A 57,671-nucleotide genomic window follows, 5' to 3' on the forward strand; every position below is an offset into this window, starting at 1 on the left:
TTCGGGCAGCGCATGTTTGGCATTTATTCCACGTTATCGCCTATTTATGGGGAATAACCACACTGCATAGGCTCTGCCTTGCCTAAATACCAAACATACTGCTGCAAATTTAACCTCGAAAGATAAACAGGCCCTAATAATGATCAATTATAAATTGATCTATTATCTAATTTTAGGGTCTAGTTCGCCGCTTAAGTATTTAAGGTGCATTTCATCAAGTGAAATTGGCTTAATTTTACTAGCCTGACCAGAAGTACCAAACGAGTTATAGCGTGCAACACAAATCTCTGTCATTGCTTTAGTTGCTTCAGCTAAGTATTTACGTGGATCGAAGTTAGATGGGTTAAGCGCCATATGACGGCGAATTGCACCGGTAGATGCTAAACGTAAATCGGTATCAATATTTACCTTACGAACACCAAACTTAATGCCTTCAACAATCTGTTCAACTGGCACACCATAAGTTTCTGGAATTTCGCCACCATACTGATTAATAATTTCTAACCATTCTTGAGGAACTGAAGATGAACCATGCATCACTAAATGCGTGTTAGGAATACGTGCATGAATCGCTTTAATGCGGTCAATCGCTAAAATGTCATCTGTTGGTGGGCGAGTAAATTTATAAGCTCCATGCGAAGTACCACATGCAATTGCAAGTGCATCAACATGTGTTTTATTTACAAAGTCAGCCGCTTCTTCAGGGTCTGTTAGCATTTGCTCAGTGGTTAGTAACCCTTCAGCGCCAACACCGTCTTCTTCGCCAGCTTCACCTGTTTCCAGTGAACCAAGTACACCTAGCTCGCCTTCAACCGATACGCCACAAGCATGAGCCATAGCAACAGTTTCGCGCGTTACTTCTACATTGTATTCGTAGCTTGAAGGAGTTTTACCGTCGCTCATTAACGAGCCATCCATCATTACTGATGAAAAACCAAGCTGAATTGAACGCTGACATACACCTGGCGATGTGCCGTGATCTTGATGCATAACAACGGGAATATGTGGCCATTCTTCAACGGCTGCTAAAATCATATGACGAATAAATGGAGCACCAGCATAAGCACGTGCTCCAGCTGATCCCTGAACGATTACTGGGCTGTTTGTTTTGTCAGCCGCTTCCATTATTGCGCGCATTTGCTCTTGATTGTTAACGTTAAAAGCAGGTACGCCGTAACCATGCTCTGCTGCATGATCTAAAAGTTGTCGCATACTGATTAAAGCCATTGGGTATTCTCCAATTTATCGACAGTAGTTCCCTACCATCTAGTTTGAACGGATGTGTTAGTTTGGCGTTATAACAACGCCACGAAAAACCACTGCTTTGCAGTAATATTCCATCTAAATTAACTATTAAATTAGGGTGAGAGGTATTTAATAATTAATTGTCGGTGAGGGCTATTACCCCCTCACCTTACGCTACTAAAATTACTTAGCGCGCGACTCTAGCATTTCAACTGCTGGAAGTTTTTTGCCTTCTAAAAACTCTAAGAACGCACCACCACCAGTAGAAATATAAGAAACTTTATCGGCAATGCCGTATTTATCAATTGCGGCTAAGGTATCACCACCACCAGCAATTGAAAACGCATTTGAGTTAGCAATTGCTTGTGCAATAGCACGTGTGCCATTACCAAATTGGTCAAACTCGAACACGCCAACAGGGCCATTCCATACAACAGTGCCCGCATTTGCAATAATTTTTGCAAGCTTGCTCGCTGTATCAGGACCAATATCAAAAATCATATCGTCGCTTGTTACTTCGCTTACATCTTTAAGCGTAGCTACAGCAGATTCAGAAAACTCATTACCAACAACTACGTCAGTCGGTACCGGAATTTCACCATTATTAGCAATCGCTGCTGCACATAAGCGGTTAGCTTCATCCATTAAATCTGGTTCGTAAAGCGATTTACCAACTGGGCTACCTGATGCAGCAATAAAGGTATTTGCAATACCGCCACCGGTAACTAATTGGTCAACAATTTTAGAAAGTGAATCTAAAACGGTTAGCTTAGTTGAAACTTTAGAACCACCAACAATCGCCACTAATGGACGAGCTGGGTTATCAAGTGCTTTGCCTAACGCTTCTAGTTCAGCTGATAACAATGGACCTGCACATGCCACATCAGCAAATAAGCCAACGCCATGCGTAGATGCTTGTGCACGGTGAGCCGTACCAAATGCATCCATTACATATACATCACACAGTGCTGCAAGTTGCTTAGATAACGCTTCGTCGTTTTTCTTCTCGCCTTTGTTAAAGCGCACATTTTCAAAAACAACAACTTCGTTATCAGCAATATCAACACCGTTTAGATAATCTTTTTCTAAACGTACAGTTTGCTCAAGGGCATCGTTTAAGTAATCAGCGACAGGTGCTAGCGAAAACGCTTCATCATATTCCCCTTCCGTAGGACGGCCAAGGTGTGACATAACCATTACTTTAGCACCCATCTCAAGCGCTAATTTAATAGTAGGTAGTGCTGCACGAATACGCGCATCTGACGTCACTTTACCTGCTTTAACTGGTACATTTAAATCTTCACGAATTAATACGCGTTTGCCGTTTAAATCTAAATCTGCCATTTTTATGACCGACATGAACATCTCCTTAGTTAACGATACTGAACCTGAAAAATACGTTTAAAATTATTATATTAATAAATTACTTATTCACTGCCATCATAGCACGCGCTGTGTCGAGCATGCGATTAGCAAAACCCCATTCGTTATCACACCATACTAATAACTTTATCAGTCGTTTGTGACTAACACGTGTTTGTGTGCCATCAATAATACAAGAATGTGGGTCGTGATTAAAATCAACCGACACAAGCGGCTCTTCGGTATAACTTAAAATACCTTCTAAGCGGTCTTTTGCTTGTGCTTTAAGTGCGTTATTTACTGCGTTTAAATCTACATCAGTATTAACCGTTACACTTAAATCCATTGCCGTTACATTTATAGTAGGAACACGTACGGCGATGGCTTCAAAACGGCCTTTAAATTTAGGTAAAATACGGTCTATACCACGGGCGAGCTTTGTATCAACTGGAATAATTGATTGGCTTGCAGCGCGAGTACGGCGTAAATCATGATGATAACCATCAATCACTTGTTGATCGTTCATCGACGCATGAATAGTTGTAATAGCGCCCGACTCAATACCAAATGCATCATCTAATACTTTAATAACCGGCACAACACAGTTAGTTGTACACGAGCCGTTAGAAACAATTGTGTGTTCGTTTTTAAGCTCATCGTCGTTAATGCCATACACAATCGTAGCATCAACATCGTTATCGGCCGGATGCGAAAACAACACCTTTTTAGCGCCTGCGGTAATATGTAACTGCGCATGTTCACGCGAGTGATAAACACCCGTACATTCAAGTACAACGTCTACATCGAGCGTTTGCCAAGGTAATTCAATTGGGTTTTCTTCACAAAAAAGTGCAATGGTATCGCCTGCAACACTAATGGTGTCTTCACCAAGTTTTACAGGAAAAGAAAAACGACCGTGGGATGTGTCGTATTTTAATAAATGAGCAATAGCTTCAGGATCAGCAAGTTCGTTAATCGCAACAATTTTTATATCGTCGCTCAAACCAGACTCGTATAACGCGCGGACAATATTTCGACCAATACGACCAAAACCATTAATTGCAAGTTTGATTGCCATGAAATATAAAATCCACTCTTTTAGCGTGCAGATAAAGGCAATACGCCTTTTAGATGGCTGTATTGTAATCGACCTTGAGCATTATTATAAGAGGGTAGCATTAGAAACTTTAAATTAAGGTTAAAGAGCTTACGCATTGCAAGCTCTTCGATGGTTCTGACTTTTAAAATTAAGTTTTTTATACTAAATTTTTCAATGCGTTAATTATATCTTCTGGCTCAGAACGAGTACGATAATCAACATCAACATAACGCCAAGTCACTTTACCTTGTTTATCTAAAACAAAGGTGGCAGGGATCGGTAAAACACTACTATTGCCATTGTTAACCGACTCTAAATCTAGGCCTCGGTCTACTCGCATATGCTCTAGTAAAAATGTGGGTACTTGCCATGCTACGCCGTAGCTTGCTGCTACATCGGCATTTTGATCACTCAGCACTAAAAAATCCATTTTACTTATTTCATCATCACTAAGTGAGCCATCGGGTACTTGCGGGCTAATAGCCACCAATTGTGCGCCTAATGCGTGAATTTCAGGTAAACGTGCTTGAAGCGCTTTGAGCTGTAAATTGCAGTACGGACACCAACTTCCACGATAAAAAGTAACAACCACAGGTCCTTTAGCAAGTAACTCGGTTAACTGCACCGATTGACCATGTTGATTTGGTAACTCAAAACTTGGTGCGCTTTGGTTTAAATCAAGTGCATTAGCACCTTGCTGAAACGCTTTTGCTTGTGCAATCGTTTCATCAACACCTTTCATGAAATCAGGATTACCTTTTCGCCCTGCGGCTATTTTTGCCTCAGTTTGTGCTTTTAACGTGTTATTTTCATCGCTCATAATATGGCTACCTTCAAATTAATCAAAAACTTAAAGCCAGCTTACATTATGAAAATGTATTTGAAATGAAAATTTTAACTTAATCATTTACCTCTAAATCAAACACCACGTTTATTGATGATTTAAATGTAATAGTTTCTTGCAGGTATCTACCTTGCTCAAATGGATTTCTAGTAACTTTAGAGCCGGTCACAACTATTCTCTCAAAATCATCTACACCATAACCATAGCTTGAACGGTTAGAATTTGAATTAATACTGTAAATTTTTCCAAGCTCTGCGCCAAATGCTTTGGCAAGCTTACCCCCTTTAACTATAGCGTTATCTATTGCTCCTTGTGTTGCTTCAGCTTTTAACTGCGCGGCTTTTGAAGACATAAGCTCAATATTGGTCACTTCATTAATTTTTACACTTAGTGCAAAATCGATAAAATCATTCACTTTTTCAATATTTCTTAATGTTACTTTAAGTGTTCTTGTTGCTACATATCCTGCATTAATTGCTGTACCGCTCTCGACATTAAACATATCGTCATCATTATGAGTTAACAGGCTTGTAGCAGAAACATCCGTCTCCTTAACACCGTACTTGCTTAATCCTTTAAGTAACAAATTTACTCGATCATCAACATCACGTTTAGCATCAAGTGATTTGTCTTTAAAGCTTATTACTTCAAAAGAAATCTTAGCCATATCGGGCTTTGCTAATACCTCTGCAATACCCTGCACTGCAATATGACGATTAGCAGGTAAGCTTGAATTAGCAAAAGTGATAAGTGGGAATAAGGTTAAGAAAATGGCAGTAATGAGTTTCATATTCGTTCCTTGGAGTAATTAGTTAAATAATGACTACATAAATGTACCTATAGTCATACGGATAACAATAAAAGTAAACTGCTCTTTATTGTAGGTGGGAGTTTATCTCGCGCGGCATAAAGCCCCGCCTACAGCCAACCTAGACCAACTCGCCTAATTTTAACTCTTTGCCACGGCTTATTTGATGGCACTGGGCTAGCAGTAACTCGGCAGTGGCTTGTGCATCGGTCAGTGCGTGATGGCAATGATAGCTTGGTAACTCATAACGTGTGCGGCAAGCATTAAGGGTTAAATCATCTTGTTTTATTTCAGTTGAATGATGGAGTAAGCGCTTTTGCTCAATATGCAGTGTGTCGATTATGAGTTTAGGCCGTATTGTTATATTGGCATTTTTAAGCGCTATTTTTAAAAACCCCCAGTCGAGCATGGCATTATGAAACACTAAAATACAGTCGCTAAAATGGTTACTTAATTGCATTAATATACTGTTTAGGCTTAGCCCCTTTGCTATAGCATCATCGCTAATCCCATGAAAAACAGGACTTTGCTCAAGGCTTTTTACGTCTTTATTTATAAGGTGCTGCGACTCGCTCATTTTTATACATTGGTTATCTATTATCACCCACGCTACCGATACAATTTCGTGCTGTTTTGCATCAAGCCCAGTGAGCTCTAAATCAATCACCAAATAACGTTGTTGTAAGGCATTTTTGCCTAGTAATTTACGGCGCTTTAAATACCGAGTGAGCAGCTTTTTTACCATGTTAGTAGTCCATCATTATAAACTGCCGCGAGCAAACTTAAACGCGGCGGCTTGCTGCGCTTGTTTAACAAGGTAAAACGCTTCTTTTAGTTGATGGCGCTCTAGTGAGTTTAATTTATTAGGATTAATACAATTACTCGGTAAGCCCTCTTCGTTTATTTGTGTACTCAAGCGAAGCTGCGTTAAGAACCGCCAGCAGTCTTTTAGGTTGTATATATCTTCTTTGCTGATCAGTTTGTGTTTTAGTAGTGCGTCCAATCGCTCTTGTGTGTTGGCGCGCTTAATACCCGCTTTTAAAGCGTATAACCGTACTATGTCGTTTATGATCACCACACCGCGTTTTTTTAAATCTATGTATTTGTCGTTTTTATCTGTTTTTTCGGTTTTAAATTTATTAAATAAACCAATTGGCACGCTGTTGCTGCTTATGTCGGTTGCCATTGCGGCATAGAATAAGTCGTTACGTGATATACGAATTAGTTGCTCGCAAAAAGCCGTGTATAAAGCGTTTGAACCTTCAATAAATCGCAAGTCAAAAAATATCTTACAGTTAAGCATTGCATTAGGAGTAGGGCTTTTTATCCATTTAAAAAAGCGCTCGCTCCAATCGTTTACGCTCATACGGCACTCATCACTGCTTGCCATAATATTACCTGGGCAACGCCTAATGCCGCACTCAACTAAATTCTCACATACAAACTCCCCCATACTTTTAAAGTAAGCGTGTTGCTCGGTGGTTAAGTCGTTAGGGAGTAACAAGCCGTTGTCTTGATCTGAGTGCAGGGTTTGTTCTTCGCGTGCTTGCGAGCCAAAGCAAATAAAACTAAAGCTGGTTGGCGCTGCGCCATGCTCTTCTTGAAATAAGTGAATCAGGCGCGATGTAAGCGCATCGGTTAAACCACTGAGTAATTTACCAATGAGCGATATGTCGTCAATGTTGTACGAAAAACCACGCAAAAGTTCGGGGATTTCTTTTGCGTAGCGTTTTAAATCAGTAACAGTATGCGCTTTATATATGCGCCCAATAAGCTGTACGGGGTCGCTTTTTTGTTGACGCAGTAAATCGGTGCTGGTTATCATCCCTATTGGGTTATGGTTTTCGTCAAGCACGGGTAAATGATGAATATTGTATTTAAGCATTAAGTGTAGCGCCGAAAACACCCGGTTATTTTCAAATATAAACTTGGGCTTGGCGGTCATAATACTGCTTACTGCGTCTTGTGGATCTACTTCGTCGGCAAGTACTCGATTACGTAAGTCGCGGTCGGTTACCACCCCTACTAAGTGTGCGTGCTGCGTTATCATTATTGACGACACACCATGCTCTTTCATTTTTTTAGCACTTTGCCTAATACTTGCATCGGGCGAAAGCGTAATGGCGGTGCGGGTCATCAGCTCTGATATTTTACGTTCAGACCAACTATCGTTTTTACTTTTATAATGCGATGACAACAACCGATTAGCATGAGCGCGTACAAAGTATTGCTCAAACGATTTATATTCTCTGCGTAAAAAATCAAAGTGCGTTTGAGAGAGCATATACACTATGCCCTCTTTTTGTACTTCCAACCTATTTTGAATTGCCTCACCGGTTAACAGCGACGGAAAACCAAAATAGTCACCTTGCGCTAAGCGTGTAACAACATCGCCCTTACCATCAACTAGGTCATACAAACCAGAGCGAATTAAAAACAGTTTAGGGTTTTCACTTTGTAACCACTGAGTTTGGTTTTCGCGGGTGAGGTAAATAATATCAAGATGATTTACAAAATATTCGTATGCGCTGCTATCAAGCATAGTAAAAGGCGCTTGCAAACAAACGTATTGGGCTATTTCTTGTTGTTCTACACTCATTGTATTCGCTCTTTAAATGGTGATGTACCAATCTAATGTACTTATTTATTAAACAAATAAAAAGCCCGACTAAAGTCGGGCTTTTGGTGCTTTATGTTTTCTAAACTATATCTATAAATTGTAGCCTAGTGGTCGTGTGCTTCTGCAGACCCTTTAGGGTTACGAATGCTTTCAACCATTTCTTGAATTTCAACCGGTGTAGGTTTAGTAAACTTAAGAACAATTGCAGCAACTGCAAAGTTAATAATCATACCAATTAAGCCAATACCTTCAGGCGAAATACCTAAGAACCAGTTTTCAGGGCTGTTTAGCTCTGGGCTAACAAACTTGAAGAAGATGATATACGCAGCGGTAAAGCCAATACCCGTTACCATGCCTGCAATTGCGCCTTCGCGGTTCATTGTTTTAGAGAATATACCCATAATAATTGCTGGGAAGAAACTCGCTGCCGCCAAGCCGAATGCAAATGCCACTACCGACGCCACAAATCCAGGCGGGTTAATACCAAAGTACGCGGAGATAACAATAGCGACCATGGCTGCCAACCTCGCTGCAAGTAACTCTTGCTTGTCGGTAATATCGGGCTTGAGAGTTCGCTTGAGTAAATCGTGCGAAACGGAGGTCGAAATAACCAATAGTAAACCTGCTGTTGTAGAAAGTGCCGCGGCAATACCACCAGCAGCTACAAGTGCGATTACCCATGCTGGTAAGTTAGCAATCTCTGGATTTGCTAATACCATAATGTCGCGGTCTACGTTTACTTCGTTAGCACTGTTCGGATCGGTGATTTTACCCGCCGTGTAGAACATTTTGCCATCGCCGTTTTTATCATCAAATGTAATTAAACCTGTGCGTTCCCAGTTTTTAATCCATCCAGGTGCTTCTGCGTAAGCTGTACCGCTACCGTCTTTACCATTTATAGTATCAACCATGTTTACGCGAGCAAAGGCTGCAACCGCAGGTGCTGTAGTATAAACAATCGCGATGAACACAAGTGTCCATGCTGCAGAAATACGCGTGTCTTTTACACGAGGTACAGTGAAAAAGCGAACAATTACGTGTGGTAAACCAGCAGTACCTACCATTAACGCGCCAGTAATAGCGAACACGTCAATCATGCTCTTAGAGCCTTCGGTATATTGCGCAAAACCAAGTTCAGCGCTTAAGCCGTCTAGTTTATCAAGTACGTACACGCCATCGCTGCCAATTAATGTGGCACCAAAACCGGTTTGTGGGAAAAAGTGACCCGTCATCATCATCGAGATAAAAATGGCTGGTACAAGGTAGGCAAATACAAGTACACAATACTGCGCTACTTGTGTGTAGGTAATGCCTTTCATGCCGCCAAGTACCGCATAAAAGAATACAATCACCATGCCAATGTAAACACCGGTTTCAATTTCTACTTCTAAAAAGCGTGAAAATACGACGCCTACACCACGCATTTGCCCTGCAATGTAAGTAAAACAAATGAATATGGCACATACAATTGCTACTAAACGCGCGGTGCGTGAGTAGTAACGGTCGCCAATAAAGTCTGGCACAGTAAACTTGCCGAATTTACGTAAGTAAGGCGCTAAACACATGGCTAATAGTACATAACCACCTGTCCACCCCATTAAGTAAACGCTGCCATCGTAACCTGCAAACGAAATAATACCTGCCATTGAAATAAACGACGCGGCGCTCATCCAATCAGCAGCCGTTGCCATACCATTAGCAAGAGGAGGTACGCCGCCGCCTGCTACATAAAACTCTTTAGTTGAACCCGCACGGGCCCAAATTGCTATGCCGATATAAAGCGCAAAGCTTAAACCAACAATTATAAACGTGAGTGTTTGAACATCCATTGCTTAGCTCCTATTCGTCTACGCCGTATTTTTTATCTAACGTATTCATTTTGAAAACGTACACAAAAATCAAAGCAACAAAGGTATAAATCGCGCCTTGCTGGGCGAACCAGAAGCCAAGTTTAAACCCAAAAAAACGCACTTCATTAAGTACATCAACCAGTAATATGCCAAAGCCGAAAGACACAACAAACCACACTGCTAACAGTTTAAATAACAGCGAAATGTTTTCTGCCCAATAAGCTTTTGCTTGTTCTTCATCTTTAAAAGCCATTTTTGTTTTCCCCTTTAAGCACCGCAATATCGCGATGAGTGGTTTTTTATCTTCGTTTACCAATTTAGCAACGCTGGTCACATATTGAATTGAGACCATAGTCGTAACAGCTTGTTAACGTTTACGTAAACTGTATTTATCATTCAAGCGTGTTTTATATATTTTTATATTATTTCAATTACTTAGGCTGTTTTTGTAAGCTGGCTTTATGATTAAATTGATAAGTTGGTCATTAATGCGACATTAGTCTAATGCTTGAGATGATTTTATTTTTGTTATTAATATTCAATAAGATAGAAATAAAATGAAAGTTTTATTTTAAATTCAAGCCTCACACTTAACCTCAGTTCTGGTATTGTGTTAATCCCTCATAGGGTTGAGGGACTATTTAAAATAATAAGGTTTAATAACAACATGACTGCCGTACTCATTATTGTTGCTTTAAGTTATATAGGTGTGCTGTTTTGGCTCGCCAATTGGGGCGATAAAACAACCCCTTTGGCAAAGCGTATTAGCCATCACCCTTTTGTGTATTCACTCTCACTTGGGATTTACTGTACCTCTTGGACTTACTACGGCTCAGTGGGTACAGCCGCCACCAGCAGTTGGAGTTATTTGCCAATATTATTGGGCCCTGCGCTGCTGTTTTTATTCGGCCAAGGGTTTTTACGTAAGCTGGTACTGGTAAGCAAAAAACAAAACATAACCACTATTGCTGACTTTATTTCAGCTCGTTACGGCAAACGCCAAACTACCGCGATTATGGTTACTGTTATTGCGCTGCTGGCGACTATTCCCTACATTGCGCTGCAATTAAAAGCGCTTAGTACCAGCTTTTTACTTTTGCAAAACAGTAATAAAATATCAGGCGATATGCTCGCGCTTTCTGCCACATTAATTATGGCCTTATTTGCAATATTTTTTGGTACCCGCAAAGTGGACGTAACAGAGTATCGCTCTGGGTTAATGCTTGCTGTCGCGTTTGAATCAATGATTAAACTTATTGCACTTATTGCTGTAGCAGGCCTTGCTGTTTACACCTTATTTAATATGCCAGAGCCTACTCCAAATAAAGTAACCGAGTCGATTTGGGCCCATTGGAGCGACTTTAACTTCTTTAGCTTTAACTTTATTGGCCAGTCCTTAATGGCTGCGGCCGCTATTATATGTTTACCACGCCAGTTTCATGTAACCGTGGTCGACAACCAAAACAAACGCCACTTACTTACCGCTCGCTGGGCTTTTCCGCTGTATTTACTATTAACTGCCGCAATGATTTTACCTATTGCGACTGCGGCAATTCATCCTGAAATTGGCAGCGGCTATTCACCCGACAGCTTTGTACTTGCCCTACCGTTAATTAACGACAACGCCTTTTTAACCACCTTTGTATTTATAGGTGGACTATCGGCCGCCACCGCAATGATAGTGGTAGCAACACTGACGCTAAGCACGATGATTTCAAACGATGTGGTATTACCCCTAATGCTACGTCGTAAATTTAAACGCAACTTAATTACCACCAGTTATAAGTCTCGAATTTTACTTGTAAGGCGCTTTGCTATTGCGGGCATATTAATTTTGGCCTATTTCTATCAGCAATGGTTTGGCCATAGCAGCGCACTGGCAAGTATGGGCTTAGTAGCTTTTTCACTTGTTACTCAATTATTACCCGCTATTGTGGGCGGTTTATACTGGCGAAAAGGCCATGCTTATGGGGTTTATGCAGGTTTAGTAGCAGGCTTTATTTGCTGGGTACTATTTTTAATGCTGCCAATACTCGATGCCGGTGCAACGCTTGATAGCGAGCTACAACAAACGCTTATAACACGCGGAACCTTGATAGCTTTGTTTGCCAATATTGGGTGTTATATTAGTTTTTCACTTGGGGCTGAGGAGCGCTTAATTGATAAGATTCAGGCAGCTGCTTTTGTTAACCCTAAAGATCAGGCTATTTTATCAAGGCGCTTAAATAAAGATGTAAAAGCCACTGTTTACGACTTTAAAATACTACTGCAAACCTTTTTAGGTATTCAGCGCAGCCAACAAGTATTGGCGCATTACGCACTCGCCCATCACTTAAGCGATAACAACGCACACCCAGAGCCTGAATTTATAGCCTACTGCGAACGCGCGTTAACAGGCGTGCTTGGCGCATCGTCGGCACAAGCGTTAATACATACGGTATCGTCGGGTAAGCGTATGGCGTTTGAAGAAGTTGTAAACTTTTTTGACGAAACCACACAAGCGCTGCAATTTAATCAAAATCTGTTATTTACCTCACTCGAAAATTTAAGCCATGGTATTTCAGTTGTCGATAAAGATTTAAAGCTAGTAGCTTGGAATAAACGCTACAGCGAAATGTTTGGCTACCCTGAAGGATTTTTAGAAGTAGGCCAACCCATAGAAGATATTATTAGATACAACGCTAACCGTGGTGAATGTGGCCCTGGCGAAATAGAACGCCAAGTAGAAAAACGTGTGCAGCATTTAAAATACGGCAGCTCGCATCACTTTATTCGCCACCGTCGTAATGGCCAAGTATATGAAATGATTGGTAACCCGCTGCCCGATGGCGGATTTGTTACCAGCTTTTCGGATATTACCAATCACATAAGTACGCAAAATGCGCTTGAAGAAGTAAACATGGATCTTGAAAACCGCATAGAAGCGCGAACTCAAGAAGTGCAAACCATTAATAGAGACTTACAAGCTCAAATAGATAGCCGTGTACAAACCGAGCAAGCACTTACTTTAGCCAAACGAGAAGCAGAGCAAGCCAACGACAGTAAAACGCGCTTTTTAGCACTGGCGAGCCACGACATTTTACAGCCGTTAAACGCAGCACGTTTATACCTTGCTGCCATTGACGAAAAGCAACTCGACAGCACTAACCAAAACAGCTTTGAAAAATTAGGCGACAGTCTCGATTCAACCGTGCACTTAATGTCGGCACTACTTGAAATAGCCAAGCTAGAACAAGGCGCTATGACCCCAACCCCTCGCCATTTTTATATTGAAGATATTTTAGCGCCACTGCAAAGTGAATACGCTATTTTATCAAGTGATAAAGGCCTTAAGCTTAGTGTGCATTCACACCAGCAAATTGTGCACAGCGATATAACCTATTTGCGCCGAATTATTCAAAACTTGGTCTCTAATGCAGTTAAATACACCGATAATGGCCGTGTATTAATTGCCTGTAGGAACCGAAAGCACAATTTACGAATAGAAGTATGGGATACAGGCCCTGGTATTAGCGAAGTAGAGCAAGCTAAAATATTTAACGACTTTTACCGTGTTGAGTCGGGCGATAACAAAGGCGTAGGCTTAGGCTTAGGTGTTGTAAAACGTATGGCTGACTTATTAAGTTTGCCGCTTGATGTGCATTCTGAGCCAAATAAAGGTAGCCGTTTTAGCATTGAGGTACCTTATGGCGACGAGCAGTTTGTACAACAAAAAAGTACGACAAACAGCCTAATAGAAAACCGTGCAGCAATTAATATTGTTGCCGTAGACGACGACCCTGAAAACCTAGCTGCAATGGCAAGCTTACTTAAAAAGTGGCAAGCTAATTACACGCTATTTGATAATGTAAATAATGTACTGGCGCACGCTAAGCAAAACGGTGCACCCGATGTTATTTTAATGGACTACCAATTAGGCAATGATTGCGATGGCATAACGCTAATTAAAACCCTGCGCGAAATTTGGCAAAGCCAAGTACCCGCTATTTTAATTACCGCAGTACGCGACACCGAGCTTAAACAAGAAACCAAAGCCGCTAATATTCATTATTTAAGTAAGCCAATTAAACCGGGCAAACTAAAGGCACTGCTTAATCACAGTACATAATAAGCTAGTAAAAAGTGAGCTAGTTAAAAGTATTCTAGTTAAAAGCTATCAAGTAATAGCGTAAAACAAAAAGCCCAGTATCTTCACTGGGCTTTGCTTTATAAAGTGTTCAAAAGTTAAACTGGATTTACTCGGCTTCTAAGCTTTTGGAAAAACCAACTTAACCCCACCAACGAAAGTCCTAATCCAATAAACGAAAGCGCTTTAAGTAAGCCCTCCAAGTTAGCCATATCAATTAAAAACACTTTAACAATAACTGCAGCTAGTAAGCCTAAGCCTACTTTTTGTATTAATAACTGGTTTTTTAAATGACCAAAAATAACAGTACCCGCACCCATTACTAACCAAATAACAGAGTAGCTATAAAGCTCTGCATTACTTGCGCCTTTTGATAAGTAAATATAAGGCCCTTGCCAGTATTGGCGAATAAAGCTGTTTATTGCCAATAATATAAACCCACCCGCAACGGCCAATATAAATGGCGTAGCTTTAGCGTTTATTGGTTTTACAAGCTTGGCCAGCCAAAGCGTTAATCCTGCAGGTACTAACCACAATAGTAATAACCAGTTAAATATTGGCAGCTCACCTATGTAAAGTGATTCAAATAATGGGTTGTCGTCAAGCAGTGTTTTAATAGCAAAAAGCCCTGCTAACCCTGCAAGTGCAAAGCCCGCCACTTGGTATAACTTAGCTAAAGTACCGGCAAGTTTTGCTCTATGTAAATACACGCACCCTAATGCCAGCCAGTTACAGGTAAGGAGTATTTGTTCGTAAAAATTAAGTGAATCAAATTGCGGATAATGCCCAACTAGCTGATAACTTGTTTCGGTTGTAATAAAAAGCGCTAAACAATGAAGGGCTGCACCTTCTAACCATACTTTTAATTGAGATGCTTTAAAGCACCTAGCTGCGGCAAAAAATAACGCAATGCATAACGGGTAAACCACTATGCTCCAATGCAAACCAAATACCGTGAGTGCATCGTAACTTGGCGTCCAAGGTGAAAGCGTAAGGCGCAGTAATAACGCAGCAACCAAGGCTTTTATAGGCCAATGTGGCATAGGCACGCTATAGCGTTTAATAAGTACGCTTATAAGTAATACTTGTACAGCAAGAGCAATGGTTAGGCCGCTGTCACTTAGTAGCATGGTAATTGCTAACGTAATATTGGCATTAGCGCCTACCCAATAAGTAAAACGCTGAAATAGCGTTGTATTATGTTGCGCGAGCTTTATTAAAATAGCTGCCACTACAAACAATACAACGGCCCAAAGTGGATATGCAGTACTTAACGCAGAATTAGGAATAAGCGTATATAAAGTCGCTATCATTACAAATACACTAAATGCCCCCGTAATATGAAACGCTAAACGCTTAATCTGTTTTTTACCGTAATAAAGCCCAAAAGCGGTAAGTAACAATCCGAGAAATAAACCCAAACCATACTCATTTTTGAATATAAAGAGTGCGTCATCAAATAGGTTTGGCGAAAGATGCGTGCGCTGAGCGCCTATCACTAATAGCGTTGAAATAACTAACGCTACACCCTGCCAAATATCCCAACGGCTATTTTTAAGGACTAAAAACAACACCAATACAATACTTAACACGCCGATTGTTTGCCACTGCATATCAAAGTGACTTATTAGCATGGTAAATAATAAGGGCGCTATAAAGGCGAGTAATAATGCATGATCAGGAAGCACGTTAATTAAACGTTTTAAACTGTGTGGGCGATGTTCAATAACATTCAATTTTAAGCCCAATCGCGGTATAGCAATTAACCCAATAATACTCAGTAGAGCAAACGTTCCCATTAACCAAACGGTATCAACTTTAAGTAGCGTAAAACCAACTAAATACCAGCCAATGTGCCCAGCCCATAGTAAATACCATAGCCAAATACGTTGTACTTTATGTGCAACTAACGCAGCCGACAGGCTTACAAATCCAATATACATTAACAGCGTAAATAAGTTACCACTGCCAGTGCTAACCCATATTGGTACGCTGTAAGCGCCAATAATACCAAGCACGGCCAATAGCGGGCCTAACCTAAGCGCCATCGCGCTTGCACTAATTGCTATAATAGCTAACGCAAAAAATGCCACGGTAGGGCTCAGCATGTCGTAACTGCTGTAAGCTAAAAGCGTTAAAGCAAAACAGGTAATAAACCCGCCACTAGCAAGCGCTGCGGGTATGTAATTATTAAAGCCTTCAAATACAATGCGTTTATGGTGTAAATAAGCTGCGGCAGCAATTAGGCCAAGCCCAAATAAGCCGCCTAAGCTCAGCCTCATTACAGGCGATAATAAACCCGCCTCTAGGCTGTATTTAGCTAAAAATATGCCACCAAAAGCAAGGGCGATAGCGCCTATCCAGGTCATCCAGTTTTGCTCAAACCCTGCGCGTAGTTTATTAAATAGTAATTCTATGGCTGATGCTTCAGCTGGTTTGGCTTTTTTAGGAGGCGCTGATAGCTGATTTATTACAGGTGGCGACGCGTTTTGGGGCGTTAAGTTTGGCTGTGCTTTATGAGCAATTGGCTCTGATCTTGAAAGCGCTGCCTGAGCCGTAGATGCTTCGCTTTGAGGTTCACTTTGCGATATCGATTTATGTGTTTGTAGATGTGTTATTTTGGCCCTTAAAACAGCAACTTCTTGTTTTAATCCATTTAACTGCACTAGCGCTATTAAGCCGCAAATAGCACCGGCAACTACAACCAGTATTACTATGACGGCTAACCCAACTAAATCATCCATGGCACACTCTTATTAATTATTATGCCCTGAGTGTACCTAATTATTAATGAGTAGGTAAATTTTGTTCAATAAAAAAGCCTAAGCACTTAAAGTGCTTAGGCTTTATGCTACTTAATATGTTTAGATTTATTCAACACTATCGGTAATAGTGCGCTCTAGGGTCATTTTATAACCTGAGCTTGTTGTTTCATCATGCTCTAAAATCAATATGTAGTTACCCTCTTGTGTAAAGTCCATATCGCTTTGCTGAATAAGCACAATTTGCTGGCCATTATCTTCGTAAACAACATAAACCGTGTAAATTTCGTTATCTACAACCTGTTCTTCTTGGTCATACTTATCTAGGCCATCGACTACGTTACTGGTGTCGTCTACTGTTTCGCCGTTAAGTGTAAAGTACACATCAACATCTGAAACCGATTGCCCTGCGTAGCTTTCAATTAGGTTTACAACCGATACCGTATGGCTGTAACTACTTGGTGTTAGGTTTTCTTCAACGCTCATCATACGTAAACCGTTATCAACGTCGTTATAAAAAATACCCACCGCACTTTGCTCACGCTCTAGCGTCATTAAAAAGTTATCAGCTAGTTTTGTACCTTCTTCGTCGTACATCGCTACGCTGTAACTATTCGGCGAAAGTTCAACATAATCGGTATAAGAGTCACTAGCGACTGTATTTGTTGTGTTTACAGTTGTACCGCGTGTAGCAGAAAAGCTCACTGGCGAGTAGTCATCAACCGTATTTATAAAACGTAATTGCCCCAGGGCAGATTGATGTTTAAGCTCAGTAACGTAGTTATTATCGGTTACTACATCAAGCGTAATACCGCCTTCTTCTGTAGCGTAACTTGGGCGGATCATTGCAACATAGCTTGCTTCGTCGTATAAATAAACAGATGACGACTCATACACAACATCACTGCTGCCCGCTTCGGTTATGTAAATAGTGTAATAACCTTCATCAACGCTTTGCAGATCTAACTCACTTAAATATTGAGCCGATGAAAAAAGTGTCGCGCTTTCAAATACGCCATCATCAGTTGCTAAGTAAATATCGTAGTTAGTGCTCTCCCCTGCAATATTGTAAAACCCTAAGTTAAACTCACCCGTATCGCTTGTAATAGGTACGCTAAGCTCTGTAAATGTAGGCTCATCAAAGTTGCCGCTCATTACTACTAACTGTGTTTTGTCGCCTTTAATAGAAATTTCTTGGTCGCTAATTGTTATATAGCTGTCGTTAGCATCTAGGTATTCAAAACTTACATCATAAGTGCCTGTGCTGTAGTTATGGCGAGTAGTTACATCGGCAAAATCAGCGCCTGAACGTTCTGTTTCTTCAACAAACAAACGCGTATATGGGCTATTGTAAGAGCCGTTATACAATTGGATGTAACCTGTAGAGCTTGAGCTATCATCAGAGCCGCAGCCCGACAAAATAGTAATTAGACTTAAGGGTAATGCAGCTTTTAAAAGGGAGTTGGTCATTAAGGTTATTCCTTATTATTAATATCCCCATTATGACCCAAACATTCTATTTTAATTTCATGATTTACAAAGCATTACCCTCACTGACATTTCCTTACGAAAACGTTAAAAAGTGTAGTAAATGTGCAAACAATAAGGACGTGTTTTTATATAGTTAAAAACGCTTACGGGGCAATTTCAAAACGATCTCGGCCATTCTTTTTAGCTAAATATAAAGCTTGATCAGCGCGCTTCATTACTTTATCTAAAGGCTCATTAGGCGTTTGCATTGCAACACCTATACTTACTGTTAAGTGGCGAGAATTTTGAACATTTATGGTGTGCGCAAGATCAATTAATTGCTGCGAAAAATCACACGCTTGCGTCATATTATTTGTAGGCAAGTAGCCACCAAACTCTTCACCACCGAGACGAGCAAACTTGTTTTGGTGCGTAAAAGCATTGTCGTATTTAGTTGCTAGTTCTTTAAGCACTACATCACCAACATCATGACCAAATTCATCATTAATTGCTTTAAAGTGGTCTATATCTACAATTAAAATAACGTAAGGTGAGTGCTGAGCATCTTTAGCGTGCTGATAAAAATAACGTCTGTTATGCACCTTAGTTAAATCGTCAATAATTAGCTCACGCGCTAATCGATTATTAATACTTTGTACAAAGCGCATCGTTTTAAATAAACCATAGGAAGTTAAAAGCATACCGCTGGTTCTGCATAAATCTTCAAAATAAATACTTACCCAGTAAGGCTGTATCACTATCTCATCGATTAAATCAGCTGTATTACCCATGGACCAAAGCATTAATCCGAGAGTCGAAAATGTATATGCAAGCTTTGAAAGTTTGGAGCACTGAACCATCCAAAATAAAAAAATAAGAACAATTAAATTAATAAAATCAGTTGTAAAACCGTAAACATTATTTTGAACTTGTAAGGGAGGAAAGTTAGTTAGGGAGTAGGCTGAAAAAATAACAATATAAGCTAATAAAAATAGGCTTACAGTTTTATTTTTCCAGCTCATTTTAAAAAAATTAGAAAGCCTGATAGTGAGTTTTACAGTTTCAATCATATTAACCCTAAGCTTTTCGATACTATATTAAAAAACTATAGCACATTACCAAAAAGGCTTATTAGAATAAGGTGGTTAATAACCTTTAATAATGAGCTTAAATCACCAAGCTTAATCCCCAAACTCCTAACACAAGTAACGTTATTAAAACCATTGCCTTAGTTTTGTGTTTGCTAATGATTCGCTCAGCTTCATTACCTGCATAATAAACAATAATAGCCAGACCAAAGTAACGAATAGAACGCGCAATACCTGAGGCCAACAAAAACAGCCAAATAGAGTACTTAGTCGCGCCTGCTGCAAGCATCGCTATTTGAAACGGAATAGGCACTATGCCTAGTGTTATTACAAACCAAAAACCTTGATCTTGCATTTGCTGTTTAACGTTTTCAAATTGCTCAGGGCTCGAAAACGTATTAATAATCCAATCGCCAACCGCATCAAATAAATAATAACCCAACGCATAACCAAACAATGCGCCCACTATGCAACCCAAAGTCGCCATTAGCGCAATAAGCCATAGCTTTTCTCGACGAGCCTGCATAAGAGGCACAAGCACTGCTTCAAGTGGAATAGGAACTATGGTTGACTCTAAAAACGACGCCACTGTAATACCACTTAGCATATGCTTAGAGCCGATAAAATTACGCGTTTTTTCTTTTAGCTTTTTTTGAATGGCCATAGTAAATCCTTTTCACTTATAAATAAGAACAAGAGTATTCAATAAGCCAATAATTACACATTTAGGTTAATACACGCTGAAAACAGTGTACTAAATTTATCAGGTCCTAGGGCGTATTGATCTTTGTGGATTGAAATTTGTTCAATCTAGGGGCGATTAAATCGCGGTGCGAGGTTTGTAACCTAGTGGGCTAAGTAAAAATCGAGCAAAGCTTGCGCGTCCTGCTCACGCCCCTTACCTACATCCATGCAGGCAACAAAGAGTTAATCGTCCCTAGAAAGAACCCAGAGGGCAGCGCATGTTTGGTATTTATGCTGCGTTATCGCCTTATTTATGGGGAATAACCACACTACATAGGCTCTGCCTTGCCTAAAAACCAAACACACAGCTGCAAATTCAACCACCAATGATCAATACGCCCTACTGCATTAACAAATTAGTAATATCCATAATAATATTTTATTATGTGCCCATGCAGTTAGATTCCCTATCACAGTAGTTATTAATTTATGCAAAGTGCGCGTTTTATTCCCTTTAGAAAGCAAGATATTGTTGATATGTGTAGCGAAGAGCTTAAAAGCAGTACACAAAAAACATCGTTTAAACAATTTTGCGATTTACTAGCAAGCCTTATTCATTACGATTACCACTCAACACTTGAGTCACTTAAAAACAACTACGCCCCTTTTGATCCCAACAGTGACACGCGATCGTTAGCGCCAGTATCGGCGGATCAAAAAGCGCAGTGCCAACATGAGTTTGCTAAAGATTTTGCTAAGGTGCTTAATGCCGCTAATTTTGAAGTGATCACCAATGAAGACTTACAAGATGCATTAAACGAAGAGTCACTATTTAAGGTGCGCCTTGAAGTTGAATTTGACGACTTTGAAGAAGTGGTTTTTTATCGCCGTGGCGAGTCGCAACTCACTGAAACCATTACCAGCTTTTGGGGCTTGCGTAAAAAGCCGCTGCACTTTACTAATTACGACCGTGTTGCCGTGTTTATTCGCTTTAAAGACAGCGCTTATTTTGAAACTAAAAATAAAACGCCAATGGGATTTGAGCCAAGCTCAACCATAGTAAAGCTGTTTCAAAATGTGCCAAAGGCCGATCTCGAAATGCTATTTCCTAATAGCGAAGTACGCATGCGCCCTATTGATAAAGCAATTATTGGCTCATCGGCTTTAGTTGGCGGTGCAGTGGTACTTATAACTAAACTTGGCGCATCAATCGTATTATTGCTTGCTTTGTTTGCTTTTTGGGGTGGTTTTAGAAGTGAAGCTGTAGAAATGACCCAACAACATTTTATTACCTTTGCTATTGGCATGGGAGTATTTGGCAGCTTTATTTTTAAAGAATGGAGTAAGTTTAAAAACCGTAAAATTAAATTTATGAAAGCGCTTAGCGATAACCTCTACTTTAAAAACCTTGATAATAACGCGGGTGTTTTTCACACGCTTATTGACGCCGCCGAAGAAGAAGACATAAAAGAAGCCCTGCTTGCGTATACCTTTTTACTCAAATCAGAAAGCGGCTTAACCGCCCAAACGCTTGATGAACAAATAGAGCATTGGTTTAAAAGCAAATACCAGTGCGATCTTGATTTTGAAATTAGCGACGCACTTGAAAAGCTGGTACGTATGCGTTTGGTAACGTGCACTAGTGATGTGTATAGCGCAATCAATTTAGAACACGCAAAAACGATATTAGATGAGCGTTGGGATAATCTTTTTCAATATAATTAATGTAGTATTTTTGCTAAATAATACCCAAATAAAAAAGCAGCTGTAAGTACAGCTGCTTTTTTATTACATTATCAGTAGCTAGTATTTAAGCTAATTCAGCTTCTGCTTTTTTAGTAAATTTAGAATGTACTAACTTATAAAGCGCAGGCAATATTAATAGTGTCAGTAGAGTTGATGAAATAATCCCGCCAACCACTACTGTCGCGAGAGGTTTTTGCATTTCAGAACCCGTTCCCGAATTAAGCGCCATAGGTATAAAGCCTAAACTTGCCACCAGCGCCGTCATCAGTACTGGGCGCAAGCGCTGTAATGCACCGCTGTGAATTGCATCAAACAAACTTAAACCATCGCTTCGTAACTGCTTTATAAACGACAGCATAACCACGCCGTTTAATACCGCGACACCACTTAGGGCAATAAAGCCGACACCCGCTGATATTGAAAGCGGCATATCGCGCAGCAATAACGCAAGCACACCACCCGTTAATGCCAGTGGCACACCACTAAATATAATCAATGAATCACGAAGCGATCCAAAGGCGCTATACAGTAAGCCAAATATAAGCAGTAAAGTGACCGGCACAACCAACGACAATCGCTTACTTGCTGATTGTAGCTGCTCAAACGTGCCGCCGTATTCAAGCCAATAGCCACTTGGTAAGTTAAGTGATTCATTCATGCTTGCTTGCGCATCACTTACAAAGCTTGCTAAATCGCGCCCTTCCACATTGGCAGTTACCACTACGTTACGTTTACCGCTTTCGCGGTTTATTTGATTAGGCCCTTTTTCAATGCTAATTGTTGCCACTTCGCCAAGCGGTACAAACGCAAGTTCTGGGTTACTATCTTTAGGTAAAGCAACTGGCAAACGAGCAAGTGCTGATACATCGCTAGACCAACGTTTATCAAGGCGTACTAATAACGAAAAACGTTTATCGCCTTCGTAAATTAGTCCGGTTTGCACACCACCAACAGCGGCGGCAAGTGTCTGTTGAATATCGTTTACGCTTAAACCCAATAACGCCATATGGTCGCGCATTGGTGTTACCGAAAGTGTTGGCAATCCTTCCATTTGCTCCAAACGTACATCGGTAGCACCTGCAATATTACGCATTAGCCCTGTGGCTTTTTCGCCAAACTCTTTAAGTACGCTTAAGTCGTCACCATAAATACGCAGTGCCACATCGGCGCGCACGCCAGCAATTAACTCATTAAAGCGCATTTCTATTGGTTGTGTAAATTCGTAATTATTACCAGGGACATCGTTAACACGGGTACGAATTTGCTGAACCAATTCTGCTTTAGTAAGTGCTGGATTAGGCCACTCATCTTGCGGTTTGAGTATTAAAAAAGTATCGGCAACATTGGGCGGCATAGGATCGCTTGCTACATCGGCAGTACCAATTTTTGAAAATACGTTAGCAACCTCAGGCTGATCTAATATGGCTTGCTCAAGCTCTTTTTGCATTTGGACAGATTGCTCAATACCGGTGCCAGTAATGCGCAGCGCGTGCATAGCAATATCGCCCTCATCAAGTTTCGGTAAAAATTCTGCGCCCATGTTTTTAACTTTAAAACCAAGCACCAATACTAATGCCGTGGCAATACCCACCATCAGCCACGGTAATTTAAGCGATATACCAAGTAATGGCTTATACACTTTTTTAACGCCGCGCATGACTGCGTTTTCGGTTTCATCAACCTTACCGCGAACAAACACTGCAATAGCAGCCGGTACAAATGTAACGCCAAATATAAGCGCGCCAATTAACGCCGCAACTACAGTAAACGCCATTGGCTGAAACATTTTGCCTTCAACGCCGCTTAGTGCAAATAAAGGTAAGTAAACCAGCATAATAATAACAATGCCAAATACAGCCGGTGTAAATACTTCTTTGGTGGCTGCGGTCACTACATTTAAACGCTCGTTTAAAGTAAGTAGCCTGCCATGTTTATGCTGAGCTACACCGAGTTGGCGCAGGCAGTTTTCAACTACAATTACAGCACCATCAACAATTAAACCAAAGTCGATTGCGCCTAAACTCATTAGGTTACCCGATACGCGATTACCTACCATACCTGTAACGGCAAACAACATACTCAACGGAATAACCATTGCCGTAATAAGCGCGCCCGTTACATTACCCAGCAGTAATAGCAAAATTACTATCACTAAAATGGCACCTTCAAATAAGTTGGTTTGCACGGTTGCTATGGTTTTATCAACAAGAGTAGTACGGTCGTAAACTGCCTCAACAATAACGCCAGCGGGTAAGCTTTTTTGCACATCAATTAACTTATCAGCCATGGCTTTTGCCACTATGCGGCTGTTTTCGCCAATTAGCATCATGGCGGTGCCGAGCACGGTTTCTTCGCCGTTATAAGTGGCCGCGCCGGTTCTAAGCTCTTTGCCTAAAAGCACGTTAGCCACATCTTTAATGCGTACAGGCGCATCGTCGCGCTTAGCTATAACGGTATTGGCTATGTCTTCTAGTGTTTTAAGCTGCCCAGGCGAGCGTACTAAATATTGCCCGTCAAAGCGCTCTATATAGCCTGCGCCTCGGTTACTGTTATTAACCTCAAGTGCACTAATTACATCGCTAATAGTAAGCTTATAGGCAATGAGTTTTTCGGGCACTGGCGCTACTTGGTATTGGCGCTCAAAACCACCTTGGCTGTTTATTTCGGTAACGCCTTTTACTTTTAAAAGCTGCGGACGAATAACCCAATCTTGCAAAGTGCGTAAGTCTTCGGCGTTGTAGGCGGTGCCATCTTCTTTTAACGCATTAGGCGTGGCGTGCACACTATAAGTAAATATTTCGCCTAAACCACTGGCAATAGGACCCAAGTTTGGCTCTACGTTATTAGGTAAGTCGGAGCGAATACTTTGAATACGCTCACCAATTTGCTGACGCGCCCAATAAATATCGGTGCCTTCATTAAAAATAACCGTTACTTGCGAAAGCCCATAACGCGAAAGCGAACGGGTATAATCAAGCTTAGGTATGCCCGCCATGGCGGTTTCTACCAAATAGGTAATGCGTTGCTCTACTTCTAATGGCGTAAAACCCTGCGCTTTGGTATTAATTTGCACTTGTACGTTAGTTATATCGGGTACTGCGTCTACTGCTAAATTTTGAATGTTGTATACACCAAATCCAGCAAATAAAAATGTAAGCGCAAGCACCAGCATGCGGCGTTTAACCGCAAAAGAAACTATCCAATTAATCATGGTGCCTCCTAGTGAGCGTGGCTTGCGCCGCTTTTTAAAATATCAGCTTTAATGACATAACTATTGTCTGTTACGTATTCGCTACCTGCGTTTAAGCCTGTAAGTACTTCTACCCACTCGCTATTTTTTGCACCTAAGGTAACGGGACGCACTTCAAATACATTATTTTTACGAACAAACACACTGGGTTGACCGTTAAATTCTTGAATTGCTTGTGGCTTAACACGCACGCTGGCATTTATTTTAGCCACACTTACATCGCTATTTATATGCATGCCTGGGCGCCAATGCCCGTCTGGGTTATTAAGCTCTATACGGGCACGCGCTATGTGCCCGCCAGTCATCATTGGGGCTATAAAAAACACTTTGCCTTGCGTATTTAAATGGTGATGCAAGTCGTACACTTTAGCGCTTTGACCAATGGCTAGTTTTTCAATATTTTCAGGAAAAGCAGATAACTCAACCCATACTTTATCAAGGTTAACTACCTGCATCAGTGCGCTGGTGCTTGCAAGCTCGCCACGCTTTAAGTATTGCTCGGTTACAACGCCGCTAATAGGGCTTTTAATAGGGTAGTTTTGCAGTGTTTCACGGTTGGTTACATTGGCAAGTACTTCGCCTTTTTTAACGTTTTGACCAATGCTTACAAAAATATCACTGATCAATCCGGCATACGGCGCCATTACTTCTACCGTGCCGTGCTGCGTTGGGGCAATAACGCCAAAAAGCGTATCGGTAATATCTACTTCACCACTTTGCGCTATCTCGGTTTTAATGCCTGCGCGCTCAATAGCTCGCTCTGTTAACGTGGTTTGCCCTTCGTGTTGATCGTACTCATAGCTAATGCTCTCACTGTTATAATTAGCAGTAACGGTAAGTGCAAACGAATGCGGTTCGTTAATTGATTGCGTGCTCACAAGATAGTCGCCCTCAGCTGTAAACTGTATATTTTGCGGGGCTTCAACTAAGCGCTTTAAACTCATTGTTATGTTTAAGTCGTTTATATTAATCGGCTGATTTTGCTTATAGCCGTATACGCGCAGCTCAACATTACCTGCAAATTCTTGCAATTTAAGCTCAAGGGTTAATTTAGGATCAGTTAATAAAAAGCCGCCGTGTGGACCTTGCTTTTGCTCGTGTTGCTCTGTTTCTTTATGACCTGACTCGCCATGCTCAGCAGAGGCAAATACATCTGTGCTTACAAAGCTGCTGGCAAACGAAAGTGATACTAGTAATGCGATTATATTTTTATTCATGATTGATGAGTCTCAATTAAAGATTGGCCTGTTAAACGCTCAAGAGTAAGTAGCACTTGGTACAGCTCTGCGTGAGTTGTAATAAGTGTGCGTTTAGAATCAAAAAGTGCTTGTTGAGCATCAAGTAATTGCAACACCGAAATTTGTCCGCGTTGATAACTTTTTAAGCTTTGCTCAATCAATGTTTGTGCCTGAGGAATAATTTCATCAGATAATAGCTTTGCCTGATTAGCTCGACCTTGATAATAAGCGTACAAAGTACGTACTTGCTGGCGTAACTGGATGCGCAATTGCCCTTGCTGCTCATTTAAAAGCATGAGCTGACTATTTGCAGCTGCAATATTTCCGCTATTTGAATTACTTAATTGCAGTGGCATAGAAAACGAAAACACTAATGAGCTGGAGTCGCTTTGTTGGTTATAGCGCACGCCTCCCCCTATATTAATATCGGTTTGTCCGTTTGCTTTTTGCAGTGTTAAGTTAGCTGTTTGCTGTAAATATTGCTGCTGTAATAATGCAAATTCAGGGGCTTGGTTAACCGCATCTAAAAGTGCTTGCGCTGATTTAAGCGCAGTAATTGCATTAATATTGCCAGCAAAAGTATCGTAGGGTTGCTCCTCACTCCACAGCTCGTTAAGCGATAAACTTGCTCGCTCAAATTCACTATTAAGCATGGCTTTATCAAGCTCTACTTGGCTAAGTGCATAACGCATGCGCGTTACATCAGCTTGCGACGCAGCACCCGCATTGGCTCTTTGTTCAATCGCTTTAAGCGCCTGGGTAACTACCTGTTTACGCTCGTTGTTTAAACTTAATAATGTTTGAAATTTAAGCCCTTGGTAGTATCGCTCAGCAGTGGTTGCTAATAAGGCTAAACGGGTATTTTGATACTGTATTGCTTGGGCTTTAATATTGGCGGTTGCGTAATTAATACGGCTTTGGCGCTTATCGCCCAGCTCTATTAGTTGGCTAAGCCCAAGTGTTATTTCAGCGCCTTGAATGCCACGCGCCTTGTTTGTGCCCAGTAAGTTTTCAGCTTCAATATTCAATACAGGATTAGGCGAAAGAGCAGCTTGAGATTTAAGCGCACTCAATATTTTTTGATGATAAGGGTAGCGTTTTAATACCAGATTTTGTTGTTCGGTATTACTCAGTGCCTGCTTAAGGGTTAATGTTTTAACATTCGCCAAAGTACTAAAAGCAGGTAGCGCGCACATTAGCGCCACCAGCATAATTGGTTTTTTATTCATATAGCGTGTCCGTTTTTTAACAAACAGAGTTAACTTAATCACTACGCCTATTTTAAAAACAAGCGCGATCAAGCAACCTAAATATGTAAATAACTAGCCTAATAGCGCACAAGCGCAGGCAGTTTTTACAAAGTATTTAAAATTAAAAGCTAGCTATAAAAATTTGGTGGCGGTACATCTGGCGGGTAATTTAACCCGTTATAACACGCAGGCGAAGTTGCTTTACTTTGCTCTGGGCTTATTGAATGGCTAGAGGTGCTGTTGTAGCCACAATGGCAATGTTGGTGGGCATGAATCTCGGTAGTTGATGTTTTATCGCTTTGGTTATCATCGGCTGTGGAGTCGCCTTGCGATAACGAACTGGTTACGTGATCAACGTCTTCTTGCAAATGATACGCAGCACCATCACAGCTAATAAAGCTATGTACAAGCACTAATAATATCACTATTAAAAAACGGTTTGAGCGCATTACCTACCTAAAACTCTAAAATGCAATTTAAGAAATCGCACAATACCTTAAATTTATTCAAATGTAGAGAGCCGCTAACGTTATTTTCTAAATTCGCTTGGCGACACACCTACCGACTTCTTAAAACGTTTGGAAAAATTAAAAATATTAGAGTACCCCACATAACTTGCCACATGCGAAATTGGCCAAGCCGTGTTTAACAGTAAGTTTTTAGCTCGCTCAATGCGTAAATAAATAAGTTGTTGTATTGGACTTTTACCAAATTGCGCTTGGCATAAACGATGCAAATGCGGCGATGAGTAATGCACATGTTCGCACATTGCCTCTATTGTCCAATCAAACTGCAAGCGCTTATCTACCTCTTCAAACAGACTAATTAAACGATTATGCGCCGCACCCTGAGAGTTATTTTGCAGCGTAGCATTTAAGTAATGACTTAAAATAGGCGTTACGCTTTCGCGTAAATTAGCATTGGGCTCGCTGTATAAAAGCTCCATAGCAAGGTGTAACGGCTCAAGTTTTTGCTCGGTTAATACCAATGCTTGCGCTAAGTTTAAATGCTGCCAACGTTTAGTATTTGCAAGGTTTAACCAAATAACATCCCAATATTCAGCATCAATTTTCACTTCAAAGCTTTGCTTTGCTGGTAGCACAATAAGTGTATTGGCATTAAGTGTGTACTGCTCATTTTGTGTTGTTAATTTACCCTGCCCTGCAAGCGTATAAAAAAGTGTATGTTCTAGCGGTGCTGAGCGTGCTACACAATAACGACCCGATAGGTTTGAGCAACCCGCAAGTGCTATTTCAAGGTTTGGCATTTGCGCGAGCGTTTGTGAATCAATAAAGCGTTCTATACAGCGCGGACCAATATCGAGTATGTCTTTAATGTTATAGCGCATAATTACAATGATAGTTTTGGATAAATAAAGGAGAGCTTTAAGCATAACCCCTGTGATTATTTTTAGCTATATTTAGCACATAATAATTGCCCGCTTATGCAATAGGATAAACATGACCTCTTTACAGCATATAATTAATCGCCGCGATTGGGAAAACCCAATTTCAGTACAAGTTAATCAAGTAAAAGCGCACAGCCCACTCAATGGTTTTAAAAGCGTTGAACATGCTCGCACCAATACACAGCCACAAAAACAGTGTTTAAATGGGCAATGGGACTTTAAATTATTTGATAAACCCGAAGCGGTTGATGAGTCATTGCTAAGTGAAACACTAAACAGCGACTGGCAAAGCATTACAGTGCCTTCTAACTGGCAATTACACGGCTTTGATAAACCTATTTACTGTAATGTTAAATACCCATTTGCAGTTAACCCGCCTTTTGTACCAAGCGATAACCCTACAGGCTGTTACCGCACTGAATTTAATATAAGCGAAAGTCAGCTAACTCAGCGTAATCATATTATTTTTGAAGGCGTTAACTCGGCGTTTCACCTGTGGTGTAACGGACAGTGGGTGGGTTATTCACAAGATAGCCGTTTACCGAGCGAGTTTGATTTAAGCGAACTGTTAGTGGCAGGCACTAACCGCATTGCCGTTATGGTTATTCGTTGGAGCGATGGCAGTTATTTAGAAGATCAGGACATGTGGTGGCTAAGCGGTATTTTTCGCGATGTTAACTTACTTACAAAACCACAAAACCAAATACGTGATGTGTTTATAACCCCCGATTTAGACGCTTGCTATCGCGATGCAACGCTACATATAAAAACGGCGATTAATGCGCCAAATGACTATCAAATAGCAGTGCAAGTTTTTGATGGCGAACAGGCGCTATGTGAGCCACAAATTCAAAGTACTAACAATAAACGTGTTGATGAAAAAGGTGGCTGGAGCGATGTTGTATTTCAAACAATTGATATACAAAGCCCTAAAAAATGGACCGCCGAAACCCCTTACTTATACAGCTGTGTTGTAAGCCTGTTAGATGAGCAAGGCAACACTGTAGATGTAGAAGCCTACAACATTGGCTTTAGAAAAGTAGAAATGCTTAACGGGCAGCTTTGCCTAAACGGCAAGCCGCTACTTATTCGCGGCGTTAACCGCCACGAGCACCACCCTGAAAACGGTCATGCAGTTACTACCGCCGATATGATTGAAGATATTAAGCTGATGAAGCAAAATAACTTTAACGCCGTGCGTACTGCTCACTATCCTAATCATCCACGTTTTTACGAGCTATGTGACGAGCTAGGTTTATACGTAGTTGATGAAGCAAATATAGAAACACACGGCATGTTTCCTATGGGGCGTTTAGCGAGCGATCCGCAGTGGGCTGGTGCATTTATGTCGCGTTATACGCAAATGGTTGAGCGCGATAAAAACCACGCCTCAATTATTATTTGGTCACTAGGAAACGAATGCGGACACGGTGCAAATCATGATGCCATGTACGGCTGGTCAAAAAGCTTTGACCCCTCTCGCCCAGTGCAATACGAAGGCGGCGGCGCAAATACAACGGCTACCGACATTATTTGCCCAATGTACGCCCGTGTAGATACCGATATTAAAGACGATGCGGTACCTAAATACTCTATTAAAAAGTGGCTAAGCCTACCAGGTGAAACTCGCCCGCTTATTTTATGTGAGTACGCCCATGCAATGGGTAATAGCCTAGGTAGCTTTGACGATTACTGGCAAGCATTTAGAGAATATCCGCGCTTGCAAGGTGGCTTTATTTGGGATTGGGTAGATCAAGGTTTATCTAAAACTGACGAAAACGGTGAACATTATTGGGCTTACGGCGGCGATTTTGGTGATGAACTAAATGACCGTCAATTTTGTATAAACGGTTTATTGTTCCCAGACCGTACGCCGCACCCTAGCCTGTTTGAAGCTAAATATAGCCAGCAACATTTACAATTTACATTGCGCGAGCAAACTAAAAATCAATACAGCATTGATGTATTTAGCGATTACGTATTTAGACACACCGATAACGAAAAACTGGTTTGGCAACTAATGCAAAATGGCATATGTGTTGAGCAAGGCGAGCATGTACTTAATATTGCCCCGCAAAGTACGCACACGTTAACTATTAAAACTAAAACAGCGTTTGAGCAAGGTGCGCAATATTACCTTAATTTAGATGTAGCATTAGTTAACGACTCACACTTTGCAAACGCTAATCACGTTATGGATTCAGAGCAGTTTAAGCTTATAAATAGTAACAATTTAAGCAGTAAGTCATTTGCATCAGCTACAGAGCAAAGCGCTATAAGAATTAATGAAACCGACTCTCAACTAAGTATTGAAAACGATAAATTTAAACTTATTTTTAGCAAGCAATCAGGGCTTATAGAGCAGTGGTTACAAAACGATACTCAGGTTATTAGTAGCCCACTGGTTGATAACTTTTATCGTGCCCCACTTGATAACGACATTGGTGTAAGCGAAGTAGACAATCTAGACCCCAATGCATGGGAGGCTCGTTGGTTGCGTGCAGGTATAGGGCAATGGCAGCGCACATGCAGCTCAATTCACGCAGTGCAATCAAGCGTTGATGTACGTATTACTTGTGTATTTAATTACGAATTTAATGGCGTGCTACAGGCTCAAACACAGTGGCTATATACACTAAATAATACCGGCAATATTAGCTTAAACATTGACGTGCACTTAAACGACACTCTGCCGCCAATGCCGCGTATAGGGCTAAGTACAACGCTTAACAAGCAAAGCGATACAAAAATAAACTGGCTAGGTTTAGGGCCTTTTGAAAACTACCCAGATCGCAAAGCCGCAGCACGTTTAGGTTATTACAGCTTGAGCTTAAATGAGCTACATACACCGTATATATTTCCAACTGATAATGGCCTGCGTAGCGATTGCCAATTGCTGAGTATTAATAACTTAACTGTAACTGGCGCGTTTTTGTTTGCAGCCAGCGAGTATTCGCAAAGTACGCTAACGCAAGCAAAACACACTAACGAACTAATTGCTGATGATTGCGTACATGTACACATTGATCATCAGCATATGGGTGTAGGTGGCGATGATTCGTGGAGCCCAAGTACTCATAAAGAGTATTTACTTGAGCAAAAGCAGTACAGCTATTCTTTAACTTTTTCAGCTAAATAATTTAGTAGTTAACCTACAAAAATAGCGGCCAAATTGGCCGCTATTTTTCTAATTAAAAAACTCTATTTTTTAGCGAGTTTTTTAGCTAATACGTTATCAAGCGAAAAGCTTCCCGCTCCTTGAATTGCTAAAACTACAGTTACTACAAGTAACGTTAATGCGTATTCATAGCCATTGTTTGCCATAAATAAGCCATTACTAATATGTACGCTAAAAATAGCAATCATCATAGTAAAGCCGGCAACTACAGCAGCTGGGCGAGTTAACAAACCAATTGCTAATGCAATGCCACCAAAAAACTCAGCGCTACCTGCCATCATTGCTAACCAATAGCCAGGCTCTAAACCAATACTTGCCATCCATTGACCTGTACCTTCAAGCCCGTAACCGCCAAACCAAGCAAATAGTTTTTGTGCACCATGCGCCGCTAAAATAAGGCCAACTGGTACTCGTAAAATTAATGCTGCTACGCCTGCTTTTGAGCTAAGTAATGTGTTTAGTAATTTCATGAGTTTAGTCCTGTTTTAATTTATTTAATCGTTAGATTTTTTCTAACCGTTGAGCACAGTTTACTATCATCATTAAAAAACATTAATACAGACTTTATTGGTTAATTAGCAACGCAGTATTTATAATAAACCATAAAAAAACCGCCAACCTAAAGGTTGACGGTTTTTTATTAACGCTAAAACTTAGTATATTTAAGTAAGCGCTTAGCTTTGAAAATTAAGCAACTGCTTGCTCTAAAATTTCGCGGCTTTCTTTAAGCGTAATAGCTTGGTTTTCACCAAGTGCTAGCATGCCGTGTGCTTCAAGTTTGCCAATAATATTGTCAATAGCAGCGGCTTTATCATCGCCATGTTCAGTAAGCTGGGTCGCTACGTCAAGGCTGTGGTAAAACGCTTCAATTGCTAAAATTGTTTTCTCAGCTAAGTCGTCAGATTGCTCAAGACCAAATACGTTTTTACCCATTTGCTCTAGTTTTGCTTTTTTAACTGCAAATTGGTTGCGTAGTAAAGAAGGCTGAACAATAGCAAGTGAACGAGCATGATCAACGCCGTAAGCAGCTGTAAGCTCGTGGCCAATCATGTGTGTTGCCCAATCTTGCGATACACCAGAACCAATTAAACCATTAAGTGCTTGGTTAGCTGCCCACATAAGGTTTGCACGCCATGCGTCGTCTTGGTTTTCAAAGTTATCGCCCAGTGTTTTAAGCGTTCTTAAAAGTGCCTCTGCGTAACCTTCTTGAACCAATGCTGTTTCAGGGAATGTTAGGTACTGCTCACAGGTATGTACCCATGCATCTACTAATCCATTCACAAGTTGGCGCTGTGGTAATGTTTTCATTACATCAGGGTCCATAATCGCAAATTTAGGAAGTACTTCTGGTGATGCAAACGGTAGTTTTTGCTTTGTTGCTTCTTTGCTCACAACTGAGTTTTGGTTAGACTCTGAACCCGTTGCAGGCAATGTTAATATTGCACCAATTGGTAGTGCGCTAGTAATAGTGTGCTTACCAGTAGGAATATCCCAACCTTCGCCATCATAAACTGCAGATGCTGCAATGTATTTAACGCCGTCGATTACTGAACCGCCGCCTACACCTAGTACAAAGTCGATGCCTTGTTCTTTACAAATTTTTACTGCTTGGTCTAATACTTCAATTGTTGGGTTAGCGCCAACGCCCGAAAACTCTACCCAGTCAAAGCCTTCAAGTGCAGCAGCAACTTGGTCGTACACGCCGTTCTTTTTAATTGAACCGCCGCCGTACACTACAAGTACTTTTTGATCCTTTGCGATCAAATCAGTTAGTGAGGCAATTTGTTCTTGGCCGAACTGGATAAGTGTTGGGTTTACGTAGCTAAATTTCATTATTTTGCTCCTAGGTGACGGTTAAATACTAAATATAATGCTTAGTTACTAACTAAGCTAAACTTCAATGAGTGCATATTAGTGGCAAAACAAACATAAAAAAAGCCCAATAACTCGCAAAAGCTTGCCTAAAACTGTCAAGATTGATATTTTACGCAAAATTCGTACGATAGTAGATACTTTAATGTCCTCAATAGCCAACATGATGCAAAAATTCGCAGAGCACAATAATTTACTTAACTTTGAAGGCAACATGGAAACCATTATTCCAGGTGTGTATTTTCATCGTGCAAGTAAAAGCTCGCCGCGCCAGCCTCTTATATATAACCCAGGTATTATTATTGTTGGGCAAGGACATAAGATAATTCATTTTCCTGATCATCAAATAAAATATGGTGAAGGCGACTACCTTGTTTTAGGTGTACCTGTGCCACTTGAATGCGAAGCTTTTACCGATAACAACCTGCCTGTTATGGGTATTGTGATAGATATAAACCCGGTAATGTTACATAAATTAGTAAACCAAATTGGTACACATAAGCCATTCACTACTGGGCAAATGAGTGGGGTTCAATCGGCTAAAATAGATGGCGCAATGGAGCAAGTAACCCACCGCTTACTTAGCGTGCTTAATAACCCTATTGAGGCTGATGTTTTTGGCGAAGATATAGTAAAAGAATTGGTATATCGTGTACTTTGTGGTCCACAAGGACATACTTTAATAGGGCTTGCTATGCATGATGGGCATTATGCGCGTATCGCCCGTACGCTCTCAACTATGCACAGTAGTTATGCCAATCAAATTACAGTTGAGGGGTTGGCTGAAGATGTAAACATGAGCGTATCGTCGTTTCATCGTGCTTTTAGGCAAGTTACGTTTGAATCCCCTCTACAGTATTTAAAAAAAGTACGCTTAGCTAAGGCTAAAGAGCTCATAACCACTAGTGGAAGTAAAGCCAACGAAGCTGCATTAAAGGTTGGCTATACCAGCCCATCGCAATTTAGCCGCGAATTTAAACGCCACTTTAATAAAACCCCCAGTGAAATGTTAATTCAACTACATAACTAGGTAATGGCTTTAGATATGTAAGTTAACCGAGCGAGTCAATCTTAAGCACTGCTTTTTTGGTGTTTAGCATAACTTGCTTGGTAAATTGGCTAAAAATAATAGTAAATAACGTTGAGAAAATGGCAGCTGTTGCGTACACCTGCCAAATCATAAAGTTATGTTTTAACATAAACGCAATCACCGCAAAAAATACACATCCACCTAATGAACCAATAATACCGCCATTAAGAATTTTAAACGTTGAGGCTTGTTTGTCACTAAAATGGGCAACACTGCCCATTACCGCCAAAATAACCGGAAAGGTAGATATTAACCCGCTCCATGCAGACCCTATATGCTGCGATATAAACGTAACAAGCACGATAAAGCTCGTCACTAATATCATTTTTACCGGAAGCTCCCAGCGGGCATTTAATGGTTTTGCATCAACTGATATATTTAGCTTTGTAGAGATAATAGTTAAACTGAGTAAAATACAAAGCGAAACCACACTCGCCACAATAATATTCACTGGTAAAAATAAAGTAATAACGCTAAATACACACCAAATACTCAACGCTGTAAAAAGCGATTTAAGCATTCCAAACCTTCGTGATACAACCAAGTAACTAAAACAAAATAAGCCTATACCGCTCATACCATAAAGAGAGGCCACCGCTGAGTTAGCTGCAAATAATTTACCTTGCTCTAATGCTATAAAATAAGAAATAGGCCCAGAGGTAATAGGCAAGCCAGGAATTATGCCGCTAACAAAACTACCAAAGCGTTTTTGGGCGAATGTTATTAGTAAAATAAGCAAAGGTGCAATTATGAGTTTAAGCAGCATAAATAACAATAAAGTATGAGAATTGAAATTAAGTCTACGTGTCTATACCTACATTGTAGAGTGAATAAAAATCATGTATGTAGCGTAATTTTTTTTACCTGTAAATATTAACTAATTTATCAAAACACTGATTAATAGTTATAAAAAAACCACTTATTAAAGTGGTTTTTTAGCTTAACTTAAACAACAGCATTTATACTTTTTTAAATAAAACCTCTGGATTTACCATGGTTTTCATTTCAAGCACATTGCCATTTGGATCTTCAATAAAAAACGTTTCTTGCTCAAACTCATCACCAATAAAACGGCGATATGGTTTATCTAGGTATTCAATACCCGCATCTTCAATACGTGTTTTTAACCCGTTAAATTCATCTTCAGATAAGTGAATCCCAAAGTGAGGTACCGCTACAGCTCCCATATCAACATCATGGCGAACTGTTGGTAAGCGCTCAACACTCTGGTGCAAGGTAAGTTCATTACCCCAAAAATCTATATCTACCCAGCGACCTTCTTCACTGTTACCCGTTTTACAGCCTAGTACGTCACAATAAAACGCTTTAGCCACTTTTAAATCGCCAGCCGGAATAGCCAGATGCAAACAGTTAGACATAAATAACCCTTGGTTAACACTTTAATACATTAAATTATCGCCATTATACATAACTTGTGATTTATAGAACATTAACAGCGGCACTATTAAGCATATTTAATACCTAAAAGCCGTTTAAAAAACACGCTTTTAAAGTTTGTAATTACTTATAACATTTATTTGTTAGAGAGTATTAGAAAGCGCAAAAGGATTAGTTTAAAATGCGCCGCTATGATTAAATTCTTATTTTTAAAATTCATCACTTTCTTTTTAGGCTTTGTAGCTTGCTTTGCTATGCACACTACTTTTGCATTACCTTTAGTGATTTCTGCTGCGCTAACGGGGCTTATTGGCTCGTTTATTCCTTTTCCTGCACATTATAAAAACCATCCGTATGCTGCAATTTATGCTGGTAGCTTTGCAGGCATGTGTTCAACTCATTTAATTACCAGTTACTGGGAAATTGCTATTATTTCGCTTATTGGCTCAAGTTTGTATGTGCTTACTATGAATATGTTTACAGGTTTTGGTGGCAAGCTTGGCAGCGTAGCTTTTGCAAGCGTGGCACTTTTTGTATTAGCCAAAGGAATTGTATTATGAGTATTGAATACCCATTACTTGTACTGCTTGGGGCTTTTTTAACATTTTATTTAGCTAAGCATAGTCGCTTTGACGGGGTTAGAGCGTCGTCTTCACTTTCTATTATTGCTTATTTAATTTTTAGCGCTTTAAATTTGAACCCCGATTTATACGCAATTGTATTTTTTGGCGGCACATTCATAGGTATGAGCGCCCCACATCGATTTGGTATTTATACTGTAGCAAGCTCATCTATTTTGTTTTCAATCTTATTTGAATTCCTTGTACCAAAACTTGACGGCTATGGCGGTGCATTGGGTATTAGTGCATTTTTATCTGTATGTATTTGCCATACTTGTATTTTATTAGGTGCCCCAAGAAGTAAAAAACCGCCACCAGTTCAATAAAAAGTGGAAACTAGGCTGATTTTTATCCTGACATTAACTTTAATATATTTAAAAATTAGAGTGTAAAATATTCATGTTTTAGCCTGTTCCTTTTTTCTGCAAGTCTGTTAGAATCTTCCGCGAACTTTATTTACCCTAAATAAAGACAATCATATATGGATTTATGAAAATGAAAAAACTAATCGCAGTAGCAGCTCTATCTTTACTTCCTTTCTCAAACGCAATGGCTGACCAAGATATTGGTTGTGGTCTTGGTTCTATGTTATTTGCTGGTCAGCAAGGTAAAGGCGTTAAAATTTTAGGCGCTACAACAAATGGTACATCTGGTAACCAAACTTTTGGTATCACTTTTGGTACTCTTGGTTGTGATGGTACTGGTACAGTAACTTCTTCAGAAAAAATCGCTTTATTCATTGACGGTAACATGGAGCAACTTGCTCGTGATATGTCAAAAGGTGAAGGCGAAACTTTAGCTACTCTAGCTGAAGCTTGGGGTGTTGCAGATCAAGATAAAGCAGCGTTCAATAAGCTTGCTCAAGCACAGTTCTCTTCAGTATTTACTTCTGAAAACGTGACTTCACAAACAGTTTTAGAAAACCTAAACACTGTTCTTGCAAGTAACGCACAACTTGCTTCTTATACTCTTTCTTAATCAGCTAAATTAGCCGGTTTTATACGTATAAATAAAGCCGCTGGAGTATTTCTCTAGCGGCTTTTGTAATTTAGTGATTATGAAAAAAATATTATTTGGTTTACTGCTCGCTCTTTTTAGTACTTACTCAAACGCTCAAAGTATTGAAACAAATACATTAGCAACACACCCTTACTGGCTTAAATTAGGTCACTACCGCTTGGCCACATTAGGCGATTGGAAAAGTGAAGTAGACAGTGCTGAGTTTTTTTTATCTCCTGTAGGTAAAACAAGCCCATATGACGAACTTAAAGCCACTATAGCCGCATTTAGTGGTAAAAATACTGACCCAAAAACAACACAATATCGTTGTCAGTTTCCTGCACGTTATAAATGGCTAAAAACAAAAATTGAAAATAACTGGCCCGAACTTAATTGCCCAGAGCTACAGGCGTGGCAAAAAATAATAAACCCTAAAGGGGTTACGTTAGTTTTTCCAACTGCATTTATGAATAGCCCATCATCAATGTTTGGCCACACTTTACTTCGTATTGATGCAAAAGATCAGACTCGCCATAAAGAGTTGCTCGCGTTTGCCGTTAACTTTGCAGCAGAGCCTAATGGCTCAGACAACGCAGCCATGTACGCATTAAAAGGCTTGATTGGCAGCTACCCAGGTAAGTTTTCGCTTATGCCGTACTATAAAAAAGTACGCGAATATAATGATTTAGAATCTCGTGATATTTGGGAATACAAACTTAATTTATCAGAGCTACAGGTAGAGCTTATTTTATTGCACTTGTGGGAGCTACAATTAGCTACATTCGATTACTTTTTTATTGATGAAAACTGCTCTTACCAATTACTTGCATTATTACAACTTGCACAAGAGGACCTTGATTTAACATCGTCATTTAATATGCAAGCTATTCCATCAGATACCGTTGCAGTACTAAGAAATAACAACTTATTACAAACACCTAATTACCGCCCTGCTTTTGGTACTAAGCTTTACCATTACTCTACTCAAATGACTGACGAACAACTTGATGATGCAAGAGAGTTAATGCAAGGTGGCTCTCTCAATACTCGTAATTACTCACAGTCGCAATTAGTCGCTATATTAGAAATGGCGTATGAATGGTTAAATTTTAAATTTTACGATAAAGCGTTAAATCGTGAAGAAATTGCCCCGCGACTAACTAAGCTACTCCTAATGCGCAGCAAATATAATGTAGCTTCGCCATTTACTAAGCCAAACCGCCCTATTGCTTCCCCAGAGCAAGGTCATGGTTCTTCTAAAGTATCGCTAGGTAGGGTACAAAATAATAACCAAGCAAACCTTACAAATTTTGGCTATAGGCTTGCGTATCATGACTTACTAGATAGGCCAGAAGGTTTTATAGCGGGTGCACAAATTAGTTTTTTTGATTTGGAAGCCGCTATTACTGACGAAGGAAATGCAGATATTGAACATTTTTACTTATTAGATGCTATGTCGCTTGCACCCGATAACCGCGTATTTGATAGCTGGTCGTGGAACTTTAAAATGGGCTTTGACCGACAACCAAGTGACAATAAACGTTTAGGCCGCTTTTTTACAAAAGGAGGTTATGGTAAATCTTATGGCGATCCTAATAATGTACACGGCTATATTCTTGGTCAATTTGAGCTAAATACAGGCGATATAACCGACCAACTTAGTACTGGAATAGGCAGCGAAGCCGGTGTAATTTGGCAAATAAACAATAACCATAAACTCGCTTTAACTGGCAATATATTATGGCTAACTGATAACGCAGCAAGTAAGCACAGCGAAATAGCTATAACATGGAATTACGCTGTTTCTCGCAATGTATCGCTGCGCAGCAAAGTACAACATGCTCAATGGCATAGCCATAATTCATCAATGAGTTTAGCTATGCAGTTTTACTTTTAACTTTCTCAATATTATTTATATTTAATGCTACTTGTAGGGTAGCCAAAAAGCACTCTACATTTAGCTTTTATTCCCGATGCCTTATAAACACTTTTCAATAAGTGCTCCCACTGATGAAACGTAATAACGACTGGGTTATCGCTATTAAGCTGCCCTATAATGCCGTATTTACAAGGCTTTGATTTATCTTCTTCTACAAAGGTGCCAAATAACTTATCCCAAATAATAAGTACACCTGCAAAGTTTTTATCAAGGTAACCTGCATTTATTGCGTGATGCACTCGATGATGCGAAGGCGTATTAAATACTTTTTCAAACCAGCCTAACTTACCCACTATTTGAGTATGTACAAAAAATTGATACGCCAAATTTAATGCAACCACGCTAAATACTGTTAGCGGTTCAAATCCAATTAAAATCATAGGTAACCAAAACACCCACATACCGGCTACGGGGTACATTAAGCTTTGCCTAAATGCGGTGGTGAAATTCATTTTAGTTGAGCTATGGTGCACCACATGTGCAGCCCACAACCAATGAATATGATGCGATGCTTTATGAAACCAATAATATAAAAAATCTTGCAGTAAAAATGCAAATGCAATACTTAATACACTCACTTCAATATCAAACAATCTATAGTCATACAACCAATTAAATAAAGGCATTAACAGCAGTAACGCAATAGCATCTGCGCCTTGGTGTAATAGCGCTAACACTGTATTTGCTAGGCTATCTTTTATGTCGTAATAGCGCTTAAACTTAATAAACTCACAGCAAACAAATATCAAAAATAACGGGCTAAGAGCGAGCAAAATAATTTCTGAGTTCATACTTTACCCGCCAAAAAATAATTATTTAAATTGTTTAACGCTTGGGTTATATCTTTTGTAATAACATATTTAAGTAATGCATTTGGCATCCACCATGGAGCTGAGCAGCTTATGCAATAGTTAAGTTCGGTAACTAAAGTATTGATGTCTTTATTTGCAGTGAGGTATATATCGCCTCGATGATTAGCTACTGGTTTATCGCCTACTATTTGGTAACTGATCTGATTTTGATCGGCACTGATTATTTGCTCTGAAAAAGTTATTTTACCTATTTTCACTTGCCTAACAGATCCTTTTCCGCCTTCTATTTGCCCTTCGTCTTGTGCTTGTAGCAGCGTAAATTTGGCATTAAAAAATCGATGCAACTGTTGATGATCCAATAGTGTGCTTATTATTTGTTTTGGCTGTGCATTAAGCGTTTGTTTTATTGTTATAAGTATCATTTTTACAGCAAGAGGTTATTAGGCATTCAACTAGCATATAAAAATTTAACGTGGCAAACTTGCTAATACACGACTATTTTTTAGCTTTAGATGACAAATGCACACATTGGCTGATCATTACTTTTCAAGTATTCTTGATTACTTACAAGCGCAAGGCATTAGTACTAAAACGGCTTTGCACGCTATTAGCTTTGACGAATTTAGTAATCAGCGTACCCATCAATTAGCGCCGCGTATTAGTTTAAATAGTTACAATGCCTTATTAGTTTATGGCAAAAAAACACTTAACGATCCTCTTTTTGGTTTTACCCTAGGTCAGCAAATTCGCACTGCTGACTACGGCGTTTTAGGTTACTTAATTGAATCAAGCGATAACTTAAGCAGTGCCATTAAAGCATTGTTAAGCTACGACAGCTTGGTGGCTGATATTGGTAAAGCCAAGTTTGAACTAAATACTGATACAGCAACTATTCGTTGGATTGCTCACCAAAGTTGTAATGAGCATGTTGTTTTACGAAACATGACCGCGTGGGTAAGTGTAATTCGCCAGTTAATAAATTTAACGCTTTCGCCAAGTAGTATTAGTTTCACTTATAATTGGTTGCCATCGCAAAGGCGCGCCCTTGAATCATGGTTTAAATGCCCTGTAATAAGCAGTGCTGAATATAATCAAGTTAGCTTTCCGAGCCATTATTTAACGCTGCCTTTTAAAACTGATAACGCCATTATTAATTCTACTTTTAAGCAATTGTCAGAGCAGCAACTCTCTAACTTTAAAAGCCAGCAGTGTATTGACGATAAAGTTAATCAGTTACTTACAGCTAAAACTACCTTGCAAAACTGCAACCTAATAGGCATAGCTGATGCGCTTAATTTAACACCCCGAACGCTACAACGACGCTTAAAACAACAAGACTTAACCTTTGCTCAGCTACTTGAAAAAGAACGTAAAAAACGTGCAGATACATTAATAGCCAGCATGCCACTTGCTGATTTATCTAATATTTTAGGATTTAAAGATCAAAGCTCTTTTAATCGCGCATTTTTACGCTGGCATAAATGCTCGCCATTACAATTTATAAAATACAAAACAGCAAGTACAGCCAAGTAAATGCAAATTATTTACGTTATATAAACATAATATATATATGTTTTAGTTAATACTCTCTACACTAGGTGTATTATTGCTTTAAAAGATTTTTTATGTTTTTTCGTGTTTTATTAAGTGCTTTTGTATTTATTTTATATAGCCCCCTGTGTAACGCCGATTCGGTTACTTTTATAGCTGAAGACCTTCCTCCTTATCACTTTAAAAATCAGCAAGGTGAAGTAAGCGGCGCTTTAGTCGACATTGCCAAAGCAGTTGTGAAGCAAACAAACTTAACCGCTAATTTTGAAATAATGCCAATGGCCCGCGTTTTTAAAGAGCATAAAACAAATACCAACGCCATAATGTTGTCTTTGTTAAAAACCCCAGAGCGGATTAATAAATATACATGGTTAGGCGAAGTGTATTTTGCAGATGCTTATTTAATTAGCTTAAAAAGCCATGTAGATGAAGTTGTTCACTTAAATTTTGCTAAAGAGTATAAAGTAGCAACCATTCGTGGCTACCTGAGCGAAGCCTACTTAAAGCAAAAAGGCTTTACCGAAAATAACAATTTAATACTGGTCAGTTACTATAATCAACTTTGGCAAATGCTTTATAAAAACCGGATCGACTTTGTAGTAACTAATACACTTACACTTAATAACGAGCTAAAAAGCCTAGGACTCGATCCTAGCCTAATAACAAAACGAATTCATTTAAGCGATCTTCCCTCCTCACTTAATTTTGCAGCAAGTAATCAACTTAATCCTAAAACAGCTAAAGCACTCTCTGACGCATTAAGTAATATTAAAGAAAATGGTGAATATCATGCCATTTTAAACGAGTGGCAACTTTTATTACCAAACACGACTAACTTGCAGCACTAACCATAGTTAAAGCCCGGCATTAGTTATTGGCAGTGGTTATTTAGTTATTTGCTAAACGCGGCAAAGCAAACTACAAAATTAAAAATCTCCTCCCCCCCAAAAAATAGACTACACCTTAGCGCCAAAATCTACGTTAAATATCACTAAGAGAATAGCCAAGCACATAAAAAATACATACCGGAAACACCTCCATAAAAGCCGTTAAAAAACACCTCAACCAAATTGGTATAACAATAAATCATTTTAAAAATATTTAATTTTACTAATTGGTAAGTTTTAATTGTTAAATTGGTATGCTAGATTGAGATTAAGCGATGCCTGTACCGCACAATTTTTACTTCATCACACAGAGACAATAATGATAAAAAATACATCCACATTTAAACTTACGGCTTTAGCCGTTATCACCCCTTTACTTTTTACCGCTTGTTCAAGTACCCAAAGCACTAATCAGCAAAGCGATGCACCGGTACCTGCAACAAAGTTTGATTTATCTCACTGGAAAATAAATGTACCAGTTGATTTAAACAACGACGGTAAAATTGATGAAATAGATGTAGAAGAAATTCAGACTTACGCACACCCTGATTTTTTCTACCTTGATGAAAAAGGCTACATGGTATTTACCTCCCCTAATAAAGCGCTTACAAGTGCTAACTCTACTAATACCCGTAGTGAACTTAGACAAATGATCCGTGGATCAAATACTAAAATTAAAACTAAACACTCTAAAAACAACTTTGCTTTAGCTGTTCACCCGCTATCTGACCGATTTGGTTCTGTTGGTGGAAAAATGGAAGCAACGTTAAAAGTAGATCACGTTGCGCTACGTGCGACTGATCCTGATAAAAAAGCAGCTTACTCGGTTGTTGTAGGACAAATTCACGCGGGTAAAGATCAGGCACTTATTGATACCAAGCTTGGTTATGGCTGGGGCAATGAACCAATTAAAATATATTACAAAAAATGGCCTGGGCACAAAACAGGCTCAGTTTTTTGGAACTACGAACGTAACTTAGCTAAAACAAATCCTGACCGTAAAGACATTACTTACCCTGTTTGGGGTAATACATGGGAAAACCCTAACGAGCCAGGCAGCGCCGGTATTGCACTAGGTGAAGAATTTAGCTACACGGTAAATGTGTATAAAAATGTTATGCACCTTACATTTAGCACACAAGGCAAAGAAGACGTTAACTACTCTATTAACTTAGGTAATAACGTAGATGCTTATGGCAAAGTAGACGAAAAAGATCATCCAAATGGTTACGCTGCAGATTGGCATTACTTTAAAGCCGGCGCTTATAACCAATGTAGTACTAAAAGCGCGAAAGGTATTTGGTACCCAGGTTGTTTAGGTACTGGCGATTGGTCTACAGATAAACAAAATGGCGATTACGCTCAAGTAAGCTTTAGTAAACTTGCGTTAAGCCCAGCGACACCGCCAACAAAATAACTAGGCTAGTACAGCCTCAGATAAGTAATTTTTTAGTGATGTAAACAGTGGCGTTGGTAGATTATTAATATCGCACCAGCGCCACTTTAAACATTTATTAGGCTCTTTAAGCTCAGGCTCCCCGCCTTCAAAATCAGCTTTTACATACAACGTAATATAGTGTTTGTTCTCTGCTGTAAAAATATCATTGGTAAAATCAAGCTTAGTAATTTTACTTACCTTTAAACCTGTTTCTTCAAACACTTCTCGTATTGCACATTGCTCAACACTTTCACCAAACTCTAAATGCCCACCAGGTGTTGCCCATGTATTAGCACCGTGCGCACCAATGCGCTCACCTAGTAAAATTGTGTTTTGGCGCATTATAATAACCGCAACCCCTACTCTTACTACGTTACTCATATCGTATTTTCTCTTATTTTTACTGCCCGCCATGCTGAACCACACGCTTTGTATTGTCAATTTGGTATTTTTAAAACCAGTGTATTGATTAACTTTTAGCCGACCAAGGTCGAATAGCTTGCTTGCTAAAAAAAGCCTACATTTTGTAAGGTCTCTCACACACAAATTTAGCTTTAGGAGCCTTACATGTCAGGCGAATATAAACAGCAATATACTGCCTTTAAACAAAACCCAGCCCAATTTTGGCTCGAACAAAGTAAAAATATTCCATGGTATAAAACCCCCACAAAAGCATACACACAAGACGACGACGGGCTTTATCATTGGTTTAGTGACGGGCAATTAAACACCAGTTTTTTAGCGCTAGACCAACACGTTATTGCCGGATTTGGCGAGCAAACTGCACTTATTTACGACTCCCCAGTCACTAATACAAAGCAGACTTATAGCTACTCACAACTGCAACAAGAAGTTACTAAATTTGCAGGCGTAATACAATCGTTAGGTGTTACAAAAGGCGATCGCGTTGTTATTTATATGCCAATGATCCCACAAGCTGTTATTGGTATGTTGGCGTGTGCTCGTCTTGGTGCTATTCATTCGGTGGTATTTGGTGGGTTTGCTGCACACGAATTAGCTGTACGCATTGATGATGCCAAGCCCAAGCTTATACTTAGCGCCTCATGCGGTGTTGAAGTAAACAGCGTTATTGAATACAAACCACTCATTGATAACGCAATAGACTTAGCTACGCACAAAGTAGAGCACTGCATTATTTATCAGCGTCCACAAGTTACCGCCACTCTTAAGCCTAAACGAGACATAGATTGGACCCAGGCAATGCAAACGGCTGCAAGCGCAGATCCGGTGCCTGTAAATGGAGATGACCCGCTTTATATTTTATATACCTCAGGCACGACAGGCACACCCAAAGGCGTAGTGCGCGAAAATGGCGGTCACGCAGTGGCAATGCAATACAGCATGGAAACCGTTTATGGTATGAAGCCCGGCGACGTATTTTGGGCAGCGTCTGACATTGGCTGGGTAGTTGGGCACTCTTATATAGTTTACGCGCCGCTAATGTATCGCTGCGCGACAGTATTATATGAAGGTAAACCCGTTAAAACGCCCGATGCCAGTGCATTTTGGCGCGTGGTTGAAGAATATAAAGTAAATGCATTATTTAGTGCCCCCACCGCCTTTAGAGCAATCAAAAAAGAAGATCCAAATGCCGATGGTTTTAATCAATACGATACCTCAAGCTTAAAACGTTTATTTTTAGCTGGCGAGCGATTAGACCCTCCCACTTACGAGTGGCTTAAAGAAAAAACCAAACTGCCAGTGCTCGATCATTGGTGGCAAACAGAAACCGGCTGGGCTATTGCTTGTAACCCTGTAGGGCTTGAGTACTTAGCAACAAAACCTGGCAGCTCTACCGTGCCTACTCCAGGTTTTGACGTGCGAATATTAGATATGGATGGCAATGAATGCGCAGCTAACGAGCAAGGCGCCGTGGTAATTAAACTGCCACTTCCACCGGGTTGCCTGCCAACAATTTGGCAAGATACCTCGCGTTTTAAAGCAAGCTACCTAAATGAATACGAAGGTTATTATTTATCTGGTGATGGCGGTTATATTGATGAAGACGGCTACCTATTTATTATGGGCAGAACCGACGACGTTATAAATGTAGCAGGGCATAGGCTTTCTACCGGCGAAATGGAAGAGATAGTAGCCGCGCACCCTGCTGTTGCCGAATGCGCTGTTTTTGGTGTAAACGATCCCCTAAAAGGGCAACTCCCTATGGGAATGATCGTGCTTAAAAATGATTTTATAGGCTCAAGTACCGACGTAGAACAAGCGCTTGTTTTAAGTGTTCGTAATCAAATTGGCGCTATTGCGTGCCTTAAAAATATAGTCAGTGTAGATAGGCTGCCCAAAACACGCTCGGGTAAAATACTGCGTAAAAATTTGCGCCAACTGGTTGATGGCGAAGAGCTACAAATACCTTCAACCATAGATGATGCCAGTATCTTTGAAGAAATAAACCAACAACTAACACAAAGATAAACCCAACCAACCTATCTAAAGCCATTTTTATAATGGCTTTTTATTTCATCCTCATATTTGATCCTTTTACTTAGGTTTAGGCTTAGGTTTAAGTTTTAAGTTTTAATTTAACCAACAGCTGAAATTTTTTACAGCTTTGTACTTTCTTCTTTTAATAGCGTTATTAATTTAATCAATTTAAAAAGGAATGGTGTATGCCCCGCTTGCTACAAAAACTATTAACTACAGCCCTATTATTTATAGGCTTTGCCACACAAGCCTATGAAATAGAAGACTTAGGGGACGGCTTACACCGCTTTATAGACGACAGACACCGCTCAGTATTTTTAATCACTCCTGAGGGTGCAATTGTTACCGACCCGCTTAACAAAAAAGCCGCCACCTGGTTAAACGAGCAAATTAAAACTAGCTATAACGTACCGGTAAAATATGTAATTTATAGCCATAATCACAGCGATCATATTTACGGCGCCGAGGTATTTAAAAGCCCGCACACCATGTTTGTAGCGCATAAACTCGCTGCGCAAGATATTAAAAACACACAAATGAAAACGGTAATGCCCAGTCTTACTTTTGATAACGAGCTACTACTTACCCTTGGTGATTCTACAGTAAAGCTTAACTACCATGGTCCAAACGATGGTCGTGGTTCGGTTAGTATATTATTCGAAAAGCAAAAAACGTTGTTTGTAGTTGATTGGATTGTTATTGGCAGAATGCCGTGGCAAAAGCTGTGGAGTTACGATATTCAAGGCATGATTAATTCAACCCAAGTGGTACTCAAATATGACTTTGATACTTTTGTAGGCGGACATGCCGATATTGGCAGCAAGGCTGATGTAGCGCGCTATTTAACTTATATAGAGCTTTTATATAGCCAAGTAACAGCAGGCGTTTTAGCTGGTAATACGCTTGACGAAATTAAACAAAATGTAAAATTAGACCAATTTAGTGACTTTAAACAGTTTGATGCATGGTTACCACTTAACATAGAAGGCGTGTACAAGCGTTTAATGGAAGAGTCTGGCATGGGTTGGCGCAGCGATTTATAAGCTTTAGTCTAATAATCATTGGTATTGCCGTATTTAACGCAATACCAATGTATTCATTAATTAAATAAGGTTATTACTGATCAAACCTTTTTAATCTATCCCAATTACTTTAAGCAGTAACCTACATATAAACCGAGTAAGTAGTACTCCAAAAGCTCGCTAACGTTGTCAATATTTACTGCGTCTAGCTCATTTACACAAAACCACGCTTTGACAATAACCATGCTTTATAGGCTGGGTATATTTAGGTATTTTAAAAACTTCTTAGATTTACCAAGCATTCATAGGTATTTTTAAAGTTACTTGGCTACCATCTTCATTCTCTAAAAGTAATTGTAAAATCTCTCCAGATTCCTTGCGCATTAATTCTTTTGCTTCACTGGCAGGGCAGCCTGGAATTTTACAGCCTTCTATAGAAATGATTTTCTGTCCTGCAACAATCCCTGCTTTTTCAGCGGGTGAATTAGGCTCTACTTTTTCAATAACAAATGATGTTACCGTCGGGCTAAAAAAACCATCAGCCCCGACGTTCCCCAAAACTCCAAGTTTAACCTTCTCTGCAGCCAAGGCATTGAAAGAAGTAATTGAGATTAAAATAATTATGAATTTGAACATATGAATTAACACTCCATGTAAGTCTATTTAAGCTATAAGAAGCGATGAGTAATAGTTCGCTAAAATGTTTAGCTGAGTTGGATTAAGTCAACTATTGCGAATCTGGCTTGATGGTATCGTTAGCTATGAAGCAAGTCAAAATGGTATACCATCACCTTGATTTTCTTCATTAAGTATTCTTATTAGGCTTAAGGGGGCATCCATTGGATCTTTGCTGAAGTTAATAATATCTTGAATTCCAAGTGCAACTCCTGAATTAAACAATTTATCGCCTGCTGAACTGAAAGCAAAATCAATCACCTCTTGGGCATCATACGACCCAAAAAGATTAAAGTAGCTATCTAAAGGTATCCCTTTATGATCTTTTTCATTGAAAGGTGATTGAGAAATAATATGCAATTGAAATCCCATAATATAACCGGATATTAATTTGTCATGCTTAGATAACGAAATTAACTCTTCAGGACTAATTGGTAATATCATCATTTGACCAGAAAAAGTAGAACCAATTGCATCAATTAATTTCTCAATTTTCTTTCCCTTACCAAATCCAAACATAAAGCTTATCCTTTCTTGCATGCTAAAGACGTAGCACTAAGCAGTGCTAAAACTGCAGGTTATAATGTATAGAAAAAACCTAACAAATTGCTTTAATTAACTTTAACTGAAGCTAAACGTCTTCGTGTTTTCTAAGTTGACTTTGTATATATTCAAGAACATTAAAGCTAGCCAACCATGTAGTAAACTCATTATTGTTAATATTTCCTTTCACATACTCATTAATTGCGATTGTTTCAGTTGATATTGTCTCTGTTGTTGACCAACTAATGTCAGTTAAAAGTGACAGTGCTTTAGGAAAAATTAAAAAATTAGATTGGATGAAATTTGCTACTTCTTCAGTATTATTAAACCACTCTAAATGAGAATGGCTTGAATTTAAAAGAGGGTGGATTTGCTTATCCGTTTGGTACTTCCCATAGTGCACACCGATCAACTCAAGCTCATCTCCAGAGCCTGTTTGATGCGTTCGTATTCTATTGAACATTGAATGTACATTAGACTCACCTATTTTGATTTTGTCTAAATTAACACTCCGTACTGCGTATATTATTTTACTCATTATTTGTTACATAAATCGAACATTATAAGAAAATCAACAAGTTAGCTGTACAAAATTAACGTACATCCCTACTCGCGCTACCCTCACTTTTCTTACCTACAGTTTTAGCAAATTACTTAACACATTACTATCACTAAGTTTTTTATGTTCTCAGCGTTAAATTAAATATTTTTGAATATAAAAAAAACGCGCTCAAGCAATTTTAAAGATGCCTTAGCGCGGTTTTTATATTTTAAATCTAAGTATTAAAAAAAGCGTATTAACTAAAATCGACCACCACTTCATAACGCCCAGGCATGTCGTTTACTTCGTATACCCAACCGTGTCGTTTTATTATTTTTTCGCTTAACTCCACCCCTAAACCGTAGCCAATATTGGCGGGCTTATTTGTGTTATTAGCAGTGTGTGGCGTATCCGTTTGTACGCTGCTATTTACTTATAGAGATCTCGTTGTGCAATATGCCATTACCTTGATAGCTTGGCTGACTACTACACGCAGCAAGCGTGCAACTAAGTGCAAATAAAAAACCGGTTGAGTGCTTTTTAAAATAAACCATTTAACTATGCCTAATTCGTACTATTACACATAGCTTATTAGGTCGAGGGTTAAGGAGGGGTTAAATGATTTAATCTAAATGTTGGGTTATTAATTTAACAGTAAAAAGTAATCACTTTAGATTTTTTACATCGTTATAAATTTTGCAGCTGCTCTATCAACCATTTATGGATTGGGCTGTTATTGGTACGCGGATGCCATGCGGCTATTACTTTAAAGGTAGGAGGCAGAGCTTCTATTTTTAGCTGTTTAACTTTGCTGTTTGGTAATAATCTTGATGGGTAAAACGCTAGCATATCGGTTGTATGTAAAATGTCGGGCACTGCTGAAAAACTCGGTACCGACATTACAATATTACGTTTTAGCCCTTGGCTTTCAAACCACTGATCGTGCGATCCGCGCAAATTAGCGCGCGATGGCGACACCACTAGCTGTGAATGCTTTGCAAATTGCGCCAAACTCAAAGGTTCAGTGTAAGTAGTGTTACCTATACCGGTAATACACAAATGCTGTTCTTCAAACAAAGTGATATAAGAAAGGTTGTCGGGTATAAATTCTGGAAAGCTTATCAGCAAATCAAGCTCGCCTGCCGTTATAAGTTGATTAACGTTGTCAGACGCAAAGTCGCGCACTATCAGCTTTAAACCTGGCGCTTCGCGGCGGGTAATATTAAATAATTGCGGCAATAAGGCCTGCGTGGCGTAGTCGGTTGCGCTTATGGTAAACACACCTTTATAAGTTTGCGGACTAAACAGCTCGGGCTCTAATAACGATTCTAATTGCTTTAAAATATGATTAATAGGCGCCTTGAGTCCTTGCGCTTTAGGAGTAGCAACCATGTTATTGCCTTGGCGAATAAACAAGCGATCGTCAAATAAGTCTCGTAGCTTTCGTAGTTGCTCACTAATAGCTTGTTGCGTTAACCCCATTTTTTTGGCTACTTGCGAAAGATTTTGCAGTTCTAATAAGCTACTGAGTACTCTTAACTGTTTTATATCGAGCCGACTAATACCATTCATAATTGTATGCTGCACAAAAAAGTGTTGTTTCAAATTGTATCTTTAAATCTCTATGCTGCCAATGTTGCTTAACCACTATTTAAGCCTTTGTTTGCTTTATAAGAGAATTTAAAATGAAATCAGAATTAGTTAATACCGCCCCTTTATTCTCATCAATTGAGCTTGGCCCTTTTACACTTAAAAACCGTATTGTTATGCCACCTCTTACTCGCTCTCGCAGCACTCAGCCTGGCAATATTCCTAATGAATTAATGGCTGAGTATTATGCGCAGCGGGCATCGGCTGGTTTTATGGTTACCGAAGGCACACAAATAGAACCTCGTGGACAAGGCTACGTTTGGACCCCAGGTATTCACTCGCAAGCACAAATTGAAGGCTGGAAAAAAGTAACACATGCAGTACATGCTAAAGGCGGTGTTATTTTTGCTCAGCTTTGGCATGTAGGGCGCGTATCGCACACCACGCTACAACCAAATTCAGGTAAACCGGTTGGCCCTTCAGATATTATTGCTGACAACGTAAAAGTATTTATTGAAACCGCACCTGGTGAAGGCGCATTGGCTGACCCAAGTGAGCCCCGTGCACTAAGTACTACTGAGGTTGGCGAGCTGGTAAACATGTATGCGCAAGCTGCACGTAATGCTCTAGAAGCAGGCTTTGATGGCGTAGAGCTTCATTGTGCTAACGGGTATTTAGTTAATCAGTTTATTTCTGAACATACTAATAACCGTGACGATCAATACGGTGGAACGCTTAGTAATCGCCTGCGCTTTTTAAAAGAGGTAGTTGAAGCGGTAAGTGACGTTGTAGGCTCTGATCGTTTAGGTGTTCGCTTTGCTCCTTTATTTGAAAGCACAGATGAAACACGAGTGTATCTAGGACTTGTTGAATCAAACCCTCATCATACTTATGTACAAGCCGTTAAAGTGCTTGAGCAAGCAGCTATTGCTTACTTATCAATAGCGGAAGCTGATTGGGAAAATGCTCCTGATTTACCACAAGAATTTTATAAAGCAGTACGAGCTGAATTTTCAGGTCGCATTATTTATGCTGGTAAATACACAGTAGAAAAAGCGGTGCGTATTTTAGGTGAAGGTTACGGTGACTTATTTGCATTTGGTCGCCCATTTATAGCTAACCCTGATTTACCAGAGCGTATAGCGAATAATTGGACGTTTAACGAGGCCGATGCAGCCACTATGTATGGCGGTACTGAAGTAGGTTATAGCGATTATCCTTTTTATCAAAAGTAGCCAACCTAAACTCTAAACGATATATGGGATAAGGATTGGTATTGGTATAGAACCGATACGGTTTTATACCAGGTAGCTTAATTAAGCTACCTGTTTTGAGGTAAGAAAACGGTGTTGATAACACTGCTGAATTTGTTATTAGTTGTTCTCGACAATTGCTCTTTCATTGCCCTACCTTCTGCATTTATGCAGCCATATATCAGTCATTTTTTAATAGAGTGAGCGTTAGATTTAATCTCTCAAATTGATTAAGTATTACTGCGAATTGGTATTAGCGTCAAGAACAGTAAAGATAAGTAAAAGGGTGTAAAGCCTCTCTACAGTTGCCCTTACATGCAGTTGGCATTCAGTTTCAAACGTCAATACTAGCCATGTTAACCACAAACGAGGCAATATTATGAAACTTACATTTATACTACCTGCACTATTAGTTATTGGCACTTTATCTAGTTCTGCATTTGCAGCACCACATGATAGATATACAAAGCAAGAATATAAAAAGGTTCAGCTAAAACGAGAACTGAAAAAAATTAACCAAACTAAGGTAATCAAGTATGTTCCAGTTAAAGTTGTTAAAAGAAACGTTAATAACACAGCATTTGTTAAAGTTAATGTCATAACGTATCACCCTAGCCTTAAATTTATTAAAAGATAAATGCGCACTTTAAAATATAAAGTCATGTTTGCGGCAATAAATAACGCGCCGCAAACTTAGCTTTTTACACCATTTAAACTCTGTTATTGGTATTACCCCATCTTAAAATGCACGGAAATAACGTTTTCTAAGCACAACAAAAAAGTCCAAATACATAATTTAATAGCAATATTATTAAAATATCTCTCGTAATAAATATACTTACAAAGAACAGGATTACCCTCAAAAATCGTCAAAAATAACTAAGTATGTCAATAACTGTCAGTAAAATGTAAAAAGCTGTAAGCATAGCTCCGTTTGCTGTTGTATGTCAGTTAACATTCAGTTTGAACCGCTAGTATTGAACCCAGTTATGTAAAAACATAAACGAGGCAATACTATGAAACTTACTTTTTTACTACCTGCCCTGCTCGCCATTGGCGCAGTATCAGGCTCTGCGCTTGGAGCACAAAACGAGCGAGAGAATGATAAAAGCTTTAAACGCGATCACGACAAACGTGTTGAATATAAACGCGATGAACGCCGCCATGAAAAAAAGCAGCGTATTGAGCATAAAAAAGAAAAACGAGAAGACCGTAAGCAAGAAAAACGTAAGCTTGCTAAGTACAAGCAGGAAAAGCGTGAACAATACCGCTACAACCAGCGCAAATATAACTACTTAACAAACCATAATAATTCAGTCGCTTACAGAAAAAATCGATTTATAAACCATTTACCACGCAATAGCGCATCAATCAGATTTAATGGTATTTCGTTTACGTTTAACGACGGCCTTTATTACCGTAAAGCTAAAAGAGGCTACCATGTAGTTACGCCACCTAGAGGCCTGCGTATAAATACGCTACCAAGAAATTACAGGCATTTTAAACACCATAATACGACTTACTACACTTATCAAAATGTGTACTACATTGCGGATAATGATGGTTATACGGTTGTTGATGAGCCATCAACTCGCCTTAATCAGGCAGTAAAAGTGGGTAATGTGAATGACTATAGCTTGGGCCAAACTTACGATTCATTGCCTCAGGCAGCACAGGCCGTAATAATTAACTCGCAGCAGTATTTTAAATACGGCGATATTTATTTTTTACCGCAAATAAGTGGTGACGACATAAAATACCTTGCTATCAAGCTAGGTTAAATCCGCTATAAATTAAAAGACCTTGCTACCAATAGCAGGGTCTTTTTCATTTCCCCTGTAGGTAATAACTTAAAGCAATAAAATCAATTCCCTCTCTAAACATTAACATGTCTTAGTATTTGTAAGCTTTTTTGCTAAACTAGCTCGCATATTAATAGTGAGAGTGTATTTATGTCGGGTGAGTTTCCACGTGCTGGTTTTTGGCGCCGTTTTGCGTCGTTAGTTTACGATACGTTAGCCATTATTGCGTTTGCGATGTTAACTGTAGTGCTGTATTTATTTGCCGTTCAAGGGCTTATTTCTCTCGATGTAATTAGTTTAAATGGCGCAGAGGATGTATCTGCCTTTATTCAAAATTCAAATCTTCTTTCGGGTATTCGTACCGCTCTTTTAATTATTGTTACCTTAGTATTTTTTGGCTACTTTTGGACTAAAAGCGGGCAAACCATTGGCATGCGTGCATGGCGTTTAAAAGTACAAACTCTTGAGGGTAATTTAATTAGCTGGCCGCAATCAATTATCCGCAGCGTTAGCGCTTTACTCGGTTTAGGTAATTTGGTGGTGTTAGTAGATTTTAAAAACAAAAAAGCACTACAAGATTACATCTCTAAAACAGAAGTTATTGCACTTACTAAAGAAGAGAACAGGCGTATTTATAGTGAGCTTGATTAATACCAGCTTTCCAAAACTGGTAATTAAAAAGCAAAAAGGGTGACCAGTGGTCACCCTTTTTCATGCTTTGAATAGGTAAATCTATACCCGTTTATTCATCAAATATGTCGCAAAGCCTATAAATATAATACTGGGTAATACCGCCCCTATAATGGCAGGTATTTGGTAAACCATAACGACAGGGCCAAATATTTCATTAGTTAAATGAAACACGATCCCCGTTACAACGCCCATAATAATACGCGCACCCATTGTTACTGTACGCAACGGGCCAAATATAAACGAGAGCGCCACCAGCAGCATTACCGCAACAGATACTGGCTGCATCAACTTACGCCATAGAGCAAGCTCGTAGGTACTTGTGTCTTGTTCGTTTTGCTCTAAGTAACTTAAATACGACCAAAGCCCAGTAAATGAAAGTGACTCCGGTTTTACCGAAACAACCCCTAACTTTTCAGCTGTGAGTTGCGAAGGATAAAACTCTTCTGGTAATTGCTCTGTTGTGGTTTTTTCGCTAGTAATAATAACCTTATTTACGTCACGAAGTAGCCAGCCTTCTTTTCGGCTTAGTGCATCTCTTGCTTTAGTAATTTGGGTAAGCTCTAACGATTTATCAAAGTGGTACATGTGTACCCCGTTGAGCCTGCCGTTTTCATCAACATCTTCAATATTAATAAAATTATTGCCGTCTTTAGCCCATACACCTTTTTGTGTATTAAACACATCGCCGCCATGTATTGCTTGGTTACGCATTTCTTTAGCGTGTAATTGCGCTTCAGGTGCACCCCATTCGCCAAGAGCCATCATGCATACAGCCATAAATATGGCTGTTTTCATCACAGAGCCAATTATTTGTAAGCGCGACATACCGGCGGCTTGCATCACTACCAGCTCACTGTTTGAGGCAAGTGCCCCTAAACCCGTTAAGCCACCAATTAGCGCAGCCATCGGAAAAAACACCACTAAATCGCCAGGTATTGTGTAAAGCGTGTAAAGCATTGCGGTCATTAAGTCGTAACTGCCGCGCCCTACCGACTTTAACTGGTCGATAAATTTAATTAAGGTGCTAATACCAACAAGTACCAACAATGCAAAGCCGGTAGTTTGTAAAATACTGCGCCCTAAATACCAATCAAGCGTTTTCATCATGAGCCTAACTCCCGCTTAGTTACAACGGCTTTAAGCCAAGCGCCCAACGGTCGCCCTTTTATAATTAATAACCCACCTATAAATAAGGCACTTAGGTGAATCCACCACAAGCCAATTGAAGGCGGAATTTTGCCATCTTCAACTGCAAATTTAGCGGCATTTAGTAAAATAAAATAGCCTAAGTACAAGCTTATAGCAGGCACTAGTTTTGCAAATTTACCTTGGCGAGGATTAACCACACTTAGCGGTACTGCCAGTAAGGTAAGTAGCGGAATTGATAACGGAATAGCGAGTCGCCACTGCCATTGAGCAATAGATTCTGGTGTATTAATGGCGAGTAATTGATTAGTAGGCACAGCCTCTAATTTACGGCGTTGGTGCTCTATTTCTTGTTCTCGTATTTGTACGCTGTAACCATCAAATTCTGTTAAGTTAAGTGCAGGCGTTGCGCCATCTGTTTCGTAACGTTTACCGTCTGTTAGTACGAGCTGTTGCTCACCATTTACGGCTTCAACCACAACACCTTGCTCTGCATATACTAAGCGCGCTAAGTTGCCTTTTTCGCTATCAGGTAACTGTGCAACAAATACCTTATTAAGCTCTTTGCCGCCTTTTTCAATATTATGAATAAACACCACGGCTTTTTCGTTACCGGTTTCTTGGAACCGCCCAGCTCTGAGTGCAGATAATCCCGCATCGGCTTTGGCTTGTTCTTTTAATTGATACTCTTGCTCGCTTGCCCACGGCGCTATATACATAGTCAATGCAGCGGCTAATAAGGCAAGCCCAACGCTTGATATAAGCGTTACGCGCACAACATACCATTCACTTACGCCACAGGCTTTAAGTACGGTCATTTCGCTATCTGCGTAAATACGGCTGTAAGCCAAAATAATGCCTAAAAATATACTCAGCGGAAGTATTAGCGAGGCCAGTTGTGGAAGCTTTAGTGCAATCATCGATAGCACTAATTTAGCAGGAATGCTGCCCTCAGAGGCATCACCTAAAATACCAACTAACTTTTGTGACAAAAAGATTGTCATTAAAGTTAAAAATACGGCGACCTGCGATTTTAAAACCTCAGCGGTCAAATAACGGAAAATTAGCAATGCTCGCCCCTGTTAAACATGGAATTTCACTACGATAGTGAGAATTGAATAGTTAAATAGCTATTTTACCCAATTAATACCGGAAAATAGGCTATTATTATAAGCCATCAAATTTAATTATCCTACCTAAGTGCACGATATAATGTTGCATTAGTAGCCCTTAAGCATATAAAGTTCAATTACACAGTAAGAGTCTAGCAAAATCAGCTAAAATTAAAATTATCCGCACATAAGTTACGTAG

At 39.7% G+C, this 57,671-nt stretch carries 48 protein-coding genes; 17 read left to right on the forward strand and 31 right to left on the reverse strand.

Going from position 1 to position 57,671, the window contains the following annotated elements; genetic code table 11:
• Positions 1-162 precede the first annotated feature (162 nt).
• The 9 genes from fba to CXF64_RS07855 form a co-directional block, all read right to left on the reverse strand.
• Positions 163-1,227 (reverse strand): class II fructose-bisphosphate aldolase, encoded by a 1,065-nt coding sequence (gene fba / locus CXF64_RS07815; protein WP_007587174.1) that lies wholly within the window; start codon positions 1,225-1,227, stop codon positions 163-165.
• Between the two features lie 201 nt (positions 1,228-1,428).
• Positions 1,429-2,604, reverse strand: a complete 1,176-nt coding sequence (locus CXF64_RS07820; RefSeq protein ID WP_007587175.1) for a phosphoglycerate kinase — start codon at positions 2,602-2,604, stop codon at positions 1,429-1,431.
• Positions 2,605-2,668: 64 nt separating this feature from the next.
• Positions 2,669-3,685, reverse strand: coding sequence for an erythrose-4-phosphate dehydrogenase (epd, locus tag CXF64_RS07825; protein ID WP_007587176.1), 1,017 nt, complete (start codon positions 3,683-3,685; stop codon positions 2,669-2,671).
• Between the two features lie 178 nt (positions 3,686-3,863).
• Positions 3,864-4,526 (reverse strand): peroxiredoxin-like family protein, encoded by a 663-nt coding sequence (locus CXF64_RS07830; protein WP_024589750.1) that lies wholly within the window; start codon positions 4,524-4,526, stop codon positions 3,864-3,866.
• A 79-nt stretch (positions 4,527-4,605) separates the two neighbouring features.
• Positions 4,606-5,340 carry an SIMPL domain-containing protein gene (locus CXF64_RS07835; protein WP_101216742.1) on the reverse strand — a complete coding sequence of 245 codons (735 nt, stop codon included), beginning with the start codon at positions 5,338-5,340 and terminating at the stop codon, positions 4,606-4,608.
• 139 nt (positions 5,341-5,479) lie between these two features.
• Complete coding sequence (locus CXF64_RS07840) at positions 5,480-6,103, reverse strand: 3'-5' exonuclease (RefSeq protein WP_101216743.1); 624 nt, start codon at positions 6,101-6,103, stop codon at positions 5,480-5,482.
• A gap of 15 nt (positions 6,104-6,118) precedes the next feature.
• Positions 6,119-7,957: a DUF294 nucleotidyltransferase-like domain-containing protein gene (locus CXF64_RS07845; protein WP_101216744.1), complete on the reverse strand. Its 1,839-nt coding sequence runs from the start codon at positions 7,955-7,957 to the stop codon at positions 6,119-6,121.
• A gap of 125 nt (positions 7,958-8,082) precedes the next feature.
• Positions 8,083-9,807, reverse strand: a complete 1,725-nt coding sequence (locus CXF64_RS07850; RefSeq protein WP_007587184.1) for a sodium:solute symporter family protein — start codon at positions 9,805-9,807, stop codon at positions 8,083-8,085.
• A 10-nt stretch (positions 9,808-9,817) separates the two neighbouring features.
• Positions 9,818-10,081, reverse strand: coding sequence for a DUF4212 domain-containing protein (locus tag CXF64_RS07855; RefSeq protein ID WP_002961535.1), 264 nt, complete (start codon positions 10,079-10,081; stop codon positions 9,818-9,820).
• Between the two features lie 414 nt (positions 10,082-10,495).
• Between CXF64_RS07855 and CXF64_RS07860 the strand changes: the two genes are divergently transcribed.
• Complete coding sequence (locus CXF64_RS07860) at positions 10,496-13,936, forward strand: PAS domain-containing hybrid sensor histidine kinase/response regulator (RefSeq protein ID WP_101216745.1); 3,441 nt, start codon at positions 10,496-10,498, stop codon at positions 13,934-13,936.
• Between the two features lie 116 nt (positions 13,937-14,052).
• Here the strand turns inward: CXF64_RS07860 and CXF64_RS07865 are convergent, their stop codons facing one another.
• From CXF64_RS07865 to CXF64_RS07880, 4 genes are all read right to left on the reverse strand, one after another.
• The gene (locus CXF64_RS07865; RefSeq protein WP_101216746.1) at positions 14,053-16,698 is read right to left on the reverse strand and encodes a DUF2339 domain-containing protein; all 2,646 of its coding nucleotides are present in this window, start codon (positions 16,696-16,698) and stop codon (positions 14,053-14,055) included.
• 126 nt (positions 16,699-16,824) lie between these two features.
• The gene (locus CXF64_RS07870) at positions 16,825-18,186 is read right to left on the reverse strand and encodes a hypothetical protein (protein WP_101216747.1); all 1,362 of its coding nucleotides are present in this window, start codon (positions 18,184-18,186) and stop codon (positions 16,825-16,827) included.
• A 164-nt stretch (positions 18,187-18,350) separates the two neighbouring features.
• Positions 18,351-19,256, reverse strand: coding sequence for a GGDEF domain-containing protein (locus CXF64_RS07875; RefSeq protein ID WP_101216748.1), 906 nt, complete (start codon positions 19,254-19,256; stop codon positions 18,351-18,353).
• A gap of 97 nt (positions 19,257-19,353) precedes the next feature.
• Positions 19,354-19,938 carry a YqaA family protein gene (locus tag CXF64_RS07880; RefSeq protein WP_101216749.1) on the reverse strand — a complete coding sequence of 195 codons (585 nt, stop codon included), beginning with the start codon at positions 19,936-19,938 and terminating at the stop codon, positions 19,354-19,356.
• 509 nt (positions 19,939-20,447) lie between these two features.
• Between CXF64_RS07880 and CXF64_RS07885 the strand changes: the two genes are divergently transcribed.
• Positions 20,448-21,683, forward strand: a complete 1,236-nt coding sequence (locus tag CXF64_RS07885) for a TMEM143 family protein (protein ID WP_007587190.1) — start codon at positions 20,448-20,450, stop codon at positions 21,681-21,683.
• An 85-nt stretch (positions 21,684-21,768) separates the two neighbouring features.
• On the opposite strand, the gene CXF64_RS07890 is transcribed toward CXF64_RS07885, so the two are convergent.
• The 5 genes from CXF64_RS07890 to CXF64_RS07910 form a co-directional block, all read right to left on the reverse strand.
• Positions 21,769-24,915 (reverse strand): efflux RND transporter permease subunit, encoded by a 3,147-nt coding sequence (locus tag CXF64_RS07890; RefSeq protein WP_101216750.1) that lies wholly within the window; start codon positions 24,913-24,915, stop codon positions 21,769-21,771.
• A gap of 8 nt (positions 24,916-24,923) precedes the next feature.
• Positions 24,924-26,171 carry an efflux RND transporter periplasmic adaptor subunit gene (locus CXF64_RS07895; RefSeq protein ID WP_101216751.1) on the reverse strand — a complete coding sequence of 416 codons (1,248 nt, stop codon included), beginning with the start codon at positions 26,169-26,171 and terminating at the stop codon, positions 24,924-24,926.
• Positions 26,168-27,421, reverse strand: coding sequence for a TolC family protein (locus CXF64_RS07900; RefSeq protein WP_101216752.1), 1,254 nt, complete (start codon positions 27,419-27,421; stop codon positions 26,168-26,170). Before CXF64_RS07900 ends, CXF64_RS07895 begins: the two co-directional genes overlap by 4 nt.
• Before the next feature lie 149 nt (positions 27,422-27,570).
• On the reverse strand, positions 27,571-27,891 hold the full coding sequence (locus CXF64_RS07905; RefSeq protein ID WP_008135125.1) for a hypothetical protein: 321 nt from the start codon (positions 27,889-27,891) through the stop codon (positions 27,571-27,573).
• Positions 27,892-27,971: 80 nt separating this feature from the next.
• Complete coding sequence (locus tag CXF64_RS07910) at positions 27,972-28,790, reverse strand: AraC family transcriptional regulator (protein ID WP_101216778.1); 819 nt, start codon at positions 28,788-28,790, stop codon at positions 27,972-27,974.
• 112 nt (positions 28,791-28,902) lie between these two features.
• Between CXF64_RS07910 and CXF64_RS07915 the strand changes: the two genes are divergently transcribed.
• Positions 28,903-31,989, forward strand: a complete 3,087-nt coding sequence (locus tag CXF64_RS07915; protein ID WP_101216753.1) for a beta-galactosidase — start codon at positions 28,903-28,905, stop codon at positions 31,987-31,989.
• A gap of 62 nt (positions 31,990-32,051) precedes the next feature.
• Here CXF64_RS07915 and CXF64_RS07920 read toward each other — a convergent pair whose 3' ends face one another.
• Both CXF64_RS07920 and CXF64_RS07925 read right to left on the reverse strand, forming a co-directional pair.
• Complete coding sequence (locus CXF64_RS07920; protein WP_101216754.1) at positions 32,052-32,498, reverse strand: DoxX family protein; 447 nt, start codon at positions 32,496-32,498, stop codon at positions 32,052-32,054.
• Between the two features lie 217 nt (positions 32,499-32,715).
• Complete coding sequence (locus tag CXF64_RS07925; RefSeq protein ID WP_007587207.1) at positions 32,716-33,861, reverse strand: iron-containing alcohol dehydrogenase; 1,146 nt, start codon at positions 33,859-33,861, stop codon at positions 32,716-32,718.
• Positions 33,862-34,045: 184 nt separating this feature from the next.
• Between CXF64_RS07925 and CXF64_RS07930 the strand changes: the two genes are divergently transcribed.
• Positions 34,046-34,930, forward strand: a complete 885-nt coding sequence (locus tag CXF64_RS07930; protein ID WP_101216755.1) for an AraC family transcriptional regulator — start codon at positions 34,046-34,048, stop codon at positions 34,928-34,930.
• A gap of 22 nt (positions 34,931-34,952) precedes the next feature.
• On the opposite strand, the gene CXF64_RS07935 is transcribed toward CXF64_RS07930, so the two are convergent.
• Positions 34,953-35,756 (reverse strand): hypothetical protein, encoded by an 804-nt coding sequence (locus CXF64_RS07935; protein WP_101216756.1) that lies wholly within the window; start codon positions 35,754-35,756, stop codon positions 34,953-34,955.
• A 193-nt stretch (positions 35,757-35,949) separates the two neighbouring features.
• The gene (locus tag CXF64_RS07940) at positions 35,950-36,369 is read right to left on the reverse strand and encodes a VOC family protein (protein WP_010554617.1); all 420 of its coding nucleotides are present in this window, start codon (positions 36,367-36,369) and stop codon (positions 35,950-35,952) included.
• A gap of 273 nt (positions 36,370-36,642) precedes the next feature.
• On the opposite strand from CXF64_RS07940, the gene CXF64_RS07945 reads away from it, so the two are divergent.
• The 4 genes from CXF64_RS07945 (at position 36,643) to CXF64_RS07960 (ending at position 39,904) form a co-directional block, all read left to right on the forward strand.
• On the forward strand, positions 36,643-36,948 hold the full coding sequence (locus CXF64_RS07945; protein ID WP_007587218.1) for a hypothetical protein: 306 nt from the start codon (positions 36,643-36,645) through the stop codon (positions 36,946-36,948).
• Complete coding sequence (locus tag CXF64_RS07950; RefSeq protein WP_007587227.1) at positions 36,945-37,334, forward strand: hypothetical protein; 390 nt, start codon at positions 36,945-36,947, stop codon at positions 37,332-37,334. The genes CXF64_RS07945 and CXF64_RS07950 overlap by 4 nt, the downstream gene beginning before the upstream one ends.
• A 169-nt stretch (positions 37,335-37,503) precedes the next feature.
• On the forward strand, positions 37,504-37,986 hold the full coding sequence (locus tag CXF64_RS07955; protein ID WP_024589733.1) for a DUF3015 domain-containing protein: 483 nt from the start codon (positions 37,504-37,506) through the stop codon (positions 37,984-37,986).
• A gap of 79 nt (positions 37,987-38,065) precedes the next feature.
• Positions 38,066-39,904 (forward strand): Lnb N-terminal periplasmic domain-containing protein, encoded by a 1,839-nt coding sequence (locus CXF64_RS07960; protein WP_101216757.1) that lies wholly within the window; start codon positions 38,066-38,068, stop codon positions 39,902-39,904.
• Between the two features lie 11 nt (positions 39,905-39,915).
• Here CXF64_RS07960 and CXF64_RS07965 read toward each other — a convergent pair whose 3' ends face one another.
• Together CXF64_RS07965 and CXF64_RS07970 are read right to left on the reverse strand one after the other, a co-directional pair.
• On the reverse strand, positions 39,916-40,737 hold the full coding sequence (locus tag CXF64_RS07965; protein ID WP_101216758.1) for a sterol desaturase family protein: 822 nt from the start codon (positions 40,735-40,737) through the stop codon (positions 39,916-39,918).
• Positions 40,734-41,180, reverse strand: coding sequence for an SRPBCC family protein (locus CXF64_RS07970; protein WP_101216759.1), 447 nt, complete (start codon positions 41,178-41,180; stop codon positions 40,734-40,736). Before CXF64_RS07970 ends, CXF64_RS07965 begins: the two co-directional genes overlap by 4 nt.
• A 97-nt stretch (positions 41,181-41,277) precedes the next feature.
• Here CXF64_RS07970 and CXF64_RS07975 point away from each other — a divergent pair, with 97 nt between their 5' ends.
• The 3 genes from CXF64_RS07975 (at position 41,278) to CXF64_RS07985 (ending at position 44,613) form a co-directional block, all read left to right on the forward strand.
• Positions 41,278-42,291 (forward strand): AraC family transcriptional regulator, encoded by a 1,014-nt coding sequence (locus tag CXF64_RS07975; RefSeq protein ID WP_101216760.1) that lies wholly within the window; start codon positions 41,278-41,280, stop codon positions 42,289-42,291.
• Positions 42,292-42,383: 92 nt separating this feature from the next.
• Entirely contained in the window at positions 42,384-43,157 is a 774-nt protein-coding gene (locus CXF64_RS07980; protein WP_101216761.1) for a substrate-binding periplasmic protein, read from the forward strand.
• Positions 43,158-43,515: 358 nt separating this feature from the next.
• Complete coding sequence (locus tag CXF64_RS07985) at positions 43,516-44,613, forward strand: polysaccharide lyase family 7 protein (RefSeq protein WP_101216762.1); 1,098 nt, start codon at positions 43,516-43,518, stop codon at positions 44,611-44,613.
• On the opposite strand, the gene CXF64_RS07990 is transcribed toward CXF64_RS07985, so the two are convergent.
• The gene (locus CXF64_RS07990) at positions 44,614-45,015 is read right to left on the reverse strand and encodes a nucleotide triphosphate diphosphatase NUDT15 (protein ID WP_165783606.1); all 402 of its coding nucleotides are present in this window, start codon (positions 45,013-45,015) and stop codon (positions 44,614-44,616) included.
• Between the two features lie 186 nt (positions 45,016-45,201).
• Here CXF64_RS07990 and CXF64_RS07995 point away from each other — a divergent pair, with 186 nt between their 5' ends.
• Positions 45,202-47,085, forward strand: coding sequence for a propionyl-CoA synthetase (locus CXF64_RS07995; RefSeq protein WP_101216764.1), 1,884 nt, complete (start codon positions 45,202-45,204; stop codon positions 47,083-47,085).
• A 194-nt stretch (positions 47,086-47,279) separates the two neighbouring features.
• Positions 47,280-48,137: an MBL fold metallo-hydrolase gene (locus CXF64_RS08000; RefSeq protein ID WP_101216765.1), complete on the forward strand. Its 858-nt coding sequence runs from the start codon at positions 47,280-47,282 to the stop codon at positions 48,135-48,137.
• A gap of 270 nt (positions 48,138-48,407) precedes the next feature.
• Here the strand turns inward: CXF64_RS08000 and CXF64_RS08005 are convergent, their stop codons facing one another.
• The 4 genes from CXF64_RS08005 to CXF64_RS08025 all read right to left on the reverse strand — a co-directional run bounded on the left by CXF64_RS08005 (position 48,408) and on the right by CXF64_RS08025 (position 51,480).
• On the reverse strand, positions 48,408-48,752 hold the full coding sequence (locus CXF64_RS08005; protein WP_024589723.1) for a PDZ domain-containing protein: 345 nt from the start codon (positions 48,750-48,752) through the stop codon (positions 48,408-48,410).
• Positions 48,753-48,887: 135 nt separating this feature from the next.
• A complete protein-coding gene (locus CXF64_RS08010; protein WP_101216766.1) occupies positions 48,888-49,310 on the reverse strand; it encodes a hypothetical protein in 423 nt (140 codons plus the stop codon).
• Between the two features lie 112 nt (positions 49,311-49,422).
• Positions 49,423-49,797 carry a hypothetical protein gene (locus CXF64_RS08015; RefSeq protein ID WP_133120267.1) on the reverse strand — a complete coding sequence of 125 codons (375 nt, stop codon included), beginning with the start codon at positions 49,795-49,797 and terminating at the stop codon, positions 49,423-49,425.
• A gap of 765 nt (positions 49,798-50,562) precedes the next feature.
• Positions 50,563-51,480, reverse strand: a complete 918-nt coding sequence (locus CXF64_RS08025; protein WP_197236867.1) for a LysR family transcriptional regulator — start codon at positions 51,478-51,480, stop codon at positions 50,563-50,565.
• An 80-nt stretch (positions 51,481-51,560) separates the two neighbouring features.
• Between CXF64_RS08025 and CXF64_RS08030 the strand changes: the two genes are divergently transcribed.
• The 4 genes from CXF64_RS08030 (at position 51,561) to CXF64_RS08045 (ending at position 55,171) form a co-directional block, all read left to right on the forward strand.
• Positions 51,561-52,700 (forward strand): alkene reductase, encoded by a 1,140-nt coding sequence (locus CXF64_RS08030; RefSeq protein WP_101216768.1) that lies wholly within the window; start codon positions 51,561-51,563, stop codon positions 52,698-52,700.
• Positions 52,701-53,097: 397 nt separating this feature from the next.
• Positions 53,098-53,355 (forward strand): hypothetical protein, encoded by a 258-nt coding sequence (locus CXF64_RS08035; RefSeq protein WP_010554878.1) that lies wholly within the window; start codon positions 53,098-53,100, stop codon positions 53,353-53,355.
• Between the two features lie 379 nt (positions 53,356-53,734).
• A complete protein-coding gene (locus CXF64_RS08040; RefSeq protein ID WP_101216769.1) occupies positions 53,735-54,499 on the forward strand; it encodes a DUF6515 family protein in 765 nt (254 codons plus the stop codon).
• A gap of 171 nt (positions 54,500-54,670) precedes the next feature.
• Complete coding sequence (locus CXF64_RS08045; RefSeq protein ID WP_007587274.1) at positions 54,671-55,171, forward strand: RDD family protein; 501 nt, start codon at positions 54,671-54,673, stop codon at positions 55,169-55,171.
• An 81-nt stretch (positions 55,172-55,252) separates the two neighbouring features.
• Here the strand turns inward: CXF64_RS08045 and lptG are convergent, their stop codons facing one another.
• Both lptG and lptF read right to left on the reverse strand, forming a co-directional pair.
• Complete coding sequence (gene lptG / locus CXF64_RS08050) at positions 55,253-56,320, reverse strand: LPS export ABC transporter permease LptG (protein WP_007587278.1); 1,068 nt, start codon at positions 56,318-56,320, stop codon at positions 55,253-55,255.
• Positions 56,317-57,429, reverse strand: coding sequence for an LPS export ABC transporter permease LptF (gene lptF / locus CXF64_RS08055; protein ID WP_101216770.1), 1,113 nt, complete (start codon positions 57,427-57,429; stop codon positions 56,317-56,319). The genes lptG and lptF overlap by 4 nt, the downstream gene beginning before the upstream one ends.
• Between the last annotated feature and the right edge of the window lie 242 nt (positions 57,430-57,671).

Origin of the sequence: Pseudoalteromonas sp. GutCa3, from assembly GCF_002836155.1 — a bacterium.
Lineage (GTDB): Bacteria > Pseudomonadota > Gammaproteobacteria > Enterobacterales > Alteromonadaceae > Pseudoalteromonas > Pseudoalteromonas arctica.

Bases quoted from the DNA above. Each gene is read 5' to 3' on its own strand.
- CXF64_RS07820 (WP_007587175.1), bottom strand. From the start codon at position 2,604: ATGTCGGTCATAAAAATGGCAGATTTAGATTTAAACGGCAAACGCGTA.
- CXF64_RS07920 (WP_101216754.1), bottom strand. From the start codon at position 32,498: ATGAAATTACTAAACACATTACTTAGCTCAAAAGCAGGCGTAGCAGCA.
- CXF64_RS08010 (WP_101216766.1), bottom strand. From the start codon at position 49,310: ATGTTTGGATTTGGTAAGGGAAAGAAAATTGAGAAATTAATTGATGCA.
- CXF64_RS07990 (WP_165783606.1), bottom strand. From the start codon at position 45,015: ATGAGTAACGTAGTAAGAGTAGGGGTTGCGGTTATTATAATGCGCCAA.
- CXF64_RS07945 (WP_007587218.1), top strand. From the start codon at position 36,643: ATGCACACTACTTTTGCATTACCTTTAGTGATTTCTGCTGCGCTAACG.
- CXF64_RS07970 (WP_101216759.1), bottom strand. From the start codon at position 41,180: ATGATACTTATAACAATAAAACAAACGCTTAATGCACAGCCAAAACAA.
- CXF64_RS07860 (WP_101216745.1), top strand. From the start codon at position 10,496: ATGACTGCCGTACTCATTATTGTTGCTTTAAGTTATATAGGTGTGCTG.
- CXF64_RS08005 (WP_024589723.1), bottom strand. From the start codon at position 48,752: ATGTTCAAATTCATAATTATTTTAATCTCAATTACTTCTTTCAATGCC.
- CXF64_RS07960 (WP_101216757.1), top strand. From the start codon at position 38,066: ATGAAAAAAATATTATTTGGTTTACTGCTCGCTCTTTTTAGTACTTAC.
- CXF64_RS07905 (WP_008135125.1), bottom strand. From the start codon at position 27,891: ATGCGCTCAAACCGTTTTTTAATAGTGATATTATTAGTGCTTGTACAT.
- CXF64_RS07900 (WP_101216752.1), bottom strand. From the start codon at position 27,421: ATGAATAAAAAACCAATTATGCTGGTGGCGCTAATGTGCGCGCTACCT.
- CXF64_RS07845 (WP_101216744.1), bottom strand. From the start codon at position 7,957: ATGAGTGTAGAACAACAAGAAATAGCCCAATACGTTTGTTTGCAAGCG.
- CXF64_RS07910 (WP_101216778.1), bottom strand. From the start codon at position 28,790: ATGCGCTATAACATTAAAGACATACTCGATATTGGTCCGCGCTGTATA.
- CXF64_RS07870 (WP_101216747.1), bottom strand. From the start codon at position 18,186: ATGACCAACTCCCTTTTAAAAGCTGCATTACCCTTAAGTCTAATTACT.
- CXF64_RS07940 (WP_010554617.1), bottom strand. From the start codon at position 36,369: ATGTCTAACTGTTTGCATCTGGCTATTCCGGCTGGCGATTTAAAAGTG.
- CXF64_RS07980 (WP_101216761.1), top strand. From the start codon at position 42,384: ATGTTTTTTCGTGTTTTATTAAGTGCTTTTGTATTTATTTTATATAGC.
- CXF64_RS08000 (WP_101216765.1), top strand. From the start codon at position 47,280: ATGCCCCGCTTGCTACAAAAACTATTAACTACAGCCCTATTATTTATA.
- CXF64_RS07985 (WP_101216762.1), top strand. From the start codon at position 43,516: ATGATAAAAAATACATCCACATTTAAACTTACGGCTTTAGCCGTTATC.
- CXF64_RS07925 (WP_007587207.1), bottom strand. From the start codon at position 33,861: ATGAAATTTAGCTACGTAAACCCAACACTTATCCAGTTCGGCCAAGAA.
- CXF64_RS07850 (WP_007587184.1), bottom strand. From the start codon at position 9,807: ATGGATGTTCAAACACTCACGTTTATAATTGTTGGTTTAAGCTTTGCG.
- CXF64_RS07955 (WP_024589733.1), top strand. From the start codon at position 37,504: ATGAAAAAACTAATCGCAGTAGCAGCTCTATCTTTACTTCCTTTCTCA.
- CXF64_RS07950 (WP_007587227.1), top strand. From the start codon at position 36,945: ATGAGTATTGAATACCCATTACTTGTACTGCTTGGGGCTTTTTTAACA.
- CXF64_RS07930 (WP_101216755.1), top strand. From the start codon at position 34,046: ATGTCCTCAATAGCCAACATGATGCAAAAATTCGCAGAGCACAATAAT.
- CXF64_RS07840 (WP_101216743.1), bottom strand. From the start codon at position 6,103: ATGGTAAAAAAGCTGCTCACTCGGTATTTAAAGCGCCGTAAATTACTA.
- CXF64_RS08040 (WP_101216769.1), top strand. From the start codon at position 53,735: ATGAAACTTACTTTTTTACTACCTGCCCTGCTCGCCATTGGCGCAGTA.
- CXF64_RS07915 (WP_101216753.1), top strand. From the start codon at position 28,903: ATGACCTCTTTACAGCATATAATTAATCGCCGCGATTGGGAAAACCCA.
- CXF64_RS07835 (WP_101216742.1), bottom strand. From the start codon at position 5,340: ATGAAACTCATTACTGCCATTTTCTTAACCTTATTCCCACTTATCACT.
- CXF64_RS07995 (WP_101216764.1), top strand. From the start codon at position 45,202: ATGTCAGGCGAATATAAACAGCAATATACTGCCTTTAAACAAAACCCA.
- CXF64_RS07875 (WP_101216748.1), bottom strand. From the start codon at position 19,256: ATGATTGAAACTGTAAAACTCACTATCAGGCTTTCTAATTTTTTTAAA.
- epd (WP_007587176.1), bottom strand. From the start codon at position 3,685: ATGGCAATCAAACTTGCAATTAATGGTTTTGGTCGTATTGGTCGAAAT.
- lptG (WP_007587278.1), bottom strand. From the start codon at position 56,320: ATGATGAAAACGCTTGATTGGTATTTAGGGCGCAGTATTTTACAAACT.
- CXF64_RS07855 (WP_002961535.1), bottom strand. From the start codon at position 10,081: ATGGCTTTTAAAGATGAAGAACAAGCAAAAGCTTATTGGGCAGAAAAC.
- CXF64_RS07885 (WP_007587190.1), top strand. From the start codon at position 20,448: ATGCAAAGTGCGCGTTTTATTCCCTTTAGAAAGCAAGATATTGTTGAT.
- CXF64_RS08035 (WP_010554878.1), top strand. From the start codon at position 53,098: ATGAAACTTACATTTATACTACCTGCACTATTAGTTATTGGCACTTTA.
- CXF64_RS07895 (WP_101216751.1), bottom strand. From the start codon at position 26,171: ATGAATAAAAATATAATCGCATTACTAGTATCACTTTCGTTTGCCAGC.
- CXF64_RS08045 (WP_007587274.1), top strand. From the start codon at position 54,671: ATGTCGGGTGAGTTTCCACGTGCTGGTTTTTGGCGCCGTTTTGCGTCG.
- CXF64_RS07935 (WP_101216756.1), bottom strand. From the start codon at position 35,756: ATGCTGCTTAAACTCATAATTGCACCTTTGCTTATTTTACTAATAACA.
- CXF64_RS07880 (WP_101216749.1), bottom strand. From the start codon at position 19,938: ATGGCCATTCAAAAAAAGCTAAAAGAAAAAACGCGTAATTTTATCGGC.
- CXF64_RS07890 (WP_101216750.1), bottom strand. From the start codon at position 24,915: ATGATTAATTGGATAGTTTCTTTTGCGGTTAAACGCCGCATGCTGGTG.
- CXF64_RS07865 (WP_101216746.1), bottom strand. From the start codon at position 16,698: ATGGATGATTTAGTTGGGTTAGCCGTCATAGTAATACTGGTTGTAGTT.
- CXF64_RS07975 (WP_101216760.1), top strand. From the start codon at position 41,278: ATGCACACATTGGCTGATCATTACTTTTCAAGTATTCTTGATTACTTA.
- CXF64_RS07965 (WP_101216758.1), bottom strand. From the start codon at position 40,737: ATGAACTCAGAAATTATTTTGCTCGCTCTTAGCCCGTTATTTTTGATA.
- CXF64_RS08015 (WP_133120267.1), bottom strand. From the start codon at position 49,797: ATGTTCAATAGAATACGAACGCATCAAACAGGCTCTGGAGATGAGCTT.
- CXF64_RS07830 (WP_024589750.1), bottom strand. From the start codon at position 4,526: ATGAGCGATGAAAATAACACGTTAAAAGCACAAACTGAGGCAAAAATA.
- fba (WP_007587174.1), bottom strand. From the start codon at position 1,227: ATGGCTTTAATCAGTATGCGACAACTTTTAGATCATGCAGCAGAGCAT.
- CXF64_RS08030 (WP_101216768.1), top strand. From the start codon at position 51,561: ATGAAATCAGAATTAGTTAATACCGCCCCTTTATTCTCATCAATTGAG.